This window comes from Streptomyces sp. NPDC020807 (genome assembly GCF_040641575.1).
Lineage (GTDB): Bacteria > Actinomycetota > Actinomycetes > Streptomycetales > Streptomycetaceae > Streptomyces.
The window spans coordinates 113900-169406 of sequence record NZ_JBFADU010000012.1; the positions used below are offsets into that span (position 1 = coordinate 113900).

Here is a 55507-nt window from a genome sequence, read left to right on the forward strand (position 1 = left end):
CTGGTGGAAGCGGGAGTCCAGCGAGTTCTGCCGGTTGTCGCCCATGACCCAGATGCGGTCCTCGGGGACCTTGATCGGGCCGAAGGAGTCCTGGCACGGCACGGAGCCCGGGTAGAGGTACGCGCTCTCGTCCAGGGCCTTGCCGTTGAGGACGACCTTGCCGCCCTCCTTGCAGGAGACCGTGTCGCCGCCGACCGCGATGACCCGCTTGATCAGGTCCTTCTCCTCTGCCGACGGCATGAGGCCGATGAAGCTGAGGAACTTCTGGACGACGTTCGGCTTGGGGGTCGGCTGACCCTCCAGCCAGCCGCCCGGGTCGTGGAAGACGACGACCTCTCCGCGCTCGGGCTCGGAGCCGAACCACGGGGTGAGCTTGTCGACGAGGACCCGGTCGCCCTTCTGCAGGGTGTTCATCATCGACTCCGAGGGAATCGAGAACGCCTGCACCAGGAAGGTCTTGATCAACAGCGCGAGCACGAGGGCGATGCCGATGAGGAGGGGCAGCTCCTTCCAGAAGGAACGCTGCTTCTTCGGGCCCTTGCCCGACCTGCCCGCGTCGTGGTCGTGCGCCGGCTCGTCGCCGTCCGATCCACCCCCGGGGGCACCTCCGCCCGTCACGCCGCCTGTCGCGTCGTCATCCGTCACGTCGTCACCTGTCACGTCGTCACCGATGGCCTCGTCGGCCCTCTTCTCGGGCCCATCGTGTCCGGATCGTGCGCCGACGGCCAAATCCCCCACGTCCACTCCTCACTCCGTGCGATTGCCCACCCCGGAACAGGGGAAGGCCCATCACTCCCATAACGAGCAGAAGTTCCGCAGGGGTCGGGAGCCCGGGGAATCCATTGAGATCCCGCGAGGACACACTATGCGACAGACCGAGCGCCGCATCGGAACTCGTACGCCCGTCCGGTACGGCGGTGAAGGTCTCCCGTTCCTCCAGGCCACGCCAGTGCGAGACGGGCCAGGCGATCACGACGGCCCGCCCCACGACCTGGTCCTCGGAGATCGTGCCGCGGTCCTTCTCGTCGAGGTGGAAGCGCGAGTCGGCCGAGTTGGCCCGGTGGTCGCCGAGGACGAAGATCCGGCCCTCCGGCACCTTCACCTCGAAGGGGATCGTGGACGGCTCGTTCCCCGGGTGCAGGTACGGCTCCTCGACGGGTACGCCGTTGACGGTGAGCCGCCCGTCCGCGCCGCAGCAGCGGACGGTGTCCCCGCCGACGGCGACGACCCGCTTGATCAGGTCGCGCTCGTCGGCCGAGGGCAGCAGTCCGATGAAGGTCAGGGCCTGCTTCACCTGCTTGACGCCGATCGGGTCGTCTTCGGCCGGCGCGGTCTCCTCCTGGAGCCAGTTGCCGGGGTCCTTGAAGACGACGACGTCGCCGCGCTGCGGCCGGGTGCCGAACCAGGGGGTGAGCTTGTCGACGAGGACCCGGTCGTCGATCCGGATCGTCTGCTCCATCGATCCCGACGGGATGACGAACGCCTGGACCAGGAAGGTCTTGAGGACGAGCGCGATGAGGACGGCGACGGCGAGGAGGATCGGGATCTCGCGGATCGCCGAGCGCTGCCGGCGCCGCTTGACCTTGCGGGCGAGCCTGCGCCGTTCGGCACGGCCCGGCAGCGGCGCCGGTCCGTCGCCCGCGCCGTCGGCCGTGCGGCCGCGGCTACCCACGGGGGCCCGTCGCGTGCCCGCCGGCGGGCGGGGCCGGTACGGCGGCGAAGGCGTCGGTCCCCGCCACGGTCGACCAGCGGCCGAAGGGCCAGGCGATCCAGTCGGCCCGCCCGACGACCTTCTCGACGGGGACCATGCCGCCGCCGGGGTTGCCGAGGTGGTCGCGGGAGTCGCTGGACTGGCTCCGGTGGTCGCCCATCACCCAGAGCTTCCCCTCGGGGACGACGATGTCGAAGGGCACGCTCGAGGGCCGGTCGCCGTGCATCACGTACGTCTCCGGGACGGGGACGCCGTTGACGGTGAGCCGTCCGTCCTTGTCGCAGCAGACCACCCGGTCGCCGCCGACGCCGACGACCCGCTTCACGAAGTCGGTCTCGTCGGGCTCGGCGAAGCCGAGGGCGGCCGCGCCGTCGTGCAGGAGACCGGCCACGGGATTGCCGCCGGGCTCCTCCCGTACGAAGGACCCCGTGCCGTCGAAGACGACGACGTCGCCCCGCTCCGGTTCACTGCCGAAACGGTACGCCAGCTTGTTCACCAGGATCCGGTCGCCGACGTCGAGCGTCGGCTGCATCGAGCCGCTGGGGATCAGGAACGGCTGGATCACGAAGTGGCTCAGGAGCAGCAGGAAGACCACGCAGGCGACGCCCGCGAGCCCCGTGCGCCGCCAGGAAACGCGCGCGGAGCGCGACCCCTCCTCCGTGTCGGTGGAGGGGTCGCGCTCCGTGTGCTGTGCTTCGGTGTCCATCGGGGACAGAGCCTATCCGGCCCGTCTGTGAGTGGACCTCAAGCGCCGCGTGAGCGGTGAGCCGGGGCTCAGCGGTCGCGCTTCTCCTTGATCTTGGCAGCCTTGCCGCGCAGCTCACGCAGGTAGTAGAGCTTGGCGCGACGGACGTCACCGCGGGTCACGAGCTCGATCTTCTCGAAGATCGGGCTGTTGACCGGGAAGGTGCGCTCGACGCCGACGGAGAACGAGACCTTGCGGACCGTGAAGGTCTCGCTGACGCCCGAGCCCTGGCGGCGGATGACGACACCCTTGAACTGCTGGATGCGGGAGCGGTTGCCTTCGATGACGCGCACGTGGACGTTCACGGTGTCGCCGGGGCGGAAGGCGGGGAGGTCGGAGCGGAGCGCGGCCGCGTTGACCTGGTCGAGCAGGGAGGCCATGGAGGTCTCTTTCCTCGCTGATGCCACAGGTCATCAGCGGTACGTTCGGATGATCGGGATGCCGTGCGTCTCTGGCGGGCGTCGGTCCCCCTGTGGCAGGGGCGCGCGCCGGACGGACGGCAGCGGCCTATTCTTCCACGTCGGGGAGCCTGCGCCAAAATCGGCCGCCGGGCTCGGGTGCCCATCCCATCATCGAGAGGACCTCGCGGTCCTTCTTGTCGAAGGCCGACGGGTCGCAGCGCTCGATGAGGTCGGGGCGGTTGGCGACCGTACGCCGGAAGGCCTCGTCCCGCCGCCACCGGGCGATCTTGCCGTGGTGCCCGCTGAGCAGCACGTCGGGGATGCCGCGGCCGCGCCACTCCGGGGGCTTCGTGTAGACGGGCCCCTCCAGGAGGTTGGCCATGGCGCCGGGGGCGAAGGAGTCGTCCTGGTGCGACTCGGCGTTGCCGAGGACGCCGGGCAGGAGGCGGGCGACGGCCTCGGTGACGACGAGGACGGCGGCCTCGCCGCCCGCGAGGACGTAGTCGCCGATGGAGACCTCGTAGACCGGCATCCGGGTGGCGTACTCGTCCATGACGCGCCGGTCGATGCCCTCGTACCGGGCCGGGGTGAAGATCAGCCAGGGCCGCTCGGAGAGCTCGACGGCGAGCTCCTGCGTGAAGGGCCGGCCGCTGGGGGTCGGGACCACGAGGACCGGACCGCGCGCGCCCGCCTCGTACCCGTCGGCGAGCGTCTGGTCGAGCGCGTCGCCCCAGGGCTCGGTCTTCATGACCATGCCGGGACCGCCGCCGTACGGGGTGTCGTCGACCGTGTTGTGCCGGTCGTACGTCCAGTCGCGCAGGTGGTGGACGTGGACGTCGAGCTGCCCCCGGGCGCGCGCCTTGCCGACGAGCGAGACGTTCAGCGGTTCCAGGTACTCCGGGAAGATCGTGACGACGTCGAGCCTCATGCCGACCCCTCCTCCTGGTCCGCGTCGTCGCGGGAGGAGACGATCTCGGCGCGGTCGTCGATCAGGCCGGGCGGCGGGTCGATGACGGCCCGCTGCTCCTCCAGGTCGATCTCGGTGACGATCTCGGAGACGAACGGGATCATCAGCTCGGTGCCGTCGGGGCGCTCGACGATGAAGAGGTCCTGGGACGGCAGGTGGGAGATCTCGGTGATCCGGCCGATCTCGGTGCCGTCGGCGAGGACGACGTCGAGGTCCATGAGCTGGTGGTCGTAGTACTCGTCCTCCTCCTCCGGCAGCTCGGCGGGGTCGATCTCGGCGATGAGGAGGGTGTTGCGCAGGGCCTCGGCGGCGTTGCGGTCGCGGACGCCCTCGAAGCGCAGCAGCAGCTTGCCGCTGTGGACCTTGCCGGACTCGATGGTCAGCGGCCCGGCGGAGGCCGGGTCGGTGAGCAGGACGGCGCCGGGGCCGAGCCGGAGCTCGGGCTCGTCCGTCCGCACCTCGACGGTCACCTCGCCCTTGATGCCGTGGGCGCGGCCGACCCGCGCGACTACCAACTGCACTGCTCCACACTCTCCTGTCACGCAGTACGGACGACGGAAAACGACAACGGGCCGGGGTGGGCTAAAGCCCTCCCCGGCCCGTGCCGGCACATCATTCAACCGATGTGGCCGACTTTTTCAGCGGACCTGGTCCACGTCGACGAGGTCGACCCGGATTCCACGGCCGCCGATGGCGCCCACGACGGTACGCAGCGCACGCGCGGTGCGGCCGTTGCGGCCGATCACCTTGCCGAGGTCGTCGGGGTGCACCCGGACCTCAAGCACGCGGCCACGGCGCAGGTTGCGCGAGGCGACCTGCACATCGTCGGGGTTGTCGACGATGCCCTTCACGAGGTGCTCGAGAGCCTCCTCGAGCATGATCAGGCCTCGGTCGACTCGGTCGACGCGGCCTCGGCCTCGTCAGCCTTCTTGTCGGCCTTCTTGGCCTTGGGGGTGATGGCCTCACCCTTGTCGTCGCCGCCCTCGAGGGCCTTCGCGAACTCGTCGAACGAGGCGCGCTTGGCTTCCTTGGTGGCCGGGACGAGCAGGGCCTTCTCCGGAGCCGGCAGGCCCTTGTGCTTCTGCCAGTCGCCGGTGAGCTTGAGGATGGCGAGAACCGGCTCGGTCGGCTGGGCGCCGACAGACAGCCAGTACTGCGCACGCTCGGAGTCGACCTCGATACGCGACGGGTTGTACGTCGGGTGGTAGAGGCCGATCTCCTCGATCGCACGACCGTCGCGGCGGGTGCGCGAGTCGGCGACGACGATGCGGTAGTGCGGCTGGCGGATCTTACCGAGGCGCTTGAGCTTGATCTTGACTGCCACTGGAGTGGTGTCTCCTGGTCTTGACGTGGTTGGGCACTTGAGATGCCACGTGGGGTTGCGGTACTCGGATGCCCGATGGACGCGTCAGCCGGAGGAGAGAGGGGTCCTATGCGACTGTCGAGTACAGCTAGCCATTGTGCCACACGCCGCCGCCTCAGTTGGCGGCGCCCACCGTCTCCGGGATGCGGAAGGGCTTGCCGCAGCCGCCGCACATGATCGGGGCCTGGGCCAGGACCGACGGCACCACGCGCACGTTCCGCCCGCAGTCGCAGACCGCCTTGACCCGGACGCCGCCGCCCGAGGAGCCGTGCCGTGCGGCCGGACCCCGGAAGGAGCGCTTGGTGTCGGCGGCCGTGGCGACCGTGTGCGCCTTGAGGGCGCGCTGGAGCCGCTCGATCGTCGGCCGGTAGCGCCGACGCGCCTCCGCGTTCAGGGTGACCAGGGAGAAGCCGCTGCTCGCGTGCGGCTCCTCGGGATGGTCGAGCCCCATCTCCTCGGCGATCGCGAGGAATCTGCGGTTGTGATAGCGGCCGGCCCGGGAGGTGTCGCGGACCCCCCGGGCTGCGGCGATGCCGTGGACTGCCTCGTGGAGCAGCCGTTCGAAGGAGAGCTCGGCGCCGCAGGCGGACGAGGACTCTCCGATCAGGGACTCGGGCGCGGCAAGATCGGGCAGCTCGGGGTGGTGCCGCTGAATGTCGGCCCACGCCTGTGCCAGCTCTGCGGCGAGAACAGGTGGTGTCGTGCTCACGTCGTCTACAACGAGCCGAAGCGCCGCCGGGTTCCATTCCGGGGCATCCCAAATATTTTGCACGTACCCGTCAGTTGCCGTTGATGCGTCCTGACGAGGGCCAGTGCGCCGATCTGCGGAGAAGTCGCGCAGGAGTCGTCAAGCCGGTGCGTAGTAGCGCATACGCCCCGGCGCGCATCAGTGATGCGTGCGCCCCTCAGAGGGACGGGGGCGGCCCGGTGGGACTGTTGCGAGGACATTACCGGGTTCGTACGCGGCCGGGCGCACCACCCCTCCCTCCGGGCGAAACCCGGCCAACCCGTGCGGCGCGAGCACTGGACGCGGCCCGTGATGCGCAGTTCCCTGACTACGGGGGGCTGTCGTCCGAAGCACGGATTGGGGCGCTTTTCCATGACACCTACGCTCGTCCCGCACCACCCCGCGCGTGACTGGGCCGAGATCCAGGAACGCATGCTCGTCCCCCTCTACGAGGCGGTGTACGACCGTCTCGGTGTGGGGCCGGGGTCCCGGCTCCTCGGCCTCGGCTGCGGCTCCGGCCTCGCGCTCCTGATGGCGGCGGCGCGGGGCGCCCGGGTGACCGGGGTGGACGGGGACCACGCGCGCGTGGAGCTGGCGAGGGAGCGGCTCCCCCGAGAGGTCGTGCTGACGGACCGGCTCCCCCAGGCTCCCGAGGGTGCGCCGTACGACGTGGTCACCGCCTTCCACGCGAAGGCCGGGGACCTCCCCGCGCTCGCCGCCCTCACCCGTACGGCGCAGTCCGGCACCGCGGTCGTCCTCGCCGGATGGGGGCCGGCCGAGCGGTGCGCGACGGAACCGGTGCTGCGGATCGCCGCGCGGCTCGCGGACCGGCACCCGGCGCCGGGTCCCGACCTGGAGGCGCTGGCGGCCGGGGCGGGGCTGCGGTCCTTCGGTTCGGGCCGGGTCGCCTGCCCCTTCGGGTACGCGGACGAGGGCAGCGCGGTCCGCGGGCTCCTGTCGACGGGCGCCTTCGACGCGGCGGTCCTGGCGACCGACCCCTCGCAGGTCGAGAAGGAGATCGAGGAGGCGCTCGCGCCGTACGTCCGCGCGGACGGGACGGTGTGGATGCCGAACGTCTTCCGGTACGTGCTCGCGCGCGTGCCGTAGCGGCGGTACGCGCGGGGCCCGCGACCGCGACGGTCGCGGGCCCCGGAACGCGTACCCGTGAGCGGACACCCCTGGGCGGACACCCGTGGGCGGACGGGTCAGCCCTCGTCCCCGCCCGCGCCCTCGGCCGAGGCCGCCCTCTTGCTCTCGTTCTCGCCCTCCACCACGCGCGTGATCCCCGCCGCCGCGTAGGCCGCGTCCTCCTCCAGGGTCTCGTTGGCGAGGAGGGCGGCGGCCAGGGCGTCCAGCTGGGGCCGGTGCTCGCCGAGCAGCCGTACCGCCTTCTCGTAGCACTCGTCGACGATCCGGCGCATCTCCTCGTCGACGGTGTCGAGGGTCGCCGGGGCCGCCGACAGGCCGTACGCCTGCTGGGCGTCGCTCGGGATGGCGGTCAGCCGGCCGACGCGCTCGCTCATGCCCCAGCGGCCCGCCATGCCCCGGGCGATGCCGGTGACCTGTTCGAGGTCGCTCTCGGCACCGGTGGTGATGACGCCGAAGACGACCTGCTCGGCCGCCATGCCGCCGAGGGCGCCGATGATCCGGCCCTTCAGGTAGTCCTCGGTGTAGGCGTACTTGTCGGAGTCCGGGGTGGAGAGCGTGACGCCGAGGGCGCGGCCGCGCGGCACGATGGTGATCTTGCGGACCGGGTCGGCGCCGGGCTGGAGCATGCCGAGGAGCGCGTGCCCGCTCTCGTGGTAAGCGGTGCGGCGCCGCTCCTCCTCCGGCATCACGAGCGGGCGTTCGGCACCGAGCTGGACCTTCTCCAGGGCGTCCGAGAGGTCGGACTGCGTGACGGCCTTCTGGTCGCGCTTGACGGCGAGGAGGGCCGCCTCGTTGGCGAGGTTGGCCAGTTCGGCGCCGGTCATGCCGGGGGTCGTCCGGGCCACCTGCTCCAGGTCGACGTCCTTGGCGAGCGGGATCGCCCGGGTGTGGATCCTCAGGATCGCCTCGCGGCCGCCCCGGTCCGGCGGGTTGACGTGGACGACCCGGTCGAAGCGGCCGGGCCGGGTGAGGGCGGGGTCGAGGACGTCGGCGCGGTTGGTGGCCGCGAGGACGATGACGCCCTCGGAGCCGGTGAAGCCGTCCATCTCGGTGAGGATCTGGTTGAGCGTCTGCTCCCGCTCGTCGTGGCCGCCCATGCCCGAGCCGCCGCCGCGGGCCCGGCCGATGGTGTCGATCTCGTCGATGAAGATGATCGCCGGGGCGACCTTGCGGGCCTCGGCGAAGAGCTCGCGGACCCGGGAGGCGCCGACGCCGACGATCATCTCGATGAACTCGGAGGCGGAAGCGGAGAAGAACGGCACCCCGGCCTCGCCCGCCACGGCCCGGGCGAGCAGCGTCTTGCCGGTGCCGGGAGGGCCGGCGAGCAGCACGCCCCGGGGCATCTTGGCGCCCATCTCGCGGTAGGAGGCGGGGTTCTTCAGAAAGTCGACGACGTCGTTGAGCTCGCCCTCGACCTCGTCGATGCCGGCCACGTCCGCGAAGGTGGTGCGCTTGCCGCCCTCCACCTCGACGGGCTTCGGCGGCGTCTTGCGGCCGAGCATGCCGCCGGCCCCGCCGCCCATCCCGGCGCTCATCCGCCGGGCGATGAAGATCCACAGCACGACGAGCAGCAGCATCGGGGCGAGGGAGAGGAGGAGGTTGGCGAGGAAGCTGCGCTCCACGACCACCGGTTCGGCGGTGACCACGACGTTCTGCTTGGTCAGCTGGGACCACAGGTCGTCGTCGGCGAAGGCGGGCCGCTGGGTCTGGAACTTGGTGTAGTCGCCCTTGCCGTCGGGGACGGGCTGCTTGTTCTTCAGCTGCCCCTGGATCGCGTCGCCCTTGGAGTAGATCTTGGTGACGTTGCCGGCGGCGACCTGCTTGTCGAACTCGGTGTACGAGATCGTCGGCCCGTCGCCGCCATTGAAGAACCCGAGCACGATGTTGGCGATCAGGTACACGGCGAGGGCCGTCAGGATCAGGCTCCCCCAGCCGCCCGGCATCCTCCTCTTGGGCGGCGGGGGCGGCGGGGCCCCTTCCGAGCGCCAGGGCTGGTCGGTCCGGTCGCGCGGGGGTACGGGGTTGGCCACGTGGTTCTCTCCTCGGGGCGGCAATGGCCTCAGTATCGGAGAGCGGGACGAACCCGGCATAGCAGACAGGCCGGAGGAGTGAAAGAAAGTATGAAAAGAGGCCCGGGGCGGTTTCGCACCGCCCCGGGCCCCTCCACGCGCGCACGCGTCAGTTCATGAACTTCTTGAACTCGTCGGGGAGCTCGAAGTCCTGCGGGCTCTGGCCCGCGCCCGGCAGCCCGAAGGCGCCGCCGGCCTGCGCCTGCTCACGGCGCTCGGCCGCGGCCTGCTCCTCGGCCTTCCGCTTCATCGGGTTGCCGCTCTTGCGCTTGCCCTTGGCCTGCTTGATCTGCTTCTTCTGCCGGCCGGGACCGCCACCCATGCCGGGGATGCCGGGCATCCCGGGCATGCCGCCGCCCTGGGCCATGCGGGACATCATCTTGCGGGCCTCGAAGAACCGCTCGACCAGCCCCTTCACGGCGCTGACCTCGACACCCGAACCCTTGGCGATACGGGCACGGCGGGAGCCGTTGATGATCGTCGGGTCCTGGCGCTCGGCCGGGGTCATCGACTTGATGATCGCGGCGGTGCGGTCGACGTCCCGCTCGTCGATGTTGGCGATCTGCTCCTTCATCTGGCCCATGCCGGGCAGCATCCCGAGGAGCTTCGAGATGGAGCCCATCTTGCGGACCTGCTCCATCTGCGCCAGGAAGTCGTCGAGCGTGAAGTCCTGGCCCTTCTTCGAGGCGAGCTTCGAGGCCATCTTGGTGGCCTCTTCCTCGTCGAAGGTCTGCTGGGCCTTCTCGATGAGCGAGAGCATGTCGCCCATGCCGAGGATGCGCGACGCCATGCGGTCCGGGTGGAACGCGTCGAAGTCGTCGAGCTTCTCGCCGTTGGAGGCGAACATGATCTGCTTGCCGGTGACGTGCGCGATGGAGAGCGCGGCACCACCGCGGGCGTCGCCGTCGAGCTTCGACAGCACGACGCCGTCGAAGCCGACGCCGTCGCGGAAGGCCTCGGCGGTGTTGACCGCGTCCTGGCCGATCATGGCGTCGACGACGAAGAGGACCTCGTCGGGGCTGACGGCGTCGCGGATGTCCGCGGCCTGCTGCATCAGCTCCTGGTCGATGCCGAGGCGGCCGGCGGTGTCGACGACGACGACGTCGTACAGCTTGGTCCGCGCGTACTCGATCGAGTCCTTCGCGACCTGGACCGGGTCCCCGACGCCGTTGCCCGGCTGCGGGCCGTAGAAGGCCACGCCGGCGCGGTCTGCGACGACGGAGAGCTGGTTGACGGCGTTGGGGCGCTGGAGGTCGCAGGCGACGAGCAGCGGCGAGTGCCCCTGGCTCTTCAGCCAGACACCGAGCTTTCCGGCGAGGGTGGTCTTACCGGCACCCTGGAGACCGGCGAGCATGATCACGGTCGGCGCGGTCTTCGCGAACCGCAGGCGGCGGGTCTCGCCACCGAGGATCGAGATCAGCTCGTCGTTGACGATCTTGATGACCTGCTGCGAGGGGTTCAGCGCCTTGGAGACCTCGGCGCCGAGGGCCCGCTCCTTGACGTTCTTGATGAACGCGCGGACGACGGGCAGGGCGACATCGGCCTCGAGGAGGGCGATACGGATTTCCCGGGCCGCGCTGTCGATGTCCTGCTCGGAGAGGCGGCCTTTGCCCCGGAGGGACTTGAAAGTCGCGCTGAGGCGGTCGGAAAGCGTATCGAACACGGTGGTCGCGATCCTCGGGTCGGGGCGGATGGTCGCCACCCAGGGTATCCGGCCCCGGGAGGCGACCACCCGTGCCGGTCGAATTGGACGGGATCGCCGCGTCTCAGCGCAGCGCCTTCTCCACCGCCCCCGCCAGGTCGACCGCCTCCTCGGCCGTCAGGAGGGTGCCGTCCGGGCGGGTCACGTAGAGGGTGTCGACGGCGTTGGCGCCCAGGGTGGAGACGTGGGCGCTGCGGACCCGTACCGCCGCTCCCTCCAGGGCGCGGCCGATGCGGTGGAGGAGGCCGGGGGCGTCCTGGGCGCGGACCTCGATGACGGTGGCGAGGCGGGAGTCCGCCGCGGCGACGGTGACGCGGGGCGGCGGGGCGGTGAGGCCCCGGCGGCGCGGGTAGGCGGCCTCGCGCTCGGCGAGCCGGGCGGGGATGTCGAGGGTGCCGTCGAGGGCGCGGACGAGGTCGGAGCGGAGCCGCGCGGCCTCGGGCAGGGAGCCGTACTCGGCGGCGACGCGCCAGTCGAGGACGAGGACGCTGCCGGGGCCCACCTCGGTGGGGAGTTCGACGGCGCGGAGGTCGGCGGCGCGGACGGTGAGCCGGTGGAGGGCGAGGACCCCGGCGACGGCGGGGAGGACGCCGGGCCGGTCGGTGAGGGCGATGAGGAGTTCGACGCCGACGGGCTCGGGCTCCTCGTCCTCCGTCACGTGGGGCTCGGTGCGCAGGGCGAGGACGGGTTCGCCGGTGCGCAGGGCCTCCATGGCGAGCCGTTCCTGTTCGGCGCTGGGCGCGGCCGCCTCGGGGTCGGGCAGGGGTTCGCCCGCGAGGACGCCGGCGACCCGTTTGACGAGGTCGGCGACGAGCGAGGCGCGCCAGGAGGACCAGGCGGCGGGCCCGGTGGCGAGGGCGTCGGCCTCGGTGAGCGCGTGGAGGAGCTCCAGGGTGCCGAGGGTGCCGACGGCGGTGGCGACGGACTGGACGGTGGCCGGGTCGTCGAGGTCGCGCCGGGTGGCGGTCTCGACGAGGAGCAGGTGGTGGCGGACGACGGTGGCGACGGTGGCGGTGTCGGTGCGGTCGAAGCCGATGCGGGTGGCGAGGTCGCGGGCGATGGTCTCGCCGGCGACGGAGTGGTCGCCGGGCCAGCCCTTGCCGATGTCGTGGAGGAGCGCGGCGACGAGGAGGAGGTCGGGGCGGCCGACGCGGCGGGTGAGGGAGGAGGCGCGGACGGCGGTCTCCACGAGGTGGCGGTCGACCGTCCAGGTGTGGACGGGGTTGCGCTGCGGCCGGCAGCGGACCCGCTCCCAGTCGGGGAGGAGCCGGGTGACGAGCCCCTCGGCTTCGAGGGCCTCCCAGACGGGCACGGTCGCCTCGCCGGCGCCGAGGAGGGTGACGAGTTCCTCGCGGGCCTCGGCGGGCCACGGGACGGGGAGGGGTTTGGCGGCCGCCGCCAGTCGGCGTACGGCGTGGAGGGAGATGGGCAGGCCGGACTGGGCGGCCGCGGCGGCGGCCCTCAGAGGGAGGACGGGGTCGCGTTCGGGTTTGGCGGTGAGGGCGAGGACGGCCTCGCCGTCCATCTCGACGACGCCCTCGGCGAGCGGGGTCCGTTCGACGGGCGGTTTCGCGCCGTTGCCGCGGCCGAGGAGGGATCGCAGCCGGGGGCGGGCGGAGCGGGCCTTGAGGACGCGGTGGACCTCGCGCCAGGTGACGTCGGTGGCGTACGAGACGGTCCGCGCGGCCTCGTACACCTCGCGGAGCAGGGTGTCGGCGTCGAGGAGGCCGAGTTCGCCGGCGACGGCGTCCTGTTCCTGGAGGGCGAGCCGGTCGGTGGCGCGGCCGGTGGTGAGGTGGAGGGCGTCGCGGGCGTCGAGGAGGCGGCGGCGGGCGGCGTCGAGGCCCTCGCGGGGGGCGTCGGCGAGCCAGGAGGCGGCGACGGCCCGCAGCGCCTGGAGGTCGCGGAGCCCGCCCCTGGCCTCCTTGAGGTCGGGTTCGAGGAGGTACTGGAGCTCTCCGGCCCGTTCGGCGCGTTCGCGGCAGAGGGCGTCGAGTTCGGGGAGGCGCTTGGGCGCCTGGTTGCGCCAGTCGGCGAGGACGGTGGTGCGCAGGGCGGCGACGAGTCCGGCGTCCCCGGCGACGTGCCGGGCGTCGAGGAGGCCGAGGTGGACCTTGAGGTCCTCCCCCGCGGTCGTACGGGCCTCGGCGGGCGTCCGTACGGAGTGGTCGAGGGCGAGGCCGAGGTCCCAGACGGGGTACCAGACGCGGTCAGCGAGGGCGGCGACGGCGGCGGGGTCGGCGCTGCCGTCGTGGAGCAGGAGGAGGTCGAGGTCGCTGCGCGGGGAGAGTTCGGCGCGTCCGTAGCCGCCGACGGCGACGAGGGCGGTCCCGCGGGGCGGTGCGGCGGCGGCGAAGAGTCCGGCCAGCCAGTCGTCGGTGAGCCGGGCCAGGGCGGAACGGCGCGGCGGCCCGGACCGCTCCTTCTCGTGGAGAAGGAGCAGCCGGGCCGCCGCGTAACCGCCGGGTCCCGAGTCTTCGGTCGTTCCACTCATGTCGGTGCTCGTCACCCGGCGGCTCCTCACGTGTGCTGACAGTGCGTCCGTGGTTTCGGCGCGTCCGCGGTCAGAGCGCGTCCGGACCGCGCTCGCCGGTGCGGACCCGTACGGCGGTCTCGACCGGCACGCTCCACACCTTGCCGTCTCCGATCTTGCCGGTTCTGGCGGCCTTCACGACGACGTCGATGAGCTGTTCGGCGTCCTCGTCCTCGACGAGGACCTCGATGCGGATCTTCGGCACGAGGTCGACGGTGTACTCGGCGCCCCGGTAGACCTCGGTGTGGCCGCGCTGGCGACCGTACCCGCTGGCCTCGGTGACGGTCAGGCCGTGGACCCCGAAGGCCTGGAGGGCCTCCTTGATCTCGTCGAGCCGGTGCGGCTTGACGACCGCGGTGATGAGCTTCATGCGTCCACCTTCTTGTTCTCCGTGACGACCGGGGCGGGTACGGCGGTGCTGCGTCCCGTGACGCCGCCGCCGGCGCCGCTGAAGTCGTAGGCGGTCTCGGCGTGCTCGACCTGGTCGACGCCGGAGACCTCGTCGTCCTCGCTGACCCGCATGCCCATCGTCTTGTCGATGATCAGGGCGAGGAGCGCGGAGGCGATCAGGGAGTAGGCGAGGACGGAGAAGACGCCGATCGCCTGCTTGCCGAGCTGGTCGAGGCCGCCGCCGTAGAAGAGGCCCTTGGCGTCGGACTGGACGCCGCCGGTGGCGAAGAAGCCGACGAGCAGGGAGCCGATGACACCGCCGACGAGGTGGACGCCGACGACGTCGAGGGAGTCGTCGTAGCCGAACTTGTACTTGAGGCCGACGGCCATGGCGCAGACGAGACCGGCGATCGCGCCGATGGCGATGGCGCCGAGCGGGGAGCAGGAGCCGCCGGAGGGGGTGATGGCGACGAGGCCGGCGACCGCGCCGGAGGCGGCGCCGAGGGTGGTGAAGGAGCCGTGGCGGATCTTCTCGTACGCGAGCCAGGCGAGCATGGCGGCGGCGGTGGCGACCTGGGTGTTGACGAACATCACGGCGCCGACGCCGTCGTCGTTGCCGAGCCACGAGCCGGCGTTGAAGCCGAACCAGCCGAACCAGAGGAGACCGGCGCCGAGCATGACCAGCGGGAGGCTGTGCGGGCGCATCGGGTCCTTCTTGAAGCCGACGCGCTTGCCGATGACGAGGATCACGCCGAGGGCGGCCGCGCCCGCGTTGATGTGGACGGCGGTGCCGCCGGCGAAGTCGATGACGCCCATCTCGAAGAGCCAGCCGCCCGCGCCCCAGACCCAGTGGGCGACGGGGAAGTAGACGATCGTGACCCAGAGGGTGATGAAGAGCGCCCAGGCGGTGAACTTGACGCGGTCGGCGAGGGCGCCGCTGATGAGCGCGGGGGTGAGGATCGCGAACATCAGCTGGAAGACGGCGAAGACGTAGACCGGGATGGTGTAGCCGTCCCAGAGTTCGGTGACGCCGATGCCGCTGAGGCCGAGGTACTCGGAGGACCAGCCGACGACGGAGCCGATGTCGGTGCCGAAGGACATGCTGAAGCCGAAGAGCACCCAGAGGACCGTGACGATGCCGAGGCTGATGAAGCTCATCATCAGCATGTTCAGGGTGGACTTGACGCGGACCATGCCTCCGTAGAAGAAGGCGAGTGCCGGGGTCATCAGCATGACCAGGGCGGAGCAGATGAGCATGAACCCGGTGTTGGCGGCGGACAGCTCGGGTGCGTCTGCTGCCAGGGTCGTGATGGCTGGTGCCATCGGCGTCTCCTCGTCGTCAATGCGGCCTGTGCGGGGCGGGGCCGGGGAGCGGTCGGCCGTTGAGGGGCGTGGCCGGTTATGGGCCAGAGATTCGCGCAGCGCGGTTTCGGCCGATGCCGCTCGATGTTTCGCGGCGGTGACGAAGGTGTGAGACGTGTTACGCGGCCGTGAACGGCCGGGCGGGCACAGGTCCGGCCGCGGCGGGCGTCCGTTGACCTCGCGGCGGGGGAGCCGAGTCGGGTTGTACGGGACGTCCGGCGCGGCCGGGGTCTGTGCGGGGTCGCGGGGCGGGGCCCCGGGACCTGGAGGGGGGGCGGGTCAGACGGCTTCGGCGGCGGCCTCGGGGAGCAGCTGGGCGATGCTGTCGGTGAGCTGGACGACCTCGGCGACGTCGCTGTAGCTGCGGGCGGCCTGGTCGACGGTCTTGCGGAGGCGGTTGTTGACCCGCTCGGAGCGGATGCTGCGGGCGACCCCGAGGGCCTTCTCGGCGAGGGCCACGGACTGCTCGGGCTCGCGCTTGAGGAGGTGGACGGTGGCCATGCCGATGAGGTTGAGCGCGTACGACCGCTGGTGGTCGGGGTCCTTGGCGAAGAGCTCGACGGCCCGCTCCATGACGGGCTCGGCGAGGGAGGCGTAGGTCGGGGAGCGTCCGGCGACGTAGGCGAGGTCGCGGTAGGAGTGGGAGTTCTCGCCGTTGAGCTCGGCCTCGGAGAAGAAGCCGATCCAGTCGGGCTCGGGCTCGCCGTCGAGGCCCGCGTCGGCGAAGGTGTCCTCGGCCATCCGGACGGCCCGCTTGCACTTGGAGGGCTGGCCCATGTTGGCGTAGGCGCGCGCCTCCATCGCATACAGCATGGCCTGGGTGCGGGCGGTGGCGCAGTCTCGACTGCCGTACTGGGCCAGGTGGATGAGTTCGAGGGCGTCGTCGGGCCGGCCGAGGTGGATCATCTGGCGGCTCATGGACGACAGGATGTACGAGCCGAGGGGCTTGTCGCCGGCCTCCTTGGCGGCGTGCAGGGCGAGGACGAAGTACTTCTGGGCGGTGGGCTGGAGGCCCACGTCGTAGCTCATCCAGCCGGCGAGCTCGGCGAGCTCGGCGGCGCAGGTGAAGAGGCGCTTGGCGGTGGCGGCCGGGTGGGACTCCTGGAGGAGGTCGGTGACCTCGTGGAGCTGGCCGACGACGGCCTTCCGGCGCAGTCCGCCGCCGCACTGGGCGTCCCACTTCCGGAACATGGCGGTGGTGGACTCGAGGAGGTTCAGCTCGATCTCGGAGAGCTTGTCGGGCCGCCGCCCGTCGGGGGCGGCCGTCTCCGGCGGCGCGATCTCGGTGACCGGCGTGGGGACGAGCCAGCGCTGCATCGGCTCGATGAGCTGGGGGCCCGCGGCGAGGGAGAGCGAGGAGCCGAGGAAGCCGCGCCGGGCGAGCATGAGGTCGCTGCGGGAGAACTCGCTGAGCAGCGCGACGGTCTGCGGACCGGCCCAGGGCAGGTCGACGCCGGAGACCGACGGCGACTGGTGGGCGGTGCGCAGCCCGAGGTCCTCGACGGCGACGACGGAGCCGAAGCGCTCGGAGAACAGCTCGGAGAGGATGCGCGGGATGGGCTCGCGCGGCTGCTCGCCGTCGAGCCAGCGCCGTACGCGCGAGGTGTCGGTCGAGATGTGGTGCGCGCCCATCTGGCGCGCCCTGCGGTTCACCTGCCGCGCCAGTTCGCCCTTGGACCAGCCGCTGCGCACGAACCATGAGCCCAGCTGCTCGTTCGGGCGCTTGCCGGCAGTCGTACCGTCTGCGCCGTTGCCGCCCACTGGAACGCCCCCATCCACCTGAATGCCTGTCATGCGAAGCCCTATCAGAATGCCGCCTCGTGGGGGCTTCCGTCCGGCGTTCTCACTCCTTCGAACGGGAATCCGGCTTGCCTCCGGCATACCCACGCGCGGAGTGGCCCCGGGTTCGCGTACCGAAAGTAATCCTACGATCACCCCTCCCGTGAGGGCGATTCAAGAAACGCCACCATTCGCCACCCCTTCGAATGAACTCGCCACGCACGGAACGCGATTCACTTGACAGGCGACGAACCGGAGTTGGCGGACGGATGCGCGGAGAGGCGCGCGCGACGGCCCGCACCACCCCGCCCACGACCGCACGCCCTGGACGGCGTCGGACCGTGTCCGAAGGTGACGACGACCCTCCGGGTCGTAACCACCGGCGCGTTCGACCCGTTGGAGGGGGCATGGGCTTCACGATCGGCGGCATTCGTGAGATGCGGTCCGGCTCGCGCCGCCGCGTGCGCACCTCTGAGTGCACAGCGGTGGCCGAGTACACAGGACTGTGGGGCTGGGACGTGGTCCCCGGAGCACGGGCCGCGTCCGGCCGGTGCTCCTGCGGGGATCCGGCGTGCGCGGCTCCGGGGGCGCACCCCCTCTCCTTCGCGGAGGAGGTGCCCGCGGGCGCCGGTCTCGACGACGCGACCAAGGCGTGGGACCGGTATCCGGGCGCGGCGCTGCTGCTGCCGGTGGGCCGGTTCTTCGACGTCCTGGAGGTCGCGGAGGCGGCGGGGCGGCGGGCGCTGGTGCGCCTGGAGCGGATGGGGCTGCCGCTGGGGCCGGTCTGCGCGACGCCGACCGGACGGGCGCGGTTCTTCGTGGCGCCGGGCGCGGCGGCGGAGCTGCCCCGGCTGCTCTACCGGATGGGCTGGGACGACGCCGACCTGGACCTGCACTGTCTGGGTCCCGGCACGCACATCACCGCTCCCCCGTCGGACCTGGGCGGGCTCGGGCCGGTGCGCTGGCTCCGGCCGCCGACGCTGGACACGGCGGGCGCCCCGCCGCAGGCGCGGCTGCTGCTCGGCACCCTCGCGTACATCTGCCACCGCACGCACGCCTGACGCCCGGACACGCGTGAGGGCCCCCGCCGTGGGATACGGCGGGGGCCCTCACACGTGTGCCGGTACGGCGGTCAGTCGCCGATCAGGGCGTCGACGAAGGCGCCCGGTTCGAAGGGGGCCAGGTCGTCCGGGCCCTCGCCCAGGCCGATCAGCTTGACCGGGACGCCCAGCTCGCGCTGGACGGCGACGACGATGCCGCCCTTGGCGGTGCCGTCGAGCTTGGTCAGGACGATGCCGGTGATGTCGACGACCTCGGCGAAGACGCGGGCCTGGATCAGACCGTTCTGGCCGGTGGTGGCGTCGAGGACGAGGAGGATCTCGTCGAGCGGGCCGTGCTTCTCGACGACGCGCTTGACCTTGCCGAGCTCGTCCATGAGGCCGGTCTTGGTGTGGAGGCGGCCGGCGGTGTCGATGAGGACGACGTCGGCCTTCTCGGCGATGCCCTCCTTGACCGCGTCGAAGGCGATCGACGCCGGGTCGCCGCCCTCGGGGCCGCGCACGGTGCGGGCGCCGACGCGCTCGCCCCAGGTCTGGAGCTGGTCGGCGGCGGCGGCACGGAAGGTGTCGGCGGCGCCGAGGACGACGGACTTGCCGTCGGCGACGAGGACGCGGGCGAGCTTGCCGGTGGTGGTGGTCTTGCCGGTGCCGTTGACGCCGACGACCATGACGACGCCCGGGGTGTCCTCGGGGCTCTCCGTCCTCACCGTGCGGTCGAAGTCGCCGAGGAGCGCGACGAGCTCCTCGCGGAGCAGGGCGCGCAGCTCGTCGGGGGTGCGGGTGCCGAGCACCTTGACCCGCTCGCGGAGCCGGTCCACGAGCTCCTGGGTCGGGGCGACGCCGACGTCGGCCGTGAGAAGCGTCTCCTCGATCTCCTCCCAGGTGTCCTCGTCGAGGTGCTCGCGGGACAGGAGCGTGAGCAGCCCCTTGCCGAGCGAGTTCTGGGAGCGGGCGAGGCGGGCCCGGAGCCGGACGAGGCGTCCGGCGGTGGGCTCGGGCACCTCGATCCCGGGAGCGGCCGGGGCCTCGGGGGCCTCGGGCTCCACGGTGGCCGGGGCCTCCTCGGCCGGGGCTTCGGCGGGGGCCCCGGGGGCCGTCGCGTCGGGGAGTTCGACCTCCTCGACCGTGCGGCGTGGTTCCTCCCGCGGTGTCTCCGCCTCCTCGCCGACATGCGGCTCGGCGGGCGGAGCGGTGATGATCGGCGTGGTGGACGGCGGCTCGGCCGGCGGCAGCTGCTTCTTCTTGCGGCCGCTGATCACGAGCCCGCTCGTCACGGCGACCGCGACGACCAGAGCGATGACTACAGCAAGGATGAGTTCCATAACCCGTCCAGTATCGGCCACGCCGCCCGCACAGGCGGAGCACGTACCCTGGATGGCTCCCCCCACATTCGTACGGAGTACCCCCATGCCCCACGACGCCTCCGAAGCCGCAGGCGCGACGCACGACGGCGCCATGGAGACCCGAGGTCTCGAACCCGTTCCCGACGCGGAGCGGACCGGCAGGGTCCGCGAGCTCTTTCCGACCTGGGTCGCGGCGAACATCAGTGTGCTGCTGCTCACGATGGGCGCGGGCCTGATCGTCTTCAACGGCCTGAACCTGTGGCAGGTGCTGGCCGTCGCGATCATCGCGCCGGTGATCTCGTACGGGATCGTCGGCCTGATCTCGATCGCGGGCAAGCGCGGCGGCGCGCCGGGCATGGCGCTGTCGCGGGCCGTGTTCGGTCAGCGCGGAAACCTTTTTCCCGGTGCGCTGATCTGGGTGGCCCGCTGGGGCTGGGAGACGATCAACGCGGTGACCGGCGCCTACGCGGTGCTGACCGTCCTCGATCTGCTCTTCGGCGTGAAGTCGAACACCTTCCTCATCGTCGTGACGCTGCTGCTCTTCGTCACCTGCACGTTCCTGGTGTCCGGCCTCGGGATCAACGCGCTGCGGGTGTGCAGCAAGTGGTCCACGTACCTCTTCGGCGCGTTCTCCGTGCTCGTCCTCGTCTACCTGGTGGCGAACACCGACTGGGACGCGGTCTTCGCCAGGCCCGCCGGTTCGACGGCGATGATGGTCGCGGGCATCGGCACGATCGCCGCCGGCGGCATCAGCTGGGTGCCCTCGGGCCCCGACTTCACCCGCTACCTCCCCCGGACGGCCTCCTCGAAGGCGCTGGTCGGCTCGACGATCGGCGGCGCCGGGATCGTGGTGCTCCCGATGGTCCTGATGGGCGCGGTCATGGCGGTCTCGACGCCGGACCTGGCCTCGGCCTCGGACCCCGTCTCCTTCATCGGCGAGCTGCTGCCGATGTGGATCTCGGTGCCGTACCTGGTGATCGCGCTGATCGGCATGCTCCTGATCAACTCGATGTCGATGTACTCGGCCGGTTTCACCGCGCAGACGCTCGGCATCAAGGTCTCGCGGGCCGCGGCCGTGAGCGTGAACGCGGTCATCAGCCTGGTCTTCGGCTTCCTCCTGATGGTGGTCGCGACCAGCTTCATCGGCTCGTTCATCTCCTTCCTCACGCTGCTCGCGGTGGCGTTCTCGGCGTGGATCGGCGTCTTCGGCGTGGACATGCTCCGACGGAGGACGTACGACCCGGTGGCCCTCATGGACACCACGCCGACCAGCGCGTACTGGTACCGGGGCGGCTACGCCTGGCAGGCGATGACGGCGTGGGCGGTCGCCCTGGTCGTGGGCCTGCTGTTCACCAAGGTCGACTGGTTCGCCGGTCCGCTGGCCTCGTCCTGGATCGGCGAGAACGGCCTCGGCTGGGCGGTCACGATCCTGGTGGCGGGCGTCCTGTACGCGGTCCTGCCGCGTACGGCCGCGGCCCTGCCCGCTCGGGCCGCCGCGGCCGACGGGACCCCCGAGCCCGACGAGACCGTTTCCATCTGACACTGCGTCAGATACTGTCCCCCTTCCGCGCACCCGCGAAGGGGGACTTTCCCATGCCGTTCAGCGTCGTCCGGTTCAACCTCGTCGATCCGCAGGCCACCCCGGAGTCCCTCTCCGAGCGCTACAAGGCCGCCCTCTCCATGGCCGCGTACGCCGACACGCACGGCGTGGACACGGTCCAGACCGAGGAGCACCACGGCGTCGAGAACAACTGGCTGCCCTCCCCCTTCGCCTTCGCCGGCGCGGTCTTCGGCGCCACCGAGCGGATCGCCGTCACCGTCTCGGCGATCATCGGCCCGCTGCACGACCCGCTCCGCCTCGCCGAGGACATCGCGGTCCTCGACCTGCTGAGCGGCGGCCGGCTGGTGACGGTCGCGGGGATCGGCTACCGGCCCGAGGAGTACGAGGAGCGCGGGGTCGACTGGGGGCGGCGCGGCAAGCTCCAGGACCTGCTCCTGGAGACCCTCCTGGCGGCCTGGAAGGGCGAGCCGTTCACCTATCAGGGGCGTACGGTACGGGTCACCCCGCGCCCGCTCACCCAGCCGCATCCGATGCTGCTCGTCGGCGGCTCCTCGCGGGCGGCGGCGCGGCGGGCGGCCCGGCTCGGGCTGCCGTTCTTCCCGTCCGCCCACCTGCCGGAGATCGAGGCCTACTACCAGGAGCAGTGCCGGGAGTTCGGCACGGAGGGCTGGACGATGATGCCGGCCGAGGTGACCCCGCTCCTGCACCTCTCCGAGGACCCGGACCGGACCTGGGCCGCGCACGGGGAGCACTTCCTGCACGAGGCGAGGACCTACGCCTCCTGGCAGTCGAAGGACATCCGCTCGGCGGTGAGGTCCGGCGCGACGACGGTCGAGGAGCTGCGCGCGGAGGGCGTGTACCGGGTGGTGACCCCGGACGAGTGCGTGGCGCTCGGGCTGGAGAGCCTGGTGCTGCACCCGCTGTGCGGCGGGATGCCGGTCGAGGAGGGGTGGCGGAGCCTGCGGCTGTTCTGCGACGCCGTGCTGCCCCGGCTCGCCGGCTGACGCAGGGGCCCGGTCAGCCCATCTCCTCCAGCGCCTTGCCCTTGGTCTCCTTCACGTACCGGAGCACGAAGGGGATCGAGAGCACGGCGAAGACGGTGTAGATCACGTACGTGCCGGACAGGTTCCATTCCGACAGGGACGGGAAGCTGGCCGTGATCGCCCAGTTCGCCATCCACTGCACGGAGGCGGCGACGCCGAGGGCGGCGGCGCGGATCCGGTTGGGGAACATCTCGCCGAGGAAGACCCAGACGACGACGCCCCAGGAGAGGGCGAAGAAGAGCACGAAGACGTGGGCCGCGACGAGGGCGACGACGCCCTGGGTCTCGGGCAGCTTGCCGTCGACGAGGTCGGCGGAGAAGGCCCAGGCCTCGAAGGCGAGAGCGATCGCCATGCCGACGGAGCCGACCAGGGCGAGCGGCTTGCGGCCGACGCGGTCGACCAGGACCATCGCGATCACGGTGCCGATGATGTTGATGATCGACGTGGTGAACGAGTAGAAGAACGAGCTCGACGGGTCGATGCCGACGGACTGCCAGAGCGTCGCCGAGTAGTAGAAGGCGACGTTGATGCCGACGAGCTGCTGGAAGACCGAGAGCCCGATGCCGACCCAGACGATCGGCAGGAGCCGGTACTTGCTGCCGCTGACGAGCAGGTCCTTGAAGGTGGACTTGTGCTCGCTGCGCATGGCCGCGTCGATCTCGGCGACCCGGCGGTCGAGGTCGACGCCCTCGCCCTCGACCTCGGCGAGGACCTCCTTGGCGCGGGCGGTCTTCCCGACGGAGATGAGGAAGCGCGGGGACTCGGGGATCGCGAACGAGAGCAGGCCGTAGAGCAGGGCGGGGACGACCATCACGCCGAGCATCCACTGCCAGGCCTCCAGGCCGCCGATCTCGCCGCGCTGGTCGCCGTCGGCGAGCTGGAGGATGCCGTAGTTGACGAGCTGGGAGATGGCGATGCCGATGACGATCGCCGCCTGCTGGAAGGAGCCGAGGCGGCCCCGGTACGCGGCGGGGGCGACCTCCGCGATGTAGGCGGGGCCGATGACCGAGGCCATGCCGATGGCGAAGCCGCCGATGATCCGCCACATGGCCAGGTCCCAGAGGGCGAACGGCAGGGCGGAGCCGACGGCGCTGACGGCGAAGAGCACGGCGGAGATCTGCATGCAGCGGATGCGGCCGATGCGGTCGGCGATCCGGCCGGCGGTCGCGGCGCCGATCGCGCAGCCGATCAGCGCGATCGCGATGACCTGCGCGAGGGTGGCGGAGCCGATGTCGTAGCGGTCCCGGATGGCCTCGACGGCTCCGTTGATGACGGAGCTGTCGTAGCCGAAGAGGAAGCCGCCCATCGCGGCGGACGCCGTGATGAAGATGACGTGGCCGAGGTGGTCGGGATGGGCCGCCCGGCCTTCGGACGGCGGGGGCGTGGGCGCCTGCGCGGTGTTGGTCACTTGGACTCCCTGGGAGGGTACGAGCCCTCCCAGTGGCGCACGATTTCCCGCCGCCCACCACCCGGACCGGCGGTCTCAGCGCAGCCGCTGGCTGATGACCTTCGAGACGCCGTCGCCCTGCATCGAGACGCCGTACAGCGCGTCCGCGACCTCCATCGTCCGCTTCTGGTGGGTGATCACGATCAGCTGGGAGGACTCCTGGAGCTCCCGCATGATCCCGATCAGCCGCTGGAGGTTGGTGTCGTCGAGCGCCGCCTCGACCTCGTCCATCACGTAGAAGGGGCTGGGGCGGGCCTTGAAGATCGCGACGAGCAGCGCCACGGCGGTCAGCGAGCGCTCGCCGCCGGAGAGCAGGGAGAGCCGCTTGACCTTCTTGCCCGGCGGGCGGGCCTCGACGTCGACGCCGGTGGTCAGCATGTTGTCCGGGTCGGTGAGGACGAGCCGGCCCTCGCCGCCGGGGAAGAGCCGCGAGAAGACGCCCTCGAACTCGCGGGCGGTGTCCCGGTAGGCCTCGGTGAACACCTGCTCGACGCGGACGTCGACCTCCTTCACGACCTGGAGGAGGTCGGCGCGGGTCTTGCGGAGGTCCGCGAGCTGCTCGGAGAGGAACTGGTGGCGCTCCTCCAGGGCGGCGAACTCCTCCAGGGCCAGCGGGTTGACCTTCCCGAGCTGGTGGTAGGCGCGCTCGGCCGACTTGAGCCGCTTCTCCTGCTCCGAACGGATGAAGGGGCGGGACGGGAGCGGGTTGCCCTCCTCGTCCACGGGCGCCTCGCCCTCGGGGGTCGGCGACGGCGGCACGGGCTGGTCGGGGCCGTACTCGGCGACGAGGTCGGGCGCCTCGACGCCGAACTCCTCCAGGGCCTTGCCCTCCAGCTGCTCGATCCGCAGCCGCTTCTCCGCGCCGAGGACCTCGCCCCGGTGGACGGAGTCGGTGAGCTTGTCGAGCTCGCCCTTGAGGTCGCGGGCGCGGGAGCGGGCGGCCGTGAGGCCCTGCTCGCGGTCGGCCCGCGCCGCCTGGGCGGCGGCCCGCTCGCGGTCGGCGCGGCCGAGGGAGACGTCGACGTGGGCGAGGAGGTCGCGGGCGCCGGCGGCGACGGCGGTCGCGACCCGGCGTTCGTGCTTCAGGCGGACCCGGCGCTGCTCGGCACGCGCGCGTGCCTCGCGTTCGGCGCGGGCGGCCCGGTCGAGCGAGTCGGCGCGTCCGGCGAGCCCCTTGACCCGCTCCTCGTGGGTACGGACCTGGAGCCGGGACTCCATCTCGGTCTGGCGCGCGAGGGTGCCGTCGGCGGCGAGGGTGTCGCGGACGGCGGTGTCGGGCTCGTCGTCCTCGTCTCCCCCGGCGCCGGCCTCCTCGGCGACGAGCAGCCGTTCGGCCAGCTCCTCGGCGTCGGCGATCGCCTTCTCCAGGGAGTCCTGGGCGCGGGCGACGGCGGCGGCGGTCCGCTCGGCCTCCCCCGCCGCGGCCCTGGCCTGCCCGGCGAGCCGGCCGAGCTCCTTGGCGACGGCGGACTTCTCGCGCTCGGCGGTACGGCGCAGGACGTCGAGCTCCTCGACGAGCGCGGCGGCGGTACGGCGCCGCTCCTCGGCCTCCTGCTGGGCGGTGGCCGCCTTCTGGCACCGTACGGCCAGCTCGTCGAGCTCGGCGGCGGCCTCGTCGACGGAGGCCTGCACTTCGAGGAGGCTGGGCGCTCCGGCGGAGCCGCCCTGCGCGAAGTGGGCGCCGAGCAGGTCGCCTTCGGCGGTGACGGCGGTCAGGCCGGGGTGCGAGCGGACCAGGTCCTCGGCGGCGGCGAGGTCCTCGACGAGGACGATCCCGTCGAGCAACCGGCGGACGGCGCCGACGAGTTCGTCGGGGCCGGTGACGAAGCGGGCGACGGGCGCGGCGGATTCCGGGGCGGCGACGGGCGCCGCCGGCGCGTACCCCGCGTGCCCCTCCCGGGGGCCGGCCAGGAGGAGGGTGGCGCGGCCCGCGTCCTGCTTGCGCAGGAGGCGCAGGGCGTCGGCGGCGGCGGTGGGGCCGGTGGCGGCGACGGCGTCGGCGGCGGCGCCGAGGGCGGCGGCTACCGGGACCTCGTGTCCGGGCGTGACGGAGAGGAGTTCGGCGGCGGGGCCCAGCAGGCCGGTGAGTCCGGCGGCCAGGAGCGCGCCCGTGCCGTCCTTGCGGCGCAGGCCGAGGGAGAGGGTCTCGTGGCGGGCGCGGGTCGCGGCCCGGGCGCGTTCGGCGGCGCCGAGCTCCTCGCGGGCGGCGCCCAGCGCCTCTTCGGCCTCGGCGAGTTCGCGGCGGGCCTCCTCGTACCGCTCGCCCTGCTCGCCCTCGGCGGCGCCCAGCTCCTCGACCTCGGCGGTGAGCTGCTCGTACTCCTCCTGCGCGGTGACCGCCCGTTCCCCCGCCTCGTCGCGGGCGGCGGCGAGCCGGTCGATCTCGGCCTGGGCGGCGGCGGCGCGCGAGCGGGCCGCGCCGACCTGGCCCTGGAGCCGGGCGAGGCCCTCGCGGCGGTCGGCGATGGCGCGGGCGACGTCCTTGAGGCGGCGCTCCTCGGCGGCGAGGGCGCGTTCGAGTTCGGCGCGGCGGGCGACGGCGTCCTCCAGGGCCCGTTCGGCCGCCTCCAGGGCGGCTTCGAGCTCGGCCTCCTCCTCGCGGACGCGGGCCGCCTCGCGCTCCAGGTCCTCTGGGTCGCGGCCGCGCCGCTCCTCGGCGGGGGCGTCGGTGGCGCTCTTCACGCGCGCGTCGGCGAGGGAGATCGTGCCGCGGACGCGTTCGGCGAGCTGCGAGAGGTCGTGCCAGCTCTGCCGGGCGTGTTCGAGCCGGGGCGCGAGCGCGCGGGTCTCCGCCTCGAGCTCCGCCTCGCGGGCGAGCGCGGCCTTCAGCTCGGTCTCGGTGGCCTCCTTGCGCGCGAGGAGCGCGGCCTCGTCGGCGACCTCGGCGCTCAGCGCGGTCCGCAGCCGTACGAGGTCGTCGGCGAGGATCCGGAGACGGGCGTCGCGCAGGTCGGCCTGGATGACGACGGCGCGGCGGGCGACGGCGGCCTGCCGGCCGAGGGGCTTGAGCTGGCGGCGGAGTTCGTCGGCGAGGTCCTGCACGCGCGCGAGGTTGGCCTGCATCGCGTCGAGCTTCCGCAGCGCCTTCTCCTTGCGCTTGCGGTGCTTGAGGACGCCGGAGGCCTCCTCGATGAAGGCGCGGCGGCCCATCGGGTCGGCGTGCAGGACGGAGTCGAGCTGGCCCTGTCCGACGATGACGTGCATCTCGCGGCCGATGCCGGAGTCGGAGAGCAGGTCCTGGATGTCGAGGAGTCGGCAGGTGTCGCCGTTGATCTGGTACTCGCTGCTGCCGCCCCGGAACATGATCCGGGTGATGGTGACCTCGGCGTAGTCGATCGGCAGCGCGCCGTCGGTGTTGTCGATGGTCAGCGAGACCTCGGCCCGGCCGAGCGGCGGGCGCCCGGTCGTGCCGGCGAAGATGACGTCCTCCATCTTGCCGCCGCGCAGCGACTTGGCACCCTGCTCGCCCATGACCCAGGAGAGCGCGTCGACGACGTTGGACTTGCCGGAGCCGTTGGGACCCACGACGCAGGTGATTCCGGGTTCGAACCGCAGGGTGGTGGCCGAAGCGAACGATTTGAAACCACGGAGGGTCAGGGCCTTGAGGTGCACCCCGGGGACTTTACCGGGGCACGCGCGTTTCACTCGCGAAGGTGTAGGGAAGATCCTCGGGTGAGGAGGGGGTGGAAAGACAGAAGGGACGCCGAGGCGCCCCTTGCATATCCAGCTGTACAGCGGTCCGGCTGTCCAGCTCACCTGGCCCCGGGGGGCTGGGTTGGTGTCAGGTGAGCGCGGGCTCCGCCTGGGGTACGTCGAGGTCGATGCTGTCGAGCAGCGACTCTCCCTGGTGCTGAGCGGCGGCAGCCGCGAGCGTGTCGTTCTCGGACTGGATCCGTACCAGCTCGGATTCCAGGTCCTGGACGCGCTGCTGAAGCCGTCGCATCTCGGCGAGGAGTCGCGGGTCGGAGCCGCCGACGTAACCGAGAAGCGCCTTTGCCATGATGGATGGTCCTCCACACTGAGTGACCGACCGATTGCGGTGTGGGTCGTGAGGGATTCGCACCCGCGGTGCTCGGCAGTACATCGTGCCGGTTCTCTACTGCCAAACAGCTAAGGTGCGCGGGGCTTCCAGAGTCTCACCAAAAAGTTTGACGGTCAACACGATCACGCCCCGTTCACGGGGGCGTCCGGGGAGACGGTGGCCGCGCGACACGCTGCGGCCCTCTCGACCCGGCCCCTCAGGGCGTGGCGATCATCCTTACCGGGCAGCCTTCCACGGCGCGCACAACTTGGCAACCACCAGCGGGTTCCTCGTAGGAAGGCCCCGTCACGGCGGGTGGGCCCGGCGCCTCTCCGGGTGACCGGAGGGGCGTCGGCGGCGGAGTGGTCAGCGGATGGCGAAGCCTTCGTAGCCGCCGCGCGGTGTGCCCCATATCTCCGTCACGCCGTCCACGCGCCCGGGCGTGTCGCCGGTCCTCAGCCAGTCGAGAAGACGGTGGCAATTCTCACTCGGCCCCTCGGCCACCACCTGCACGCGGCCGTCGTCGAGGTTCAGGGCGAAGCCGACCATGCCGCCGATCTCCAGTGCGTTTGCCCTGGTGAACCAGCGGAAGCCTACTCCCTGCACTCGCCCGCGTACCCAGGCGGTCATCCGTACGTCGTCACTCATGCCCGCACGCTAGCCGGTGACTTGCCCCATGAGCACGTCACCCCGGCCGCTCATCGCGTACAGTCCCGACGGAATGCGCCTCACCCGTTCGGGTGTGCGTCCTTCGACTGCCGCACCGATGTGTGCAGGTAGCAAAGATCAGCAAATACCGCCGCAAAGGTCGCCGACGACCGGCGGAGATCCGCAGAGGAAGGCAGGCAGATGGGACGCCACCGTCGCTCCGGCGCCGCCCCCGCCGCAGAAGACTACGCGGCCGGTTCGGGCCGTCGGCACCGGGGTGACCGCCGCAAGCGGCGGGTGACCCCCGTGCGGACCGGTCTCCTCGGCGCCACCGCCGCCGTCGCCGTGGGAGCCGCGGCCGTCGCCTCGGGTCTGCTGCCCGGCGGGGACACCTTCACCGTCGGCTCCACCGCCACGGCCGAACGCCCGGCGTCCGCCCGCCAGGCCCCCGAGCTGACCACGCAGGGCGGGTCCACCCGGACCCCGGCCGGCGAGTCGGGCGGGACCGGCGGTACGGCCGGGACCGGCGCGGGGACGGGATCGGGCGGCGCGAGGACCGCCTCGCCCTCCGCGAAGCCGAGCGCGAAGCCCAGCGGCGAACCGAGCGCCGGGGCCGGTGCGACGCCGAGCGCCGAGGCGTCGGCGAAGCAGAGCGCGGAGGCCGCCCCCCGGCCGACCCCGTCGGAGACGGCACCCGCGAAGCCCGTGACCCCGGAGGTCTCGGTCACGCCCTCGACGGAGCCGCCCGCCCCGACGGCCGAGCCGACCCCCGAGACCCCGGCCCAGACGGCCGCCGCCGGGTCCACGGCCGACCGCGCCGACGCCGCCGAGGCGGAGGTCCTGCGCCTGGTGAACGTCGAGCGCGCCAAGGTGGGCTGCTCCCCGGTCAGCGCGGACGCGCGGCTCGCGCAGCTGGCGGGGGCGTTCAGCGCGGACATGGAGGCGCGGAACTTCTTCGACCACACGGACCCCGACGGCGCCACGCCGTGGATCCGTGCCGAGAAGGCGGGCATAGCCAACCTGGCCGGCGAGAACATCGCGCGCGGGCAGGTGGACGCGGCGGCCGTGATGACCTCCTGGATGAACAGCGACGGGCACCGCGCCAACATCCTGAACTGCGAGTTCACGACCCTCGGCGTCGGCGTGGAGTTCGGCGACGGCGGCCCGTGGTGGACCCAGAACTTCGGTCGCTGAGCCCCCGCGCCCACGCTAACTTTTCGTAAGCGCTGCGCGCGCGTACGGTGGAGCACATGACTGACGACGACTCCGCCTACGACGTGTTCGCGCGGGCCTGCCCCTCGCGCGGCACGCTCGGGCACGTGACGGGCCGCTGGGGCAGCCTGACCCTCGGCGCCCTGTACGACGGGACGTTCCGCTTCAACGAGCTGCGGCGCCGGGTCGACGGCGTCAGCGAGAAGATGCTGTCGCAGACCCTCCAGGCGCTGGAGCGCGACGGGCTCGTCCACCGCGAGGCGCAGCCCACCAACCCGCCGCGGGTCGACTACCGGCTCACCCCGCTCGGCCGCGAGATCGCGGAGCGGCTCGTCGGCCTGATCGGGCTGGTGGAGGGCCGCATGGAGCAGGTCGAGGCGGCCCGCGAGAGGTACGACGCCGAGCGCGCGGCCCCCGTCGGTTCCTGACCGCGAAGGCGGAAGGCCCGGCCCCTCCCGCTCAGGCGGTGGCCCGCGGCGGGCGCTGGCACCGCGGGCAGAAGTAGCTGGACCGGTTCATCCAGGGGCGCCGCCGCATCGGCGTACCGCACCGGTGACACGGCTCGTCCTCGCGCCCGTAGGCGTCGAGGGAGCGGTCGAAGTAGCCCGACTCGCCGTTCACGTTCACGTACAGGCTGTCGAAGGTCGTGCCGCCGACCGCGAGCGCCTCGTTCATGACGTCCCTGGCGTGCCCGAGGAGCTCGGCCGAGCGCGGCCGGGTGAGGGTGGCGGTGGGGCGCTCGTAGTGCAGCCGGGAGCGCCAGAGGGCCTCGTCCGCGTAGATGTTCCCGACGCCGCTGATCAGCGACTGGTCGAGGAGCGCCCGCTTGACCGTCGTACGCCGCTGCCGCAGCGCGCGGTGGAAGGCGTCCTCGTCGAACTCGGGGTCCAGCGGGTCGCGCGCGATGTGCGCGATGACGTCCGGCAGACCGTCCGGAGTCCGGTCGTGGAGCGAAAGGCCGCCGAAGGTGCGCTGGTCGACGAAGCGGAGCTCCGTACCGGCGGAGTCGGAATCGTCGAAGCGGACGCGGATCCGCAGGTGCTTCTCGTCCGGGGCGTCCTGCGGCCGGACGAGCAGCTGCCCGCTCATCCCGAGGTGTCCGAGCACGGCGGTGCCGGTCTCCGCGAGCGGCACCCAGAGGTACTTGCCCCGCCGCATCGGCACCCCGAACCGCCGCCCCTTCAGCCGGGCCGCGAAGTCCGCGCCGCCCGCCGGATGACGGCGAACGGCCCGGGGGTGCAGCACCTCGACCTCGGCCACGGTCCGCCCGGCGACCCAGCGCTCGAGTCCACGCCGTACGACCTCGACCTCGGGCAACTCGGGCACGGCACTCCTCCGGAGGGGGTACGGGGATGGTCCGGCCAGCCTACCGGCGCGGGGCGGCACCGGGAGAAGCCGCCGGGAAAGACGAGAACCCCGTCCGGGGACGGGGTTCTCGGGAAGCGACGCCTCGGGGCGGTGACGGCCGTCAGGCCGACGTCCGGTCCTCCGTCGACGGGGCGGACTCGGCGCCCCGGCCCGTCGTGCCGGCCTCGGCAGCGGCCTTGACCGCCGCCGCGCGCTCGTCGGCGGCCGCGCGGATCGCGCGCCACGCCGACTCGGCGGCCTGCTGTTCCGCTTCCTTCTTGCTGCGGCCGGTGCCGGTGCCGTACGAGACACCACCGACGCGGGCGGCAGCAGTGAAGACCTTCTCGTGGTCCGGGCCCTCTTCGGAGACGAGGTACTCCGGCACACCCAGGCCCTCGGCCGCGGTGAGCTCCTGGAGGCTGGTCTTCCAGTCCAGTCCGGCACCGAGGTTCGAGGACTTCTCGATCAGCGGGTCGAAGAGCCGGTGCACCAGCTCGCCGGCCGCTTCGAGGCCCTGGTCGAGATAGACCGCGCCGATCACCGCTTCGAGGGTGTCGGCGAGGATGGAGGCCTTGTCCCGGCCGCCCGTGCCCTCTTCGCCCCGGCCGAGCCGGATGAAGGAGCCGAGTTCGAGGCCGCGGCCGACCTCCGCCAGCGCACGCGAGTTGACCACCGCGGCCCGCAGCTTGGCCAGCTGGCCTTCCGGCAGGTCGGGGTGGGTGCGGTACAGCGTGTCCGTGACCACCAGGCCGAGCACGGAGTCCCCGAGGAACTCCAGACGCTCGTTGGTGGGCAGACCGCCGTTCTCGTACGCGTACGAACGGTGGGTCAGCGCACGCACCAGAAGGGCGGACTCGAGCTGATACCCGAGCCGCCCTTCCAGAAGCGTGTGGGACGAGGCTGCGCTGATGTTCTCAGACATCGTGCCTCTCACCAGCCACTCAGACCGAGAGGACCTGGCGCTTGTTGTAGGTGCCGCAGCTCGGGCACGCGATGTGCTGCAGCTTCGGCTCCTGGCAACGCTCACACGAAACCAGGGTGGGGACCGCAGCCTTCCACTGCGACCGGCGGTGGCGCGTGTTGCTGCGCGACATCTTCCGCTTCGGAACAGCCACGGCTACTTCTCCTGCTTCTCGGCGGCGCTTCGGACGTCCCCGTCAGAGGCTTTGCCGCTCATGTTGTCCTTCTCATCGGTTCCCAGCGAACCGGCGAGTCCCTGCAATGCCGCCCAACGGATGTCGACGGCGTCATGGTGGTGGTCCGGGTCCTCGTTCAGGTTGGCTCCACATTCGGAGCACAGACCCGCACAGTCTTCCCGGCACACCGGCTGCATCGGCAGTGCGAGCACCACCGCATCACGCAGCAAGGGTTCGAGGTCGAACATGCCGTCCTCGAGGGGGATCATGTCCTCGTCGTCCTCGGCTTCGTCGTCCGCGGCCGCCTTGGAGCGGCCCCGGTCGTCGGAGTCGGGGTACGAGAACATCTCCTGGAAGTCCACGTCGAGCTCGAGCTCGACGGGCTCCAGACACCTTACGCACTCCCCCTCGGCCGATGCACGGGCGGTGCCTGTGACAAGCACCCCTTCCATGACCGACTCAAGACGGAGATCGATGTCCACCGGAGTGCCCTCGGGCACTCCGATGACCCCTTCGACGCCGAGAGCGGCGGAACCGCCGGGCGCCTCGACCGAACGCGAGATCCGCTGGAGGGCACCAGGACGCCGCCCCAGCTCGTGCGTGTCGAACACGAGGGGGTTGCGGTGGTCGAGGCGCGTGCTCAGGGCTCTTCCTGCTTTCGGATCGAACGAATCGTGAGGGGGGCTGCCAGACGATGGGCAGCAGAGATCGCGGAATACGCGCGACCGAAGAGCCAGGATACTGGACGCTTCGCCCAGGGCCCAATCCGGGACCCCGGCCCCTTTACTGCCCCTGCTCGTACCGGCGCAACTGCTCGAGATCGATCATGCTCGTGTCGAAGAAGCTCGTCTCGTCGAGCGAGGCCGGCTGGTGCTGCGGGATCTGGGGGACCTGCGGGGCGTACTGCGGCTGCTGCTGCTCGTAGCCGTACTGGCCCTGGTACGCGTACGGGTCGGGCTGCTGCTGGTACCCGTACGGGTCCGGCTGCTGCTGGTAGCCGTACCCGGGGTCCTGCTGCGGCTGCTGCGGGTACCCGTACGGGTCCTGCTGGGCGGCGACCGGGGCGGGCGTCTGCGCCGGGCTCTGGGCGGGAATCTGGACCGGCTCCGGGTCGGCGAGCTCCGCGAGGCCGGCGAGGTAGTCGGCGTCGCTGGTGTGGACCGTGCCGGCGAGGCCGTCCTGGGCGGCCATGTGCTCGCCGAGGGCGTCGGTGGCGATCCGGCCGTGCAGCTTCTGCCGGCCGCGCCCGACGGCCTCCAGGGTCTTGCTGAGGACGGCCTCGAAGGCGCCCAGCTTGGCGTCGACGTACTCGTCGGCCCGGCTGATCAGCGTCTGCGGGTCCGCGCTGTACTCGGGGGCGTCCTCGTCCGCGTACCCGTCCTGGTCGAGGCCGGGACCTCGGCCGAGGAGCTTCTCGCGGCCCCGGTCGACGGAGCCGATGGTCTTGTTGAGGACGACCTCGAAGTTGGCGAGCTTGGAGTCGACGTAGTCGTCGGCCTCGGCCCGGACCTCCTCGGCCTCGCGGCGGGCCTCGGCGAGGATCCGGTCGGCCTCGTCCTGGGACTGCCGGGCCACCTGGGTGTCGGAGACGATCGAGCCGCGCTCGGCGTGGGCGGCCTCGATGATCCGCTCGGCCTCCTGGCGGGCCTGCTCGACCAGCTGCTCGCGGCCGCCGATCAGCTCCTGGGCCTGGGCGAGGGAGCCGGGCAGGGCCTGCCGCACCTCGTCGAGCAGGGCGAGCAGCTCGGCCCGGTTGACCACACAGGACGCCGACATCGGCATGGAACGGGCGTTCTGCACGGTCGCGACGATCTCGTCGAGCTTCTTCTGCACGTCCACCGGGTGCTCGCCACTCTCTACAGCTGGATGGAGACGGACGGGACGACTGTAAGGGCAGTCGGAGCCCGTCCGACACCAGGTGACGGAGCGTCAGCGACGGTGGCCGCGCGTCACTTGCGCCCGAGGCGCTCGGTGAGCCGCGGCAGGACGCTCGGCGGGACCAGGTGCGAGACGTCGCCGCCCCAGGCCGCCACCTCCTTGACCAGGGAGGAGGAGAGGAAGCTGTACGTCGGGTTGGTGGGGACGAAGAGGGTCTCCACCCCCGAGAGGCCGTTGTTCATCTGCGCCATCTGCAACTCGTAGTCGAAGTCGCTGACCGCGCGCAGGCCCTTGACGATGGCCGGGATGTCCCGCTGCTTGCAGAAGTCGACGAGCAGTCCGTGGAAGGACTCCACCTCGACGTTGCCGAAGTCGGCGGTGACCTCGCGGATCAGCTCGATCCGCTCGTCCACGGTGAACAGTCCCTGCTTGGACTGGTTGATCATCACCGCGACGTGTACGACGTCGTACAGCTTGGAGGCGCGGGCGATGATGTCGAGATGTCCGTTGGTGATGGGGTCGAACGACCCGGGACAGACGGCACGGCGCAACTTTGGTCCCTCGCTCTCCGGTCCGGTCATCGTGCGTCTTCGCACGTAGAGGCGGCGCGACCGTACCAAAACGTTCCCTCGCCGTAGCGACGGGACCGCAGTGGCTCGAATCCCTCCGGCCAGCCGAACGCGCCGCCTCGGGTGCCGCGCTCCACGGTGACGAGGGCATCCTCGCTCAGCCAGCCCCCGGCGCGCAGTGTGAGGAGGATCTCGCGGAGTTCGTCGTCCGAGACCGCGTAGGGCGGGTCGAGGAAGACCAGGTCGTACGGGTCGGCCGGGGCCGGCCCCGTCACGATCTGCTCCGCCCTGCCGGACCTGAGCTCGGCGCCGGGCAGGCCGAGGCTGTTCATGTTGTCGCGGATCGTCCTCGCCGCGCGGGGCTCGGCCTCGACGAGCAGGGCGTGGGCCGCGCCGCGCGAGAGCGCTTCGAGTCCGACGGCGCCGGAGCCCGCGTACAGGTCGGCGACCCGGGCCCCGTCGAGGCCGTGGAACGCCTCCCAGGTGGAGAAGAGGCCTTCCCGCGCCCGGTCGGATGTGGGGCGGGTGCCGTTGCCGGGGGGCACGGCCAGGCGCCGTCCGCCGGCGGTACCGGCGATCACGCGGGTCATCGGTGTCCTCGTCCGTCGTCCAATGCGTACGTCCCAGGATATGGCCGCGCCGGGGACCTCAGCCCTTCTCAGCCCTTCTCCAGGAACTCCTCCCGGTCCTTGGAGAGCAGCGCCTCCAGCGCGGTGCGCAGCCCCGGGTGGGCGGTCAGGTCGGGGTCGTCGAGGACGAGGGCGGTGGCCTCCTCGCGGGCGGCGGCGATGACCTCCTCGTCGTCGATGACGGTGAGGACCCGCAGGGAGGAGCGGACGCCGGACTGGGCCTGGCCGAGGACGTCGCCCTCGCGGCGCTGTTCGAGGTCGATGCGGGAGAGCTCGAAGCCGTCGAGGGTGCCGGCGACGGCGTTCAGCCGCTGGCGGGCGGGGCTGGCCTCGGGCATCTCGGAGACGAGGAGGCAGAGGCCGGCGGCGGAGCCTCGGCCGACGCGTCCGCGCAGCTGGTGGAGCTGGGAGACGCCGAAGCGGTCGGCGTCCATGATCACCACGGCCGTGGCGTTGGGGACGTTGACGCCGACCTCGATGACGGTGGTGGCGACGAGGACGTCGAGGTCGCCGGCGGCGAAGCGGCGCATGACGTCGTCCTTGTCGTCGGGGTGCATCCGGCCGTGCAGGACGGCGATCCGCAGCCCGGCGAGCGGGCCCGTGCGGAGCTTCTCGGCGACCTCCAGGACGGCGAGCGGCGGCCGCTTCTCGGCCTCGTCCTCGGCGGACGCCTTCGCCTTCTTCCTCTGGTCCTCCTCGTCGCCGATGCGCGGGCAGACCACGTACGCCTGGTGCCCGTTCTCCACCTCCTCGCGGACCCGCTCCCAGGCCCGCGCGAGGAAGTGCGGCTTGTCGGCGGCGGGCACGACGTGGGTGGCGATCGGCGAGCGCCCGGCGGGGAGCTGGTCGAGGACGGAGGTCTCCAGGTCGCCGAAGACGGTCATGGCGACGGTGCGCGGGATGGGGGTGGCGGTCATGACGAGCAGGTGCGGGGGCTGCTTGCCCTTCCCCCGGAGGGCGTCGCGCTGCTCGACGCCGAAGCGGTGCTGTTCGTCGACGACGACGAGTCCGAGGTCGTGGAACTGGACCTTGTCCTCGATGAGCGCGTGCGTGCCGATGACGAGTCCGGCCTCGCCGGTGACGAGGTCGAGGAGCGCCTGCCGCCGGGCGGCGGTCCCCATGGACCCGGTGAGCAGGACGACCTTGGTGGCCCGCTCGGCGCCGCCGAGCATCCCCCCCTCGGCGAGCTCGCCCATCATCTCGGTGACCGACCGGTGGTGCTGCTGCGCGAGGACCTCGGTGGGCGCGAGCATCGCGGCCTGTCCGCCGGAGTCGACGACGGCGAGCATGGCCCGCAGCGCCACCATCGTCTTCCCGCTGCCGACCTCTCCCTGGAGGAGGCGGTGCATGGGGTGGTCGGTGGCGAGGTCGTCGAAGATCTCGCGGGAGACCTTGGTCTGGCCCTCGGTGAGGGTGAAGGGGAGCTTCGCGTCGAAGGCGTCGAGGATGCCGTCGGGGGCGGGGCGGCGGGGCACGGCGGGGAGTTGGGTGTCGGCGTGCCGGCGGCGGGCGAGGGCGACCTGGAGGACGAAGGCCTCGTCCCACTTGAGGCGGTCGCGGGCGTCCGCGACGTCGGCCTTGGTGCGGGGGCGGTGGATCATCCGCAGGGCGTCGGGGAGCTCGGCGAGGCCGCGGCCCTCGCGGAGGGCGGGCGGGAGGGGGTCGACGGCGTCGGCCGCGCTCGGCAGGACGGCGTCGACGGCCTTGGCGATCTTCCAGGACTCCAGTTTGGTGGTGGCCGGGTAGATCGGGATGAGGGCACCGGCCCAGCCGGCGACGCTGTCGGCCGACTCCTCGCCGTCGCCGCGGAGGAGCTCGTACGAGGGGTGGGCGAGCTGGAGGCGGCGGTTGAAGAGCGAGACCTTGCCGGCGAACATCGCGCGGGTGCCGGGCAGCAGGTCCTTGTGGGGCTTGTGCACGCCCTTGCCGAAGAAGACGAGCTGGACTCTGCCGCTGCCGTCCGTGATGGTCACCTCGAGGCGCTGGCCGCGCCCCTTGGAGCCGTTGAAGGTGAGCACACGGGCGTCGGCGACCTGGGCGACCACGGTGACGTGCTCGTCGAGCGGCAGGTCGGAGAGCGTGGTCAGTTCCCCGCGCTCGGCGTACCGGCGGGGGTAGTGGTGGAGCAGGTCGCCGACCGTGTGCAGGTCGAGTGCCTCGGCCATGACCTTGGCGGTGGCGGGGCCGAGGGACTTCTTGAGTGGTTCGTCGAGCGCGGGCACGCGTTCCATTGCACACCACGCGACTGACAGTCGCGCCTCACTCCACACCGATGAGCAGCGGTGGCGCCCCTTCTCCGGCGTGGTACGTGGTGGTGTCGACGGCCAGGTAGCCGCGCCGGACGTGGCTTTCGAGGGCGGTGGCGAGGCCGGGCGGGGTGTCGTCGGCGACGATCAGCGTGACGAGTTCGCCGCCCGCCGAGAGCATCCGGTCGAGGACGGTGCGGGCGGTGTCGGTGAGGTCCTGGCCGATGACGGCGACGTCGCCCTCGATGAGGCCGAGGACGTCGCCGGCCTGGCAGACGCCGGCGGAGGTGAAGGACTGCCGTTCGGCGACGGCGAGTTCGGCGTAGCGGGTGGCTCCCGCAGCGGCCGTCATGGCGACGACGTCCTCGTCGAAGCGGCGGTCGGGTTCGTGGACGGCGAGGGCGGCGATGCCCTGGACGGCGGCGCGGGTGGGGATGAGGGCGACGCGGATGCCCTCCGCCCTGGCCTGTTCGGCCGCGGCGGCGGCCGACTGGCGCAGCTCGGTGTCGTTGGGCAGGAGGACGACCTCGTGCGCGTACGCCCGGCGGATCGCGTCGAGGAGTTCGTCCCCGGCGGGCGGTTCGCCGGGGCGGTTCTGGACGGTGGTCGCGCCGGCCTCGGCGCAGAGTCCGGCGAGGCCCTCGCCGGGCACGACGGCGACGACGGCGCGCTGGACGCGTTCGCCGCGCTCGTCCGCGGCCGCGTCCGGCGCGGCGGGGGCGCCGGGCGCGGCGGGGGCGGTGCTCGCGAAGTGGGTGACGCGGATCCGGTGCGGGCGTCCCGCCTCGATGCCGGCCTCGACGGCGCCGCCCGCGTCGTCGGTGTGGACGTGGACGTTCCACAGTCCGTCGCCGCCGACGACGACGAGGGACTCCCCCAGGGCGTCGAGCCGGGACCTGAGCAGGTCCACGGCTGCGTCCTCGGCCTCCAGGAGGTAGATCACCTCGTACGCGGGTCCGCCGGCGGTCGCGCAGTCCACGGGGGTCGGGTCCCCGGCGGCGGAGACGCCGTGGGGCAGCTCCCCCGGGCCGGCGGGCTCCTCGCCCGTCACGGTCTCCAGGAGCGCGCGCAGGACCGCCACCAGGCCGCGTCCTCCGGCGTCCACGACCCCGGCGCGGGCGAGGACGTCCAGTTGGACGGGGGTGGCCACCAGGGCCTCCCTGGCCCCGTCGTGGGCGTTTCTCGCCGCGTCCACGAGGCGGCCTCCCCCCGCGCAGGCCCGCGCGGCGGCGGTCGCGACGGTGAGGATCGTGCCCTCGACGGGGTGGGCGACGGCCTCCCGGGCGGACGCGGCGGCCGCCGCGAGGGCGCGGGCGAGGTGATGACCGTCACCCCCCTCGGCGAGGACGCCGGCCATGCCCCGCAGAAGCTGGGCGAGGATGGTCCCGGAGTTGCCCCGGGCGCCGAGCAGGGCGCCGTGCGCCATGGCCCTTACGGTCTCGGCGGCGTCGGGCGCGGAGGCGGCGAAGACGGCCTCGACGGCGTCCCGCGCGGCCTCGGCCGTCAGGTACAGGTTGGTGCCCGTGTCCCCGTCCGCGACCGGGTAGACGTTGATCGCGTCGATCTCCTCGCGCTCCCGGCCGAGGGCGTCGACCGCCCGCGCGGACCAGGTCCGCAGCGCCTCGGCGTCGAGCTCGACGAGCTCCTCGTCGGGCTGAAGGGCTCGCGACAACAGGGGCCTCCTTCGGCGGTGAGCTCCCCGCAGAGTAGACCGGGAGTGTCCTGCTCGTGACCTGGGTCCGGGGCGATCTTGTCGGAGACCGTGGTAGTTTCGTTCCACCGAAGCAGGCGTTGTATGCTGCTTCGGTTGCCCGGTTCACACCGGGCCGTTCCCCGGCAAGCCACTTCAGACTCCTGATTCCGGTGCGCCGGATTTCACTGTAATTCTGAAGTCTTTGGAGTGACCCGTGGCTGCCAACTGCGACGTCTGCGGCAAGGGGCCGGGCTTCGGCAACAACATTTCGCACTCGCACCGCCGTACGCCCCGTCGCTGGAACCCGAACATCCAGCGCGTGCGTGCCGTGGTCGGTCGGACGCCGAAGCGGCTCAACGTCTGCACCTCGTGCATCAAGGCCGGCAAGGTCTCGCGCTAATTGCGACGCGAGTTCTGTCGTAGCGCAGCCCCTGCGGTTGCCTTGAAAGGCCGGTTCACCTAGGTGAACCGGCCTTTTGCCTTGCCCGGGGTCGGTCACTGAGGGCCCGTACGCGACTACGCGTACGGGCCCTCGTGCGTTCGGGCGCGCGACCGCTCAGGTCCTGTGGCGCCAGCCGTGGTCCACGGGGCCGATGCCCGCGCCGAGCGGGAAGCCCGCGGCGACGGCCCCCGTCACGTACTCCTTCGCCTGCCGCACGGCCTCCGGCACGGCCAGCCCCCGCGCGAGCCCGGCGGCGATCGCCGAGGCGAGCGTGCATCCCGTGCCGTGCGTGTGCCGGTTGTCGTACCGGGGGGCGCGGAGCCAGTGCTCCTCGGTGCCGTCGGTGAGCAGGTCGACGGCCTCGTCCGGCCCCGTGGGCAGGTGCCCGCCCTTGATGAGGGCCCATCGCGGCCCGTACGAGAGGATCGCCTCGGCCGCGACCCGCATGTCGGCCTCGTACACGACGTGGACGTCCGTGAGCTGCGCCACCTCGTCGAGGTTGGGCGTGGCGACGGTCGCGGTCGGCAGCAGCCTCGTCCGCACGGAGTCGAGGGCCGAGGCGGCGAGCAGGGAGTCGCCGTGCTTGGAGACGCCGACGGGGTCGACGACGACCGGCGCGTCCGTGCCGGCGAGGAGTTCGGCGACGGTCTCGACGAGCCGGGCGGAGGAGAGCATGCCCGTCTTCACGGCCTGGACGCCGATGTCGTCGACGACGGCCCGGTACTGGGCCCGCACGGCCTCCTCCGGCAGCTCCCACGCGCCCTGGACGCCCCGGGAGTTCTGCGCGGTGACGGCGGTGACCACGCTCATGCCGTGGACGCCGAGGGCGAGCATCGTCTTCAGGTCGGCCTGGATGCCCGCGCCGCCGCCGGAGTCGGATCCGGCGACGGTCAGCACCAGGGGCGGCGCGGGACTCACTCGGTCTCCCCGAAGTGGTCCCAGCCGCCCACGCTGTGCCAGGGCGCGCCGTCGACGGTGACCTGCGGGAGCGCGGAGGGGTGGACGACCTCGCCGATGACCTTCCAGCGGGCGGGGAGCTTCACGTCCGGCGGGAAGGTGGCCACGATGGCGTGGTCCTCTCCCCCGGTGAGCACCCACTGCATGGGGTCGACGCCGACGGCCTGGCCGATGTCGTTCATCTGCGTGGGGATGTCGATGAGGCCGGAGCGCAGGTCGATGCGGACCTTGCTGGCCTCGGCGATGTGGCCGAGGTCGGCGATGAGGCCGTCGCTGACGTCGCACATGGCGGTGGCGCCGAGTCCGGCGGCGGCGGGGCCCGCGTGGTACGGCGGTTCGGGCCTGCGGTGGGCCTCGACGAAGGCGCGCGGCGAGCGGAAGCCCCGGGAGAGGACCGCGTACCCGGCGGCGGACCAGCCGAGCCAGCCGGTGTAGGCGACGACGTCGCCGGGCTGGGCGCCGCCCCGGGTGACCGGGTCGTGGTTGCGGAGGTCGCCGAGGGCGGTGATGGCGATGGTGATGGTGTCGCCGCGGACGACGTCGCCGCCGACCACCGCCGCGCCCGCGACCTGACATTCGTCGCGCAGGCCGTCCATGAGTTCGGTGGGCCAGGTGACGGGGAGTTCGGCGGGGACGACGAGGCCGAGGAGGAGCGCGGTGGGGACCGCGCCCATGGCGGCGATGTCGGCGAGGTTCTGCGCGGCGGCCTTGCGGCCGACGTCGTACGCCGTCGACCAGTCGCGGCGGAAGTGACGTCCTTCGAGGAGGACGTCCGTGCTGGCCACCACGCGCCGGTCGGGGGCGGAGACGACCGCGGCGTCGTCGCCGGGTCCGATCCGTACCGCCGGGGTGGAGGTGAGCCGGGACGTGAGCTCCCTGATGAGCCCGAACTCGCCGAGCTCTCCGACTGTGCCCTTCACCGCGTCTCACCTCGTGTCTTCGTGCCGGCCGGCGTGCGGGGGCGCGTCTGCGCGCGCCGCGGGTCGCGGGCCGTCACCGTGCTGGGTACCGTCAAGTAGACCGTCAACTTCTGTCGTGCGTGCGCCACCACGCGAGTGCCCCGGGACACGCGGGTCTCCCCGCGGCCCGCGGCGACGCGGTACCGTGGCGTCTCTTTCTCCCACAAGATCCTCGTGGTCGCCCTGGAGGTTCCGTGGTACAGGCGTACATCCTCATCCAGACCGAGGTGGGCAAGGCGTCGATCGTCGCCGAGACCATCTCCAAGATCCCGGGGGTGCTCCAGGCCGAGGACGTGACCGGACCGTACGACGTGATCGTGCGCGCTCAGGCGGACACCGTCGACGAGCTGGGCCGCATGGTGGTCGCCAAGGTCCAGCAAGTGGACGGCATCACGCGCACCCTCACCTGCCCGGTCGTTCATCTGTAGCCCCCGTCTACCCTTGGCCGGTGATGTCTTCCCACCGGCCTTTCGGCCTGCCCGCCGCCGCGGCGGCCGTGCTGCTGCTGACCGTCACCGGCTGCTCCTCGTCGGACGCCGGGGCGACCGTCGCGGTTCCCCGTCCCCCGGCGGCGGAGGCCGCCCTCTGCCAGGCACTGGACGAGGAGCTGCCCGACACCGTGGCGGGGCTGGAACGCGGCGATCCGGAGCCCGGTTCCGAGCTGACCGCCGGGTGGGGTGACGGTGCGATCGTACTGCGCTGCGGGGTCCCCCGGCCCGAAAAGATGAGCGATCCGAAGGCGCAGGCCGTGGAGGCGAACGGCGTCAACTGGATGCTGGAGCGCACGGAGGGCGGCGGACCGCGTTTCACCTCGACGTACCGGAAGACGTACGTCGAGGTGACGCTCGACGAGCGGTACGCCCACGACGCCACGCCCCTCGCGGATCTGGCCGCGCCGGTGAAGAAGGCGGTGCCCCCGAGCCTCTGACAGGCGCGGGGGCGGCCCGGGGGCGGTTCCGCTCTAGCGCAGGCCGGTGGAGCGGTTCAGCGCGGCCTGGATGAGCCGGTCGACGAGCTCGGAGTAGCCGACGCCGCTCGCCTCCCACATCCGCGGGTACATCGAGATGGGCGTGAAGCCCGGCATCGTGTTGATCTCGTTGATGACGAACCCGCCGTCCTCCGTGAGGAAGAAGTCGGCGCGGACGAGGCCCTCGCAGGAGACGGCCTCGAAGGCCTCGACGGCGAGGCGCTGGACCTCGGCGGTGGCCTCGTCGCCGATCGGCGCGGGCACGATGCCGGAGGCCGAGTCGATGTACTTGGCCTCGAAGTCGTAGAAGTCGTGGTTCGTGACCGGCGGGATCTCGGCCGGGAGGCTGGCGCGCGGGCCGTCCTCGAACTCCAGGACGCCGACCTCGATCTCGCGGCCGCGCAGCAGCGACTCGACGAGGATCTTCGGGTCGTGACGACGGGCCTCCTCGATGGCCTCGTCGAGGCCGGAGAGGTCGTCGACCTTGGTGATGCCCATGGAGGAGCCGCCGCGGGCCGGCTTCACGAAGAGCGGCCAGCCGTGGTCGGCGGCGAACTCGACGATCTTCTTGCGGGCGGCGGCGGGGTTCTGCTCCCACTCGCGCGGCCGGATGACCTCGTACGGGCCGACGGGCAGGCCGAAGGAGACGAAGACGCGCTTCATGTACTCCTTGTCCTGGCCGACGGCGGAGGCGAGGACGCCCGCGCCGACGTAGGGGACGCCGGAGAGCTCCAGGAGGCCCTGGAGGGTGCCGTCCTCGCCGTACGGGCCGTGGAGCATCGGGAAGACGACGTCGACCTCGCCGAGGGCCTTCGGCACGGAGCCGGGCTCGCTGAGGACGACCTCGCGGTTGGCGGGGTCGACGGAGAGGACGACGCCGCCCTCGTCCGACTCGGCCAGGTCGGCGACGTTCGGCAGGGCGCGGTCGGCGATGGCCATGCGCTCGGGGGCGTCGGCGGTGAGCGCCCAGCGCCCGTCCGTCGTGATGCCGATGGGCAGCACGTCGTACTTGTCCCGGTCGATGGCGCTCAGGACGGCGCCGGCCGTGACGACGGAGATGGCGTGCTCGGAGCTGCGACCGCCGAAGACGACGGCGACGCGCGGCTTGCGGGGGCTCTGGGTGTTCTCGCTCATATCGCGTTGAGCGTACCTTGCGGCTCCCGAACTCCTGAGCGCCCCGCTGGGGCCGCGCGCGTACGGCTCAGCGGGGCGGTCCTCAGGACCGTACGGGCGTGGTCAGCGGCGTTCGGACTTGGCGCTGCGGGACATCAGTTCCCGGAGCGCGACGACCGGCGGCTTGCCCTCGTGGACGATGGAGACCACCGTCTCGGTGATCGGCATGTCGACGCCGTGGCGGCGGGCCAGATCGAGCACGGACTCGCAGGACTTGACGCCCTCGGCGGTCTGCTTCGTGGCCGCGATGGTCTCCTCCAGGGTCATCCCGCGGCCCAGGTTGGTGCCGAAGGTGTTGTTCCGGGAGAGCGGCGAGGAGCAGGTGGCGACGAGGTCGCCGAGGCCGGCGAGGCCGGAGAAGGTGAGCGGGTCGGCGCCCATGGCGAGGCCGAGGCGGGTGGTCTCGGCGAGGCCGCGGGTGATGAGCGTGGCCTTGGAGTTGTCGCCGAGGCCCATGCCGTTGGCGATGCCGACGGCGAGGCCGATGACGTTCTTGACCGCGCCGCCGAGCTCGCAGCCGACGACGTCGGTGTGCGTGTACGGGCGGAAGTACGGGGTGATGCAGGCGGCCTGGACCCGCTGGGCGACCGACTCGTCGACGCAGGCGACGACGGCGGCGGCGGGCTGCCGGGCGGCGATCTCCAGGGCCAGGTTGGGGCCGGTGAGGACGGCCACGCGCTCGGCGGGGACGTCCGCGACCTCCATGACGACCTCGCTCATCCGCTCGGCGGTGCCGAGTTCGACGCCCTTCATGAGGGAGACGAGGACGGTGTCGGGGGCGAGCAGCGGCTTCCAGGCGGCGAGGTTGCCGCGCAGGGTCTGGGAGGGGACGACGAGGACGGTGAAGTCGGCGTCGGCCGCGGCCTCCGCGGGGTCCGAGGTGGCCGTGATCGCCGCCGGGAGTTCGACGCCCGGGAGGTAGTCGGGGTTGGTGCGGGTCGCGTTGATCTCCTTCGCGAGCTCCGCGCGGCGGCCCCAGAGGCTCACCTCGCAGCCCGCGTCGGCGAGCACCATGGCGAAGGCGGTGCCCCAGGATCCGTTGCCGAAGACGGCTGCCTTGGTCATGCTGCGGTGCCTCCCTCGGAGGCCTTGCGCCGCTGTTCGAGGCGGGCCCTGCGGTGGTCGTACGGCTCGTCGGGCGCCTTCTCGCCGCGGATCTCCTCCAGGAGCGCGGTGATGGCGGCCATGATGGTCTCGGTGACCTCGCGGAGCACCTCGGGGGTCGGTTCCAGGCCCTCGAAGCGGGAGAGGTCGACGGGCGGGCCGGCCATGACGGTCAGCGTCTTGCGGGGGAACAGGCTGAGCTTGTTCTCCTTGGCGTACGGCGGCATCGCGAGGTTGGCGCCCCACTGGGCCACCGGGATGACGGGGGCCTTGGTGAGGAGCGCGACGCGGGCGGCGCCGGTCTTGCCGGCCATGGGCCACATGTCGGGGTCCCGGGTCAGGGTGCCCTCGGGGTAGAAGGCGACGCACTCGCCGTCCTCGATGGCCTGGACGGCGGCGCGGAAGGCGTCGAGCGCGTTGGTGGTCTCGCGGTAGACGGGGATCTGGCCGGTGTTGCGCAGCATCATGCCGACGAAGGGGCTCTTGAAGAGGCCCGCCTTGGCGAGCAGGCGCGGGACGCGGCCGGTGTTGTACTGGTAGTGCGCGTAGGACAGCGGGTCCAGGTAGGAGTTGTGGTTGACCGCGGTGATGAATCCGCCGTCGGCCGGAATGTGCTCCATGCCGCGCCAGTCCCGCTTGAACAGAACCACCAGGGGGGGTTTGGCGATGACCGCCGCGAGGCGGTACCAGAAGCCGATTCTGCGGCGGGGCACTCGGACACCTTTCTCCGGGACTGGCTGGCAGGGGGTCAAGTCTCGCCCCATGCTCCTGGGCTGTCGAGGACACGGTACGCCCCGGGGCCTGGGGAGGACCGCGTGGGCGGGACAGAATGGTCGGCGATGAAGAGCGATGCGGACGACGGCTGGTCCCTGGTCGTGCCCCTGAAGCCCCTTGCCCTGGCGAAGAGCCGACTGGCCGCGGCGGCGGGCGCCGGGCTGCGGCCCCGGCTCGCCCTGGCGTTCGCCGAGGACACGGTGGCCGCGGTCCTGAACTGCGCGCGGGTACGGGATGTGGTGGTCGTCACGGACGACCCGGTGGCGGGCCGGGCGCTGGCGTCGCTGGGGGCGCGGATCGTTCCGGACGCCCCGGCGGCGGGGCTCAACGCGGCGCTCGCGCACGGGGTCGGCGCCGTGCGGGGCGTACGGCCGCGGGCGCGGGTGGCGGCGCTCAACGCGGACCTTCCGGCGCTGCGGGCGGCGGAGCTCGCCCGGGTCCTGGAGCGGGCGGCGGGATTTCCCCGGGCATTTCTCGCGGATGCCGCCGAAATAGGTACGACATTCCTCTCGGCCGGTCCGGGGGTGGAATTGGAACCGGCATTCGGGGGCCCGTCGAGGCTTCGGCATTTGTCGTCGGGTGCCGTGGAAATGCGGCTGACCGGGGTGGATTCCGTGCGCAGGGACGTGGACACCGGGGACGATCTGGCGGCGGCTCGGGCGCTCGGGCTCGGTCCGCGGACGGCCGCCCGGTGGCCTCCGGCGGCCGGATAGGCTGCGGTCCATGCAGGCGACCGCGTTCACGTACGACTCCGAGACCCGCAGCGGAAGTGTGCTGCTCGACGACGGCACCCCGGTGGAGTTCGGGGCGGATGCCTTCGACGCGGGCGGCCTGCGGCTGCTCCGTCCCGGCCAGCGGGTACGGATCGAGGCGGAACCGGGCACGTCGGGCGCCGGCCTGCGGATCACCCTGGTGACGCTCCAGACCTTCTGAGCCGGCCACCGGCCCCGTACGACGGCCGCGGGCCGGGCTCCTCGGTGAGGAGCCCGGCCCGGCGGGGGCTGGTCGTACCGCTCGCGACTACTTCTTGGCGGCGGTCTTCTTGGCGGTCGTCTTGCGCGCCGTCGTCTTCTTGGCGGGCGCCTTGGTCGCCGTGGCCTTCTTCGCGGCCGGCGCGGTCTTCTTGGCCGTGGTCTTGACGGCCTTCTTGGCCGCGGCCGTGGTGGTCTTCTTCGCGGCGGCGGTCGTGGTCTTCTTGGCCGCCGTCGTGGCCTTCTTCGCGGCGGCGGTGGTCTTCTTCGCCGCGGCCGTGGTGGTCTTCTTGGCCGGGGTCGCCTTCTTGGCGGCGGCGGCCGTGACCTTCTTCGCCGGGGTCGCCTTCTTCGCGGCGGCCTTCTTGGCGGTGGTGGCCTTCTTGGCCGCGGCCTTCTTGACGGTCGCGGAGGCGCCGCCGGTCAGGCTGCCCTTGGGGGCCTTCTTGACGGAGACCTCGCCGCCCTTGGGGAGCTTCTTCGAGCCGCTGACCAGGTCCTTGAAGCCCTGACCCGCGCGGAAACGCGGAACGGAGGTCTTCTTGACCCGGACGCGCTCACCCGTCTGCGGGTTGCGGGCGTAGCGGGCCGGACGGTCGACCTTCTCGAACGAGCCGAAGCCCGTCACCGAGACTCGGTCGCCCGCGACCACGGCACGCACGATGGCGTCCAGGACGTGGTCGACGGCTTCGGCGGCCTGCTGACGACCGCCCATCTTGTCGGCAATCGCTTCTACGAGCTGCGCCTTGTTCACGTCTTCCCCTTCGGAGACATTGCCAGAACGAAAGTGTTCAAGCTTTTTCGCACGTTAGGCATGTATATACCGCAAATCAAACACGAAACGGTCTAATCACCCTAGTGCCGCAACGCAGAAGAGCCGTTGCGGAGTTCCTGGTGTCAGTCGTCCTCTGGGAATCGGCCCTCGTCGAGGTCCTTCATCAACCGGTCCAGACGCGTGGCCGCGTCCTTGAGATCGTGCTTCGCCGCGGCCGTCACGACCAGCAGCTTCCGGGACAGCGCCATCCTTACGCCCTCCGGGACTTGCAGTGAGCGCACTCTTGTGTGCGCTTCCTTCAATCGGGCGGCGACTGCCTCGTAGAGCTCGAGTTGGCTGTCGCGTTCCATGCACCGATTGTGCCATCTAGGGCGAGTTGTCGCCCGACAGGGTCCCAACAAGCGACTGCGCCCCCCACCGGGAGGTGGGGGGCGCAGTCTTGGAAAAGCGCTGCTCAGACCGTAATTGTACGGGGCTTGAAGGACGGCCTCGCCGCCTCGTAAGCCGCGATGTCCGCTTCGTTCTGAAGGGTGAGGCTGATGTCGTCGAGGCCGTTCAGGAGGCGCCAGCGGGCGTTCTCGTCGAGCTCGAAGTCCGCGTCGATCCCGGCCGCGAGGACCTTGCGGGCCTCCAGGTCGACGGTGATCTCGGCGGCCGGGTCGGCCTCGGTCAGCTCCCAGAGCGCGTCCACCGTCTCCTGCGGCAGGACGACCGTCAGCAGGCCGTTCTTCAGCGAGTTGCCGCGGAAGATGTCGGCGAAGCGCGAGGAGATGACGGCCTGGAAGCCGTAGTTCTGGAGCGCCCAGACGGCGTGCTCACGGGAGGAGCCGGTGCCGAAGTCGGGGCCGGCGACCAGGACCGTGGCGCCCTGCCGCTCGGGGCGGTTGAGGACGAACTCGGAGTCCTTGCGCCAGGCCTCGAAGAGGCCGTCCTCGAAGCCGTCGCGGGTGACCTTCTTCAGCCAGTGCGCCGGGATGATCTGGTCGGTGTCGACGTTGCTGCGGCGCAGCGGGACGGCCCGGCCGGTGTGCGTGGTGAAAGCTTCCATGGTTCCTCAGACCCCCGCGGTGGTGGCGACGTCGGACAGATCGGCCGGGGAGGCCAGGTGGCCCAGGACGGCGGTGGCGGCGGCGACCTGGGGGGAGACCAGGTGCGTGCGGCCGCCCTTGCCCTGCCGACCCTCGAAGTTGCGGTTCGAGGTGGACGCGGAGCGCTCGCCGGGGGCCAGTTGGTCGGGGTTCATGCCGAGGCACATCGAGCAGCCCGCGTGCCGCCATTCGGCGCCGGCCTCCTTGAAGACCTTGTCCAGGCCCTCTTCGACGGCCTGCAGGGCGACGCGGACCGAGCCGGGGACGACCAGCATGCGGACGCCGTCGGCAACCTGGCGGCCCTTGAGGAGGTCGGCGGCGTTCCGCAGGTCCTCGATGCGGCCGTTGGTGCAGGAGCCCACGAAGACGGTGTCGACCCTGATGTCGCGCAGCGGCTGGCCGGCGGTCAACCCCATGTACTCCAGGGCCTTTTCGGCGGCGAGGCGCTCCGAAGCGTCTTCGTACGAAGCCGGGTCGGGGACGTTCGCCGAAAGCGGCGCGCCCTGGCCGGGGTTGGTGCCCCAGGTGACGAACGGGGCCAGCGAGGGACCGTCGATGACGACCTCGGCGTCGAAGACGGCGTCCTCGTCGGACTTCAGCGTCTTCCAGTACGCGACGGCGGCGTCCCAGTCCTCGCCCTCGGGCGCGTGGGCGCGGCCCTTCAGGTAGGCGAAGGTGGTCTCGTCGGGGGCGATCATGCCCGCGCGGGCGCCGGCCTCGATCGACATGTTGCAGATGGTCATCCGGGCCTCCATCGAGAGCTTCTCGATGGCGGGGCCCCGGTACTCCAGGATGTAGCCCTGGCCGCCGCCGGTGCCGATCTTGGCGATGATCGCCAGGATCAGGTCCTTGGCGGTGACGTCCTCCGGCAGTTCGCCGTCGACCGTGATGGCCATGGTCTTCGGGCGGGCCAGCGGCAGCGTCTGGGTGGCGAGCACGTGCTCGACCTGGCTGGTGCCGATGCCGAACGCCAGCGCGCCGAAGGCGCCGTGCGTCGAGGTGTGCGAGTCGCCGCAGACGACCGTGGTGCCCGGCTGGGTCAGGCCCAGCTGCGGTCCCACGACGTGGACGACACCCTGCTCGACGTCGCCCAGCGGGTGGAGACGGACGCCGAACTCGGCGCAGTTCTTCCGCAGGGTCTCCAGCTGTGCGCGGGAGACCGGGTCCGCGATGGGCTTGTCGATGTCGAGGGTCGGGGTGTTGTGGTCCTCGGTGGCGATGGTGAGGTCGAGCCGCCGTACCTGCCGGCCGTTCTGCCGGAGGCCGTCGAAGGCCTGCGGGCTGGTGACCTCGTGCAGCAGGTGCAGATCGATGAAGAGGAGGTCGGGCTCGCCCTCGGCGCGCCGGACGACATGGTCGTCCCAGACCTTCTCCGCGAGTGTCCTACCCATCGCTTTCCCTCCGGCCGACGTCTGCGTCGGCGCAACTAGAGACCCGTTTCGCGGGCCGTTGTGCGGCCGCCTCACCAGAGTGACGGGTTCCTCGGAAAATTGAACTTGCGTTTCACAGAGTGAGACGCGAATATCGTTGCATGGACAACTCTAGCGGCGTAGGCGTTCTCGACAAGGCAGCCCTTGTCCTGAGCGCCCTGGAGTCCGGTCCGGCCACCCTCGCAGGACTGGTCGCGGCGACGGGACTCGCACGACCCACGGCTCATCGTCTCGCCGTGGCACTGGAACACCACCGGATGGTGGCGCGTGACATGCAGGGCCGGTTCATCCTCGGACCGCGCCTCTCGGAGCTCGCCGCCGCGGCCGGCGAGGACCGCCTGCTCGCGACCGCGGGCCCGGTTCTGACGCATCTGCGCGACGTCACCGGCGAGAGTGCCCAGCTCTACCGCCGGCAGGGCGACATGCGCATCTGCGTGGCGGCGGCCGAGCGGCTCTCGGGCCTGCGCGACACGGTGCCGGTCGGCTCGACGCTGACCATGAAGGCCGGCTCCTCGGCGCAGATCCTGATGGCCTGGGAGGAGCCCGAGCGGCTCCACCGGGGCCTCCAGGGCGCCCGCTTCACGGCGACGGCCCTCTCGGGCGTGCGACGCCGCGGCTGGGCCCAGTCGATCGGCGAGCGGGAGCCCGGCGTCGCGTCCGTCTCCGCGCCCGTGCGCGGCCCGTCGAACCGCGTGGTGGCCGCCGTGTCGGTCTCCGGACCGATCGAGCGCCTGACGCGCCACCCGGGCCGCATGCACGCCCAGGCGGTCATCGACGCCGCCGCCCGCCTCTCCGAGGCGCTCCGCCGCAACGGCTGACCTCTCCCTGTTCACCTGTACGTTCCCCGGCCCACCGCTTCAACGCCGCAGCGGTGGGCCGGAGTTGTACCCGCCGCCGGCCGCGCGTGCCGCCCGCGTCGCCGCTGCGTCGTCCGTACGGAACAGCGAAGAAGCCCTCCCCCGAAGGGAAGGGCTTCTTCATCGAGTACCCCCGACCGGATTCGAACCGGCGCTACCGCCTTGAGAGGGCGGCGTGCTAGGCCGCTACACAACGGGGGCTTTGGATCTCACGAGCGTTACCGCCGCGGATCCGAGCTGGTCTACCTGGACTCGAACCAAGACTAACTGAACCAGAATCAGTCGTGCTGCCAATTACACCATAGACCAATACGTGGTTAGACCAGCGTCGTACCCCCGACCGGATTCGAACCGGCGCTACCGCCTTGAGAGGGCGGCGTGCTAGGCCGCTACACAACGGGGGCCCTAGCGATCCTGCATCGAGTTCACCGGGTGCGACCCAGGTGATCCCGCGGGAAGGATCTGTACCCCCGACCGGATTCGAACCGGCGCTACCGCCTTGAGAGGGCGGCGTGCTAGGCCGCTACACAACGGGGGCTTCGTGGATGCCATCCACTAGGTTTGCAGATGAGCTCTGCGAGCTGGCCTACCTGGACTCGAACCAAGACTAACTGAACCAGAATCAGTCGTGCTGCCAATTACACCATAGGCCACCGGGGCGCCATCCCCACCAGGGGATCTTGCTCCGCTTGCGCTTTGCGGGTTCTTGCCTTTCGGCTTGTTCCCCTCGGCGCAGAAAGAACATTACCCGAAGGTGGACGGTGCTCCAAAACGGGTATCCCCCCGCAGCACTCCGGGGAGCTGGTGGAGGTCCGTGATGCGGCGCAGCTCGGGCCGTCCGCCGGTGCCGGCGCGGTCCAGCCAGACGCCCAGGAGTCCGGCCTCCGTCGCGCCGCGCGCGTCGATGTCGGGCTGGTCCCCGACGTACGCCACCTGCTCGGGGGGCAGCCCCAGGGCCGTACAGGCGGCCCGGAAGGCCTCGGGGGCGGGTTTGGCGACGCCCAGCTCGGCGGCGCAGACGACGGCCTCGAAGCGGTCGCGCACGCCGAGGGCGCGGAGCTTGGGTTCCTGGGCGTGGATGCTGGAGTTCGACAGGACGGCGTGACGGTAGTCACGGGCCAGGAGGTCGAGGACGGGCAGCGCGTCGGGGAAGAGCTCCCAGGCGGCCTCGTAGTGGGCGACGTACCGGCCGAACCAGTCGTCGGCCTCGGCGGTGGTGAGCCCGGGGCTGCCGAGGAAGTCCCTGACGCGCTCGCGGCGCTGGTCCTGGAAGTCGCCGCCCTCGCGCTCGAAGCGGCGCCAGTGGAGGTCGGTGAGCTCCCGCCAACGACGGAGGGCCTGGTCGACGGAGGCGAATCCGTCCACCAGGCCCTCGGCCGTGAGGTGTGCGCTCATGCCGACGCGGTCGGCGCGGGCGTAGTCGAAGATCGTGTCGTCGACGTCCCAGAGCACCGCGCGGATGGCCATGGACCGACCGTACCGCGCGGAAGGAGTCAGGCGGCGAGCTTTTCCAGGGCCGCGTCGATGCGGGCGAGGGTCTTCTCCTTGCCCAGGATCTCCAGCGACTCGAAGAGCGGCAGGCCGACCGTGCGGCCCGTGACGGCGACGCGGACCGGGGCCTGGGCCTTGCCGAGCTTGAGGCCGTGGGCCTCGCCGGCGACCAGGACCGCGTTCTTGAGGGACTCCGGGTCGCTCCAGTCGGCGTCCACGAGCTTCTCGCGGGCCGTGGTGAGGAGCGCGGCGGGCTCGCCCTTCATCGCCTTGTCCCACGAGGCCTGGTCGAAGACCGGCTCGGAGAGGAAGAGGAAGTCGACGTTGGCCGTGATGTCCGAGAGGACGGTCAGGCGGGTCTGGGCGTGCGGCGCGATGGCCTCCCAGGCGGCGCGGTCGAAGTCCTCGGGCGCCCAGTTGGCGTGCGGGGCCTTCAGCCACGGCTCGCAGGCCTCGGCGAAGGCCTTCACGTCGAGCATCCGGATGTGGTCGGCGTTGATCGACTCGGCCTTCTTGAGGTCGAAGCGCGCCGGGTTGGCGTTGACGTCGGCGATGTCGAACTTCGCCACCATCTCGGGGATGGTGAAGATGTCCTGGTCGGCCGAGAAGGACCAGCCGAGGAGCGAGAGGTAGTTCAGCAGGCCCTCGGGGAGGAAGCCGCGCTCCCGGTAGAGGTTGAGGGAGGCCTGCGGGTCGCGCTTGGAGAGCTTCTTGTTGCCCTCGCCCATGACGTACGGCAGGTGGCCGAAGGCCGGGATCTCCTTGGCGACGCCCAGCTCGATCAGCGCCTTGTAGAGGGCGATCTGGCGGGGGGTGGAGGAGAGCAGGTCCTCGCCGCGAAGGACGTGGGTGATCTCCATGAGGGCGTCGTCGACCGGGTTGACCAGCGTGTACAGCGGGGCACCGTTCGCACGGAGGATGCCGTAGTCCGGCACGTTCTCCGGGGTGAAGGTGAGCTCGCCGCGGACGAGGTCGGTGAAGGTGATCGGCTCGTCGGGCATCCGGAAGCGGACGATGTGGGCGCGGCCCTCGGCCTCGTACGCCGCCTTCCGCTCCTCGGTGAGGTCGCGGCAGTGGCCGTCGTAGCCGGAGGGGCGGCCGGCGGCGCGGGCCGCCTCGCGGCGCTCGTCGAGCTCCTCGGTGGTGCAGTAGCAGGAGTACGCGTGGCCGCCGGCGATCAGCTTGTCGGCGACGTCCTTGTAGATGTCCATCCGCTGCGACTGGCGGTACGGCGCGTGCGGGCCGCCGACCTCCGGGCCCTCGTCCCAGTCGAGGCCGAGCCACTTGAGGGAGTCGAGCAGCTGGTTGTACGACTCCTCGGAGTCGCGGGCCGCGTCGGTGTCCTCGATGCGGAAGACCATGGTGCCCTGGTTGTGCCGGGCGAACGCCCAGTTGAAGAGGGCGGTGCGGACCAGGCCCACGTGGGGGTTGCCGGTCGGCGAGGGACAGAAACGGACGCGAGGGGGTGCCCCCTGCTTGAGCGAATTCGAGAGCTTGGGGGAGTTCGCGTTAGCCACGCTTGATCACCTTGTTGGTGAGAGTGCCGATGCCTTCGATGGTGACGGCGACCTCGTCGCCGACGGTGAGGGGGCCGACCCCGGCGGGGGTGCCGGTGAGGATGACGTCGCCCGGGAGCAGCGTCATGGCCTCGGTGATGTGGACGACCAGGTCCTCGATGGAGCGGATCATGTCGCTCGTACGACCCAGCTGGCGCTGTTCGCCGTTGACCGTCGCCTGGATGGCCAGGTCGCTCGGGTCGAGGTCGGTCTCCACCCAGGGGCCGAGGGGGCACGAGGTGTCGAAGCCCTTGGCGCGGGCCCACTGCTTCTCGCGCTGCTGCGCGTCGCGGGCGGTGACGTCGTTGGCGCAGGTGTAGCCGAAGATGACGTCCTTCACGCGCTCGCGGGGCACCTCGCGGCACATGCGGCCGATGACCACGGCCAGTTCGGCCTCGTGGTGCAGCTCGTTGGAGAAGGAGGGGTACTCGATGGCGTCGCCGGAGCCGATCACCGAGGTGGTGGGCTTGAAGAAGGCGACGGGGACGTCGGGGACCTCGTTGCCGAGTTCGGCGGCGTGCTCGGCGTAGTTGCGGCCGATGGCCACGACCTTGTTGGGGAGCACGGGCGGCAGGAGTCGCACCTTGCTCAGCGGGACCTTGGTGCCGCTGAGCTCGAAGTCGGTGTACGGGATGCCCTTGATGATGTCGAGGACGAGGCCGCCGGACTCGACGGATCCCTCGCCCTCGACCGCGCCGAAGGCCACATTGCCGTCGATGGAGAATCTGGCGATGCGCACGAGTGCTGTCGCCCCTCACTTGGTACTGGCTGGAGTCTGACGCTCCAGGCTAACGCGGCGCGGGGGCGGCCGACGGGCAGTATCCGTGCGGTGGTGCCGAGCGGCGCCGGTGGTACGGAGCGGCGCCGGGACGCCCCTAGCGGGTGGCGGAGGCGTAGGGCTGGGGCTCGTACGGGGCCGGGGCGACCATGAGGACGGTGCGGCGGGGGTTGGCCGTGTTGCCGGGGAGCTGGACCGCGTACTCGGGCTGGGCACCGCGGCCGAGCTGGGCGGCGTCCTCGAGGTGGGCGAGGGTGGCGCGGCGCGGGTTGGCCGTGGTGAGGGGCTGCGCGGTCTTCGTGGCGTTCATGGCTTCTTCGGACCCTGTCCCGGGAGGGGCGCCCCTGCGGGCGCGCGAGCATCGTGTAAAGCGTCAGGCTAAACATGCAATTCCCTTCGAATGCATGGCTCAGGCATCGATCCGCGTGTGAGTTTGCTCACCAAGTGCCCTATTTTTCGGACATTACGGACTGTCGTCACCTGACGCGGAAACGGACATTACCCCACTGAACGAGCGATTCCGCTCCTGATCATGGCGACTGGGACACACGGGCACGGGCACCCATTGGGACGGAAAAGTCCGAATGATCCGTGATCATCTTCTACATCGGGTGACGCGCCGGGCACGGGTTGTCATTCCCTTTCCGGCGCCACGCGGGGCCCTTGTTGGAGATCCCCCACTGTGCTGGAATTCCACGCACCGCCGCAGGTTTCAAGCCGGCGCGCAGGGGGCGCAACGCAGCGCCGGCCGAGTGGCGGGGAAGGGGGATCTGCGCCGGTCACCGACGACCACCCTGGGGCGCACCACGCGACCCCATGACGCCGACACCGTCCTCTCCGTTCACCCGGAAGGACGCCTGGTCCAGAGGTTGCGACGCTAGTGCAGGGACGTTTCAAGAGGGATGGCTCGGGGTCTCCCCAGGCCCGTCAGGGCCGAGCCGATGCTCCGGCGGAGCAGGAACCGCGCGCCGGGACCGACCGCGGTCCCTCGGCCTCGCACGCCCCCCGCCAGGGTCAGGGCCCCCGTCAGGCACCGGCCGCGGAGGCGGGTGACGGCCGGCGCGGAGGCGCCAGGAAGGCCGAGACCGCCGAGACCGCCGAGTCCGTGACGGTCGCGCCGAAGCCCGAGGACGCGGTCGGCTCGCGAATAGCCCTGCGCAACTGGCGCATCTCCACGCGCCTCGTCGCGCTGCTGACCCTGCCCGTGGTCGCGGCCACCGCCCTGGGCGGCATCCGCATCAACGACTCGCTGCAGGACATCGAGCAGCTCGACCACATGCAGCTGCTGACCAAGCTGACCCGTGAGGCGACCGACCTCGCCCAGGCCCTCCAGGCCGAGCGCGACCTCTCCGCGGGTCCCCTCGCCAACGACCGGCCCGTCAGCGACTACCAGGTGTCCAACCCGCGCAAGCGCACGGACCGCGAGTACAAGGCCTTCCTCGACGCCACCAACGCC

55 protein-coding genes and 5 tRNA genes (2 of these 60 cut by a window edge) are annotated in these 55507 nt (G+C 71.7%); 13 read left to right on the plus strand and 47 right to left on the minus strand.

Annotation, left to right across the window (positions count from 1 at the left end; genetic code table 11):
• The 9 genes from lepB (AB0G79_RS19455) to AB0G79_RS19495 all read right to left on the minus strand — a co-directional run.
• Nucleotides 1-729 carry the 5' portion of a signal peptidase I gene (gene lepB, locus AB0G79_RS19455; RefSeq protein ID WP_360808064.1) on the minus strand. 231 nt of this gene lie to the left of the window's left edge, so only the first 729 of its 960 coding nucleotides appear in the window; it begins with the start codon at nucleotides 727-729; its stop codon lies off the left edge, out of view.
• A complete protein-coding gene (lepB, locus tag AB0G79_RS19460; RefSeq protein WP_360807970.1) occupies nucleotides 665-1672 on the minus strand; it encodes a signal peptidase I in 1008 nt (335 codons plus the stop codon). Before lepB (AB0G79_RS19460) ends, lepB (AB0G79_RS19455) begins: the two co-directional genes overlap by 65 nt.
• Nucleotides 1665-2417: a signal peptidase I gene (gene lepB, locus AB0G79_RS19465; RefSeq protein ID WP_360807972.1), complete on the minus strand. Its 753-nt coding sequence runs from the start codon at nucleotides 2415-2417 to the stop codon at nucleotides 1665-1667. Before lepB (AB0G79_RS19465) ends, lepB (AB0G79_RS19460) begins: the two co-directional genes overlap by 8 nt.
• 68 nt (nucleotides 2418-2485) lie before the next feature.
• Nucleotides 2486-2836 carry a 50S ribosomal protein L19 gene (gene rplS / locus AB0G79_RS19470; protein ID WP_317874030.1) on the minus strand — a complete coding sequence of 117 codons (351 nt, stop codon included), beginning with the start codon at nucleotides 2834-2836 and terminating at the stop codon, nucleotides 2486-2488.
• A gap of 127 nt (nucleotides 2837-2963) precedes the next feature.
• Nucleotides 2964-3785 (minus strand): tRNA (guanosine(37)-N1)-methyltransferase TrmD, encoded by an 822-nt coding sequence (trmD, locus tag AB0G79_RS19475; protein ID WP_360807974.1) that lies wholly within the window; start codon nucleotides 3783-3785, stop codon nucleotides 2964-2966.
• Nucleotides 3782-4345, minus strand: a complete 564-nt coding sequence (gene rimM, locus AB0G79_RS19480) for a ribosome maturation factor RimM (protein WP_360807976.1) — start codon at nucleotides 4343-4345, stop codon at nucleotides 3782-3784. Before rimM ends, trmD begins: the two co-directional genes overlap by 4 nt.
• Before the next feature lie 117 nt (nucleotides 4346-4462).
• On the minus strand, nucleotides 4463-4702 hold the full coding sequence (locus AB0G79_RS19485) for an RNA-binding protein (RefSeq protein WP_005311361.1): 240 nt from the start codon (nucleotides 4700-4702) through the stop codon (nucleotides 4463-4465).
• A gap of 2 nt (nucleotides 4703-4704) precedes the next feature.
• Nucleotides 4705-5148 (minus strand): 30S ribosomal protein S16, encoded by a 444-nt coding sequence (gene rpsP / locus AB0G79_RS19490; RefSeq protein ID WP_030325634.1) that lies wholly within the window; start codon nucleotides 5146-5148, stop codon nucleotides 4705-4707.
• Nucleotides 5149-5302: 154 nt separating this feature from the next.
• Entirely contained in the window at nucleotides 5303-5896 is a 594-nt protein-coding gene (locus AB0G79_RS19495) for a hypothetical protein (protein WP_360807978.1), read from the minus strand.
• 390 nt (nucleotides 5897-6286) lie between these two features.
• Here AB0G79_RS19495 and AB0G79_RS19500 point away from each other — a divergent pair, with 390 nt between their 5' ends.
• On the plus strand, nucleotides 6287-7021 hold the full coding sequence (locus AB0G79_RS19500; RefSeq protein WP_360807980.1) for a methyltransferase domain-containing protein: 735 nt from the start codon (nucleotides 6287-6289) through the stop codon (nucleotides 7019-7021).
• A gap of 98 nt (nucleotides 7022-7119) precedes the next feature.
• Here AB0G79_RS19500 and ftsH read toward each other — a convergent pair whose 3' ends face one another.
• From ftsH to AB0G79_RS19530, 6 genes are all read right to left on the minus strand, one after another.
• Nucleotides 7120-9093: an ATP-dependent zinc metalloprotease FtsH gene (gene ftsH / locus AB0G79_RS19505; RefSeq protein ID WP_360807982.1), complete on the minus strand. Its 1974-nt coding sequence runs from the start codon at nucleotides 9091-9093 to the stop codon at nucleotides 7120-7122.
• A gap of 148 nt (nucleotides 9094-9241) precedes the next feature.
• Nucleotides 9242-10795 carry a signal recognition particle protein gene (gene ffh / locus AB0G79_RS19510; protein ID WP_360807984.1) on the minus strand — a complete coding sequence of 518 codons (1554 nt, stop codon included), beginning with the start codon at nucleotides 10793-10795 and terminating at the stop codon, nucleotides 9242-9244.
• Nucleotides 10796-10898: 103 nt separating this feature from the next.
• Complete coding sequence (locus AB0G79_RS19515; RefSeq protein WP_360807986.1) at nucleotides 10899-13343, minus strand: [protein-PII] uridylyltransferase; 2445 nt, start codon at nucleotides 13341-13343, stop codon at nucleotides 10899-10901.
• A 55-nt stretch (nucleotides 13344-13398) separates the two neighbouring features.
• Nucleotides 13399-13737 (minus strand): P-II family nitrogen regulator, encoded by a 339-nt coding sequence (locus tag AB0G79_RS19520; RefSeq protein WP_015036464.1) that lies wholly within the window; start codon nucleotides 13735-13737, stop codon nucleotides 13399-13401.
• Entirely contained in the window at nucleotides 13734-15080 is a 1347-nt protein-coding gene (locus tag AB0G79_RS19525) for an ammonium transporter (RefSeq protein ID WP_360807988.1), read from the minus strand. The genes AB0G79_RS19520 and AB0G79_RS19525 overlap by 4 nt, the downstream gene beginning before the upstream one ends.
• A gap of 318 nt (nucleotides 15081-15398) precedes the next feature.
• A complete protein-coding gene (locus AB0G79_RS19530) occupies nucleotides 15399-16880 on the minus strand; it encodes a hypothetical protein (protein ID WP_360808066.1) in 1482 nt (493 codons plus the stop codon).
• Between the two features lie 425 nt (nucleotides 16881-17305).
• On the opposite strand from AB0G79_RS19530, the gene AB0G79_RS19535 reads away from it, so the two are divergent.
• Complete coding sequence (locus AB0G79_RS19535) at nucleotides 17306-17959, plus strand: bifunctional DNA primase/polymerase (protein WP_360807990.1); 654 nt, start codon at nucleotides 17306-17308, stop codon at nucleotides 17957-17959.
• Nucleotides 17960-18030: 71 nt separating this feature from the next.
• On the opposite strand, the gene ftsY is transcribed toward AB0G79_RS19535, so the two are convergent.
• Nucleotides 18031-19278 carry a signal recognition particle-docking protein FtsY gene (gene ftsY / locus AB0G79_RS19540; protein WP_360807992.1) on the minus strand — a complete coding sequence of 416 codons (1248 nt, stop codon included), beginning with the start codon at nucleotides 19276-19278 and terminating at the stop codon, nucleotides 18031-18033.
• Between the two features lie 85 nt (nucleotides 19279-19363).
• Here ftsY and AB0G79_RS19545 point away from each other — a divergent pair, with 85 nt between their 5' ends.
• Together AB0G79_RS19545 and AB0G79_RS19550 are read left to right on the plus strand one after the other, a co-directional pair.
• Nucleotides 19364-20839, plus strand: a complete 1476-nt coding sequence (locus AB0G79_RS19545; protein ID WP_360807994.1) for a cytosine permease — start codon at nucleotides 19364-19366, stop codon at nucleotides 20837-20839.
• Nucleotides 20840-20892: 53 nt separating this feature from the next.
• Nucleotides 20893-21864, plus strand: a complete 972-nt coding sequence (locus AB0G79_RS19550; protein WP_360807996.1) for an LLM class flavin-dependent oxidoreductase — start codon at nucleotides 20893-20895, stop codon at nucleotides 21862-21864.
• A gap of 13 nt (nucleotides 21865-21877) precedes the next feature.
• Here AB0G79_RS19550 and AB0G79_RS19555 read toward each other — a convergent pair whose 3' ends face one another.
• The 4 genes from AB0G79_RS19555 to AB0G79_RS19570 all read right to left on the minus strand — a co-directional run bounded on the left by AB0G79_RS19555 (nucleotide 21878) and on the right by AB0G79_RS19570 (nucleotide 28019).
• On the minus strand, nucleotides 21878-23311 hold the full coding sequence (locus AB0G79_RS19555; RefSeq protein ID WP_360807998.1) for a sugar porter family MFS transporter: 1434 nt from the start codon (nucleotides 23309-23311) through the stop codon (nucleotides 21878-21880).
• Between the two features lie 75 nt (nucleotides 23312-23386).
• Nucleotides 23387-26962, minus strand: a complete 3576-nt coding sequence (smc, locus tag AB0G79_RS19560; protein WP_360808000.1) for a chromosome segregation protein SMC — start codon at nucleotides 26960-26962, stop codon at nucleotides 23387-23389.
• A 169-nt stretch (nucleotides 26963-27131) separates the two neighbouring features.
• On the minus strand, nucleotides 27132-27350 hold the full coding sequence (locus tag AB0G79_RS19565) for a hypothetical protein (protein ID WP_055641131.1): 219 nt from the start codon (nucleotides 27348-27350) through the stop codon (nucleotides 27132-27134).
• A 387-nt stretch (nucleotides 27351-27737) separates the two neighbouring features.
• Complete coding sequence (locus tag AB0G79_RS19570) at nucleotides 27738-28019, minus strand: acylphosphatase (RefSeq protein ID WP_360808002.1); 282 nt, start codon at nucleotides 28017-28019, stop codon at nucleotides 27738-27740.
• A gap of 201 nt (nucleotides 28020-28220) precedes the next feature.
• Between AB0G79_RS19570 and AB0G79_RS19575 the strand changes: the two genes are divergently transcribed.
• Nucleotides 28221-29213 (plus strand): CAP domain-containing protein, encoded by a 993-nt coding sequence (locus AB0G79_RS19575; RefSeq protein WP_360808005.1) that lies wholly within the window; start codon nucleotides 28221-28223, stop codon nucleotides 29211-29213.
• A gap of 56 nt (nucleotides 29214-29269) precedes the next feature.
• A complete protein-coding gene (locus AB0G79_RS19580) occupies nucleotides 29270-29659 on the plus strand; it encodes a helix-turn-helix domain-containing protein (RefSeq protein WP_360808007.1) in 390 nt (129 codons plus the stop codon).
• A 31-nt stretch (nucleotides 29660-29690) separates the two neighbouring features.
• Here the strand turns inward: AB0G79_RS19580 and mutM are convergent, their stop codons facing one another.
• From mutM to AB0G79_RS19625, 9 genes are all read right to left on the minus strand, one after another.
• Nucleotides 29691-30557: a bifunctional DNA-formamidopyrimidine glycosylase/DNA-(apurinic or apyrimidinic site) lyase gene (gene mutM, locus AB0G79_RS19585; protein ID WP_360808009.1), complete on the minus strand. Its 867-nt coding sequence runs from the start codon at nucleotides 30555-30557 to the stop codon at nucleotides 29691-29693.
• 142 nt (nucleotides 30558-30699) lie between these two features.
• A complete protein-coding gene (gene rnc, locus AB0G79_RS19590; protein ID WP_360808011.1) occupies nucleotides 30700-31500 on the minus strand; it encodes a ribonuclease III in 801 nt (266 codons plus the stop codon).
• A gap of 19 nt (nucleotides 31501-31519) precedes the next feature.
• On the minus strand, nucleotides 31520-31693 hold the full coding sequence (rpmF, locus tag AB0G79_RS19595; protein WP_015036448.1) for a 50S ribosomal protein L32: 174 nt from the start codon (nucleotides 31691-31693) through the stop codon (nucleotides 31520-31522).
• Nucleotides 31694-31695: 2 nt separating this feature from the next.
• The gene (locus AB0G79_RS19600; RefSeq protein WP_360808013.1) at nucleotides 31696-32325 is read right to left on the minus strand and encodes a DUF177 domain-containing protein; all 630 of its coding nucleotides are present in this window, start codon (nucleotides 32323-32325) and stop codon (nucleotides 31696-31698) included.
• A 172-nt stretch (nucleotides 32326-32497) separates the two neighbouring features.
• Entirely contained in the window at nucleotides 32498-33553 is a 1056-nt protein-coding gene (locus AB0G79_RS19605) for a cell division initiation protein (protein ID WP_360808015.1), read from the minus strand.
• A gap of 110 nt (nucleotides 33554-33663) precedes the next feature.
• Nucleotides 33664-34143, minus strand: coding sequence for a pantetheine-phosphate adenylyltransferase (gene coaD / locus AB0G79_RS19610; RefSeq protein ID WP_360808017.1), 480 nt, complete (start codon nucleotides 34141-34143; stop codon nucleotides 33664-33666).
• Nucleotides 34144-34169: 26 nt separating this feature from the next.
• Nucleotides 34170-34751, minus strand: a complete 582-nt coding sequence (rsmD, locus tag AB0G79_RS19615) for a 16S rRNA (guanine(966)-N(2))-methyltransferase RsmD (RefSeq protein ID WP_360808019.1) — start codon at nucleotides 34749-34751, stop codon at nucleotides 34170-34172.
• A 68-nt stretch (nucleotides 34752-34819) separates the two neighbouring features.
• Nucleotides 34820-37021, minus strand: coding sequence for an ATP-dependent DNA helicase RecG (gene recG, locus AB0G79_RS19620; protein ID WP_360808021.1), 2202 nt, complete (start codon nucleotides 37019-37021; stop codon nucleotides 34820-34822).
• Between the two features lie 28 nt (nucleotides 37022-37049).
• Entirely contained in the window at nucleotides 37050-38708 is a 1659-nt protein-coding gene (locus AB0G79_RS19625; protein WP_360808023.1) for a DAK2 domain-containing protein, read from the minus strand.
• Between the two features lie 235 nt (nucleotides 38709-38943).
• On the opposite strand from AB0G79_RS19625, the gene rpmB reads away from it, so the two are divergent.
• Nucleotides 38944-39129 (plus strand): 50S ribosomal protein L28, encoded by a 186-nt coding sequence (rpmB, locus tag AB0G79_RS19630; protein WP_015036441.1) that lies wholly within the window; start codon nucleotides 38944-38946, stop codon nucleotides 39127-39129.
• 156 nt (nucleotides 39130-39285) lie between these two features.
• Here rpmB and thiD read toward each other — a convergent pair whose 3' ends face one another.
• Together thiD and AB0G79_RS19640 are read right to left on the minus strand one after the other, a co-directional pair.
• The gene (gene thiD, locus AB0G79_RS19635) at nucleotides 39286-40089 is read right to left on the minus strand and encodes a bifunctional hydroxymethylpyrimidine kinase/phosphomethylpyrimidine kinase (RefSeq protein WP_360808025.1); all 804 of its coding nucleotides are present in this window, start codon (nucleotides 40087-40089) and stop codon (nucleotides 39286-39288) included.
• The gene (locus AB0G79_RS19640) at nucleotides 40086-41048 is read right to left on the minus strand and encodes a thiamine-phosphate kinase (protein WP_360808027.1); all 963 of its coding nucleotides are present in this window, start codon (nucleotides 41046-41048) and stop codon (nucleotides 40086-40088) included. The genes thiD and AB0G79_RS19640 overlap by 4 nt, the downstream gene beginning before the upstream one ends.
• Before the next feature lie 233 nt (nucleotides 41049-41281).
• On the opposite strand from AB0G79_RS19640, the gene AB0G79_RS19645 reads away from it, so the two are divergent.
• Together AB0G79_RS19645 and AB0G79_RS19650 are read left to right on the plus strand one after the other, a co-directional pair.
• Nucleotides 41282-41515, plus strand: coding sequence for an Lrp/AsnC ligand binding domain-containing protein (locus AB0G79_RS19645; RefSeq protein WP_360808029.1), 234 nt, complete (start codon nucleotides 41282-41284; stop codon nucleotides 41513-41515).
• Nucleotides 41516-41538: 23 nt separating this feature from the next.
• Complete coding sequence (locus AB0G79_RS19650; RefSeq protein WP_360808068.1) at nucleotides 41539-42015, plus strand: DUF3515 domain-containing protein; 477 nt, start codon at nucleotides 41539-41541, stop codon at nucleotides 42013-42015.
• Nucleotides 42016-42048: 33 nt separating this feature from the next.
• Here AB0G79_RS19650 and AB0G79_RS19655 read toward each other — a convergent pair whose 3' ends face one another.
• From AB0G79_RS19655 to AB0G79_RS19665, 3 genes are all read right to left on the minus strand, one after another.
• Nucleotides 42049-43188: a D-alanine--D-alanine ligase family protein gene (locus AB0G79_RS19655; RefSeq protein ID WP_360808031.1), complete on the minus strand. Its 1140-nt coding sequence runs from the start codon at nucleotides 43186-43188 to the stop codon at nucleotides 42049-42051.
• 102 nt (nucleotides 43189-43290) lie between these two features.
• Nucleotides 43291-44292, minus strand: coding sequence for an NAD(P)H-dependent glycerol-3-phosphate dehydrogenase (locus AB0G79_RS19660; RefSeq protein WP_360808033.1), 1002 nt, complete (start codon nucleotides 44290-44292; stop codon nucleotides 43291-43293).
• Complete coding sequence (locus tag AB0G79_RS19665) at nucleotides 44289-45044, minus strand: lysophospholipid acyltransferase family protein (RefSeq protein WP_360808035.1); 756 nt, start codon at nucleotides 45042-45044, stop codon at nucleotides 44289-44291. Before AB0G79_RS19665 ends, AB0G79_RS19660 begins: the two co-directional genes overlap by 4 nt.
• 126 nt (nucleotides 45045-45170) lie before the next feature.
• On the opposite strand from AB0G79_RS19665, the gene cofC reads away from it, so the two are divergent.
• Both cofC and AB0G79_RS19675 read left to right on the plus strand, forming a co-directional pair.
• The gene (gene cofC / locus AB0G79_RS19670; protein WP_360808037.1) at nucleotides 45171-45818 is read left to right on the plus strand and encodes a 2-phospho-L-lactate guanylyltransferase; all 648 of its coding nucleotides are present in this window, start codon (nucleotides 45171-45173) and stop codon (nucleotides 45816-45818) included.
• Between the two features lie 10 nt (nucleotides 45819-45828).
• Entirely contained in the window at nucleotides 45829-46038 is a 210-nt protein-coding gene (locus tag AB0G79_RS19675) for a hypothetical protein (protein ID WP_360808038.1), read from the plus strand.
• Nucleotides 46039-46125: 87 nt separating this feature from the next.
• Here the strand turns inward: AB0G79_RS19675 and AB0G79_RS19680 are convergent, their stop codons facing one another.
• The 4 genes from AB0G79_RS19680 to leuC form a co-directional block, all read right to left on the minus strand.
• Complete coding sequence (locus AB0G79_RS19680) at nucleotides 46126-46830, minus strand: HU family DNA-binding protein (protein WP_360808040.1); 705 nt, start codon at nucleotides 46828-46830, stop codon at nucleotides 46126-46128.
• A 143-nt stretch (nucleotides 46831-46973) separates the two neighbouring features.
• Nucleotides 46974-47201, minus strand: a complete 228-nt coding sequence (locus AB0G79_RS19685; protein WP_015036430.1) for a hypothetical protein — start codon at nucleotides 47199-47201, stop codon at nucleotides 46974-46976.
• Between the two features lie 104 nt (nucleotides 47202-47305).
• Nucleotides 47306-47899 (minus strand): 3-isopropylmalate dehydratase small subunit, encoded by a 594-nt coding sequence (leuD, locus tag AB0G79_RS19690; RefSeq protein WP_360808042.1) that lies wholly within the window; start codon nucleotides 47897-47899, stop codon nucleotides 47306-47308.
• 6 nt (nucleotides 47900-47905) lie between these two features.
• Nucleotides 47906-49330, minus strand: coding sequence for a 3-isopropylmalate dehydratase large subunit (gene leuC / locus AB0G79_RS19695; protein ID WP_360808044.1), 1425 nt, complete (start codon nucleotides 49328-49330; stop codon nucleotides 47906-47908).
• Nucleotides 49331-49470: 140 nt separating this feature from the next.
• Here leuC and ndgR point away from each other — a divergent pair, with 140 nt between their 5' ends.
• On the plus strand, nucleotides 49471-50187 hold the full coding sequence (ndgR, locus tag AB0G79_RS19700; RefSeq protein WP_017235973.1) for an IclR family transcriptional regulator NdgR: 717 nt from the start codon (nucleotides 49471-49473) through the stop codon (nucleotides 50185-50187).
• Nucleotides 50188-50354: 167 nt separating this feature from the next.
• Here ndgR and AB0G79_RS19705 read toward each other — a convergent pair.
• The 9 genes from AB0G79_RS19705 to AB0G79_RS19745 form a co-directional block, all read right to left on the minus strand.
• A tRNA-Glu gene (locus tag AB0G79_RS19705) sits at nucleotides 50355-50427 on the minus strand.
• Between the two features lie 36 nt (nucleotides 50428-50463).
• A tRNA-Gln gene (locus tag AB0G79_RS19710) sits at nucleotides 50464-50535 on the minus strand.
• 22 nt (nucleotides 50536-50557) lie between these two features.
• Nucleotides 50558-50630: transfer RNA gene (locus AB0G79_RS19715), tRNA-Glu, on the minus strand.
• Between the two features lie 61 nt (nucleotides 50631-50691).
• Nucleotides 50692-50764: transfer RNA gene (locus AB0G79_RS19720), tRNA-Glu, on the minus strand.
• Between the two features lie 43 nt (nucleotides 50765-50807).
• Nucleotides 50808-50879: transfer RNA gene (locus AB0G79_RS19725), tRNA-Gln, on the minus strand.
• 91 nt (nucleotides 50880-50970) lie between these two features.
• Entirely contained in the window at nucleotides 50971-51693 is a 723-nt protein-coding gene (locus tag AB0G79_RS19730; RefSeq protein WP_360808046.1) for an HAD family hydrolase, read from the minus strand.
• 26 nt (nucleotides 51694-51719) lie between these two features.
• Nucleotides 51720-53234: a glutamate--tRNA ligase gene (gene gltX, locus AB0G79_RS19735; protein WP_360808048.1), complete on the minus strand. Its 1515-nt coding sequence runs from the start codon at nucleotides 53232-53234 to the stop codon at nucleotides 51720-51722.
• Entirely contained in the window at nucleotides 53227-54012 is a 786-nt protein-coding gene (locus tag AB0G79_RS19740) for a fumarylacetoacetate hydrolase family protein (protein ID WP_360808050.1), read from the minus strand. Before AB0G79_RS19740 ends, gltX begins: the two co-directional genes overlap by 8 nt.
• Nucleotides 54013-54148: 136 nt before the next feature.
• Nucleotides 54149-54361: a hypothetical protein gene (locus AB0G79_RS19745; protein ID WP_360808052.1), complete on the minus strand. Its 213-nt coding sequence runs from the start codon at nucleotides 54359-54361 to the stop codon at nucleotides 54149-54151.
• Nucleotides 54362-54931: 570 nt separating this feature from the next.
• Here AB0G79_RS19745 and AB0G79_RS19750 point away from each other — a divergent pair.
• A protein-coding gene (locus AB0G79_RS19750) for a nitrate- and nitrite sensing domain-containing protein (protein WP_360808054.1) crosses the window boundary here: on the plus strand, nucleotides 54932-55507 show its 5' end (the start). It continues 3426 nt past the right edge of the window; 576 of the gene's 4002 nt are visible here — the first part of the coding sequence; it begins with the start codon at nucleotides 54932-54934; its stop codon lies off the right edge, out of view.

What these genes read in the sequence shown, in the direction of transcription:
- leuC (WP_360808044.1), bottom strand. Translation starts at nt 49,330, where the DNA reads ATGGGTAGGACACTCGCGGAGAAGGTCTGGGACGACCATGTCGTCCGG.
- lepB (WP_360807972.1), bottom strand. Translation starts at nt 2,417, where the DNA reads ATGGACACCGAAGCACAGCACACGGAGCGCGACCCCTCCACCGACACG.
- AB0G79_RS19535 (WP_360807990.1), top strand. Translation starts at nt 17,306, where the DNA reads ATGGGCTTCACGATCGGCGGCATTCGTGAGATGCGGTCCGGCTCGCGC.
- AB0G79_RS19650 (WP_360808068.1), top strand. Translation starts at nt 41,539, where the DNA reads ATGTCTTCCCACCGGCCTTTCGGCCTGCCCGCCGCCGCGGCGGCCGTG.
- AB0G79_RS19525 (WP_360807988.1), bottom strand. Translation starts at nt 15,080, where the DNA reads ATGGCACCAGCCATCACGACCCTGGCAGCAGACGCACCCGAGCTGTCC.
- rsmD (WP_360808019.1), bottom strand. Translation starts at nt 34,751, where the DNA reads ATGACCCGCGTGATCGCCGGTACCGCCGGCGGACGGCGCCTGGCCGTG.
- AB0G79_RS19545 (WP_360807994.1), top strand. Translation starts at nt 19,364, where the DNA reads ATGCCCCACGACGCCTCCGAAGCCGCAGGCGCGACGCACGACGGCGCC.
- AB0G79_RS19675 (WP_360808038.1), top strand. Translation starts at nt 45,829, where the DNA reads ATGCAGGCGACCGCGTTCACGTACGACTCCGAGACCCGCAGCGGAAGT.
- rplS (WP_317874030.1), bottom strand. Translation starts at nt 2,836, where the DNA reads ATGGCCTCCCTGCTCGACCAGGTCAACGCGGCCGCGCTCCGCTCCGAC.
- AB0G79_RS19565 (WP_055641131.1), bottom strand. Translation starts at nt 27,350, where the DNA reads ATGGCAAAGGCGCTTCTCGGTTACGTCGGCGGCTCCGACCCGCGACTC.
- AB0G79_RS19570 (WP_360808002.1), bottom strand. Translation starts at nt 28,019, where the DNA reads ATGAGTGACGACGTACGGATGACCGCCTGGGTACGCGGGCGAGTGCAG.
- rnc (WP_360808011.1), bottom strand. Translation starts at nt 31,500, where the DNA reads ATGTCTGAGAACATCAGCGCAGCCTCGTCCCACACGCTTCTGGAAGGG.
- AB0G79_RS19660 (WP_360808033.1), bottom strand. Translation starts at nt 44,292, where the DNA reads ATGACCAAGGCAGCCGTCTTCGGCAACGGATCCTGGGGCACCGCCTTC.
- AB0G79_RS19580 (WP_360808007.1), top strand. Translation starts at nt 29,270, where the DNA reads ATGACTGACGACGACTCCGCCTACGACGTGTTCGCGCGGGCCTGCCCC.
- AB0G79_RS19655 (WP_360808031.1), bottom strand. Translation starts at nt 43,188, where the DNA reads ATGAGCGAGAACACCCAGAGCCCCCGCAAGCCGCGCGTCGCCGTCGTC.
- ndgR (WP_017235973.1), top strand. Translation starts at nt 49,471, where the DNA reads ATGGACAACTCTAGCGGCGTAGGCGTTCTCGACAAGGCAGCCCTTGTC.
- AB0G79_RS19550 (WP_360807996.1), top strand. Translation starts at nt 20,893, where the DNA reads ATGCCGTTCAGCGTCGTCCGGTTCAACCTCGTCGATCCGCAGGCCACC.
- recG (WP_360808021.1), bottom strand. Translation starts at nt 37,021, where the DNA reads ATGGAACGCGTGCCCGCGCTCGACGAACCACTCAAGAAGTCCCTCGGC.
- AB0G79_RS19685 (WP_015036430.1), bottom strand. Translation starts at nt 47,201, where the DNA reads ATGGAACGCGACAGCCAACTCGAGCTCTACGAGGCAGTCGCCGCCCGA.
- AB0G79_RS19745 (WP_360808052.1), bottom strand. Translation starts at nt 54,361, where the DNA reads ATGAACGCCACGAAGACCGCGCAGCCCCTCACCACGGCCAACCCGCGC.
- trmD (WP_360807974.1), bottom strand. Translation starts at nt 3,785, where the DNA reads ATGAGGCTCGACGTCGTCACGATCTTCCCGGAGTACCTGGAACCGCTG.
- AB0G79_RS19520 (WP_015036464.1), bottom strand. Translation starts at nt 13,737, where the DNA reads ATGAAGCTCATCACCGCGGTCGTCAAGCCGCACCGGCTCGACGAGATC.
- AB0G79_RS19730 (WP_360808046.1), bottom strand. Translation starts at nt 51,693, where the DNA reads ATGGCCATCCGCGCGGTGCTCTGGGACGTCGACGACACGATCTTCGAC.
- AB0G79_RS19575 (WP_360808005.1), top strand. Translation starts at nt 28,221, where the DNA reads ATGGGACGCCACCGTCGCTCCGGCGCCGCCCCCGCCGCAGAAGACTAC.
- leuD (WP_360808042.1), bottom strand. Translation starts at nt 47,899, where the DNA reads ATGGAAGCTTTCACCACGCACACCGGCCGGGCCGTCCCGCTGCGCCGC.
- AB0G79_RS19485 (WP_005311361.1), bottom strand. Translation starts at nt 4,702, where the DNA reads ATGCTCGAGGAGGCTCTCGAGCACCTCGTGAAGGGCATCGTCGACAAC.
- cofC (WP_360808037.1), top strand. Translation starts at nt 45,171, where the DNA reads ATGAAGAGCGATGCGGACGACGGCTGGTCCCTGGTCGTGCCCCTGAAG.
- AB0G79_RS19500 (WP_360807980.1), top strand. Translation starts at nt 6,287, where the DNA reads ATGACACCTACGCTCGTCCCGCACCACCCCGCGCGTGACTGGGCCGAG.
- ftsY (WP_360807992.1), bottom strand. Translation starts at nt 19,278, where the DNA reads ATGGAACTCATCCTTGCTGTAGTCATCGCTCTGGTCGTCGCGGTCGCC.